The organism is Anaeromassilibacillus sp. An250 (assembly GCF_002159845.1).
Taxonomy (GTDB): domain Bacteria; phylum Bacillota; class Clostridia; order Oscillospirales; family Acutalibacteraceae; genus Anaeromassilibacillus; species Anaeromassilibacillus stercoravium.
The window spans coordinates 53,467-110,624 of the sequence record NZ_NFJK01000009.1 but is presented as its reverse complement, the minus strand read 5'-3'; the positions used below and the strand labels follow the sequence as shown (position 1 = coordinate 110,624).

Here is a 57,158-nt window from a genome sequence, read left to right as displayed (position 1 = left end):
TCGCATCCATCTCTCCCGCAGCCAAGGAGAACTTGCAGGCAGCCTTAACAGCGCTGGGAGAAAAGGTGCAGGAGATGCTCGCGGCAATTGAGGAGGATTCCTAATGGCTGATTTCAGCATGTTTGTACCCAATGTCCATTTCGAGCAGATCCCCATTAAAAATCTGGTGTCCAACCAGGAGTATCAGCGAAACATATCCGAACAGCATGTACTGAATGCGGCAGCCCACTTTGATCTATATCAGATCAATCCGGTCAAGGTAAGCCGACGAAACGGCGTCAACTATGTGTTCAATGGGCAGCACACGGTGGAGATCGTCGCGCTGGCCTCCGGTTCTCGGGACACGCCGGTCTGGTGCATGATCTACGACGATCTCAACTATGAGCACGAGGCGGATATCTTCGCCAATCAGATGAAGTTCGTGAAACCCTTAAAGCCCTATGAGGTGTTCATGGCAAATATCGAAGCCGGAAATCAGAAACAGCTCATTATCCGGGATCTGGTGGAGTCCTACTCGCTTTCCATTGGCCAAGTCAGAAACTATGGGGTGGTTTGCGCTGTGTCCACGTTGGAAAGCATCTACGACAAGTTCGGCTATCATGTTCTGGACCGGACACTTCGGCTCTGTGTGGGCACTTGGGAGGGCGATATGAATTCTCTCTCCGCTAATATGCTCAACGGCATTGCCCGCCTGGTCCATACCTTTGGAGATGCGCTGAAGGATGAAAACTTCAAGGAAAAGGTGGGCGAGATGTCGGTAAAGCTGCTCTCCAGAACCGCCAAGGAGCGGCGGCCCGGCTCCATGGGGTATGCCGAGGCCATGCTTATTGCCTACAACCGAAAGTGTAAATATCCGCTTAAGTGGACCAGGCTCTACGAGAAGAATGTGGGGAACAGTGAAGGGCTGGACATTGATACAGATCTGGATGAGGAGGAGAACGAGGACTCCTTCGGAGATAACCCCGAGGAATAAACAAGCGGACGACTCCCCAGGGAATCGTCCGCTTGTGATTTCATGGCCGGAGGGTAGATGAACGCCGCCAGATCCAGATAACTGCTCCCGTCCGCCGCAGAGGCTCTATCGGTTTTTCTCAGTAGTGTCATAGCGGAGGCGAAGTGGATGCGGAGGCGACCGTTCCTGTCAAATTGCTTGACCTGGAAGGTACTGCCGACCTTGGAGAAGGTCTTCGGGCTGGATTCCGGGACATCTAATCCACAGCCGCCCCAGATTATGCGACCTTACCCCATTCGCCGTTGGTAGATACATCGTTCATGCTTAAAAGATTTATGTATTTATAAGGTCGATTGCTGTTGCAAGCAGAATTGCAATGACTTCATCTTCAGAATTATCATACTCCATAACGAATTTATCGGCATAGCCATCCTTAAGATTTAAAGGACAATCATGCAGAGTAGCTACCTGCTTACCCTTATATTGGATTTTGAAACTCTTGCCTTCCTGGTGTGTGATTTTGACACTACCTTCAAGAACCTCGAACTCCAGATTACCAAATGACACATATTTTTTTAGCAATGCGATTTTTTCTTTACCCAAGAATACTGTGCATTTCTTCACCTCTTTTTCAAACAACGGAACACCTGTAGAAATCAGATGCTCTTTAACATAGCCGATTTTATTTCCGTTTGCATCAAACAAATCCAAGATTTCACGGTCGGTGATAGTGTTCTCAGCGTTAGATTTATACTTGAGCGTACCATTGCCGTCAACAATTTGATAACGCCCAAGATAATCATTCATATCAGGCGTTTTCCCAGTAAAGAGGCCGACCATCGTGCCTATGGAATAGGACTTTGATTTGATAACCAGGAAATTTTTCTTGATTCCCTGGATATGTTCGGCCGCAGTTTTCTGCCCTGTGGCTTGACCGAGTTTATTCAGCACGGAGTTTACCACCCCATCTACCGATCCTTTCGGTATGACTTTTTCGGCGATTTTAGCACCAGCTAAAGCTGTGAGTTTACCTTTTAAACTCATAAGCGCACCTCCTATCGTGTTCTGTAAGAGAACTTGTAAATTTCGCGGATAATTAATCCATGCTGCCACTATCTTTATTTCCGCCGAACTCGCAGCCGCGTACATGGTCATGTCCATAATACCATCTGCAGTATCGGTAACCACTGTGAGGGAGACAATTGGTGCAGTCCCCCATTACAATGTCTTTGCCTTTGATTTGGATGCGATGCCAACACACGCTATGACTGTAAAGCGTATTCCGAAGAAACCTAACTTCGATGGAGACGGTTCCTGTGGGAATGGTCCATTTTTAATTTCATGGCCGGAGGGAAAAGGCCGGGCGCATATATTCCACAGCGCCCCGACTGAGGCCATACTGTCCGGCCAGCTGCTCCCAGTGTCCGGATACGGTTTTGCAGATCTCCTCCGCCGCCTGCTGAGCCTCCTGGGGAGATAAGCCGAAGTAGTCAGCGACCTCCAGCGCCAGATCCAGGTCGATGGTGTTGTCGTACTCGCTCACATTGAGGGAGAGACGGTCGCCTGTGGGGACTGGGTTTACATCGTAGAGCGGAGCCAGTCGCCAGCCGGTGAGAGTCAGGAGGAAACCGTGGTTGCGCAGGTGGTCGTCGGTGTTGGACACCGCCATACTGAATACGATCCGTTTCCACAGCTCAGCCAGATCCTGCCTGGGAGCCGCCCCATTGGCGCGGATGAACGCCGCCAGATCCAGATAACTGCTCCCGTCCGCCGCAGAGGCTCCGTCGGTTTTTCCCAGCAGAGTCATGGCGGAGGCAAAATGGATACGGCGGCGGCCATCCCGGTCAAATCGCTTGACCAGGAAGGTGCTGCCGGTCTTGGAGAAGGTCTCCAGCCTGGATTCCGGGACATTCAATCCGCACAGCCGCGCCAGGTCATGCACGACCTTCTCCCATGCGCCGCTGTTGGATTCATCGTGCTTAGACGGAAACTTGGCGATCCACAAAGCGCCGTCCGCTGCCTGCACCGTGGCCTTGGGCCTTGCTCCGCCCAGAGAGGAACCGGGGGCCAGAAGCTCCCGCAGCCATGTTTCGTTCAGGCCGCTTTCGTCATTCTCAAAGGCGATAGAGGCGTTTTCCAGTGTCCGAAGATGAACCCAGGGCGGCGTTGCGAAGGACTTGTCGTTGGAGAGAAAGTCTCCCCCCTCTTCCAGGCTGAACCGCAGTGCCCCCATGCGGGATTCATCGTAGACCCCCAGCAGGAAATCGCTTTCTGTGAGGTTTCGGGGCTTTCGGTCTTCTTTTCTGGCGTCAATTGCCTCCTTGCGCCGCATCAGCAGGCGGCCCCAGCGGTCCGGGCAGGAGTCGGCGAACAGCCCGAAGAGCCGCTTGTCCAGCGGCACATACTGCCGTCCCCGGTAGAGGGCCAGATCCGGGTCCAGAGAGAAGGAACTCTCGGCGGATGTCAGCCAGGCGGGGTCATACTCGAAGGAGAAGGTTTCCTGCCCCCGGATAAAGCTGCAGCGGAGCCGCCCCATCAGGGTGGGGGTCTCTCCACGCCAATTTTCATATACATAGATGGTCTTTTCGTCCTGCGCCATGGGCTACTCTCCTTTCTTGGGCGCCCGCCGTCTGGTAGGCAGCGCCAGGTCTTGCAGCTTCCTGCCGAATTCATCATCTTTGGCAATAAGCAGCAGGTCGCTGTCCATATTGTTCAGTGCGTGCAGCACGGCGGCATAGGAGCCGATGGATACCGTGGGCGCACCCTTCTCGATGGAGATGAGGGTGGCCCGGCTGATCCCCGCCCGCTCCGCCACCAGTTCCAGACTCAGCTTCCGGCGCAGGCGGGCAAGGCGGATCTGCTCACCCATCTGCTCCAGAATCTTTCTTGTCTGCGGCATGATGACCGCCGCTCTTTTGCCCATACATCATCGCCTCCTAACATACATTATAGTATATTACCTTGGCGATTATGTCAATTATATTTGAAGTTATTTGTTTTCCTCATTGAGCGCTTCCTCGATGAGATACCCGCCGCCGAAGATGATGTCCAGCCTGCCGTCGGGATATACCTTTACGCACTCGATCATCTGGTGGACGATGGTATCGTCGTACTCCATCTTTCTCGACGCACGATCTGCGATGATTTGCTGCAGCTGGAGGATGCGGCCATCATTCCCCTGGTCCGAGAGGAGGGCGTCCTCCAGCTTTTTGATTCTCCCTTGCAGGAGTTCGATGGTATCGGAAAGCTCCTTGAATTCCGCCTCATGGCTTTCAATGCCCTCGCCGCTCTCTACGCTCTCATTGATGAGGGACACCATTTTGCGGTTCAGACCATCGTTTTTTCGGCGAAGCAGGTCGATTTCATCGCTGTTCCCGTTCAGCCCGATGGCCTCCCCAATGGTCGCCCTCATAAGTGCCAGATAGGTGGCCTCGTCTTCCTCATTGAAGCGGTTGACCGCCCGGACGATAGCAGCATGGAGCGCTTCCTCGTCTACTGTAGGGGAGGACTTGCAGTACCGCTTTCCGTAGTCCAATCGATTGATGCAGCGCCAGACCACCCGCTTTTTCCCACGGGATGTCCAGGTCACGCGCTTGTATCGGCTCCTGCATTCGGCGCAGATCATCACATTGGACAGCGCATACCGGGAGTATTTTCCGGTGGCCGTAGTGGCTGCTTTGGTGGAGTTTGGCTCCCGACTCATCCGCCTGGCGAGTTCTTCCTGCGTTTTGTGAAAGAGCTCTCGGCTGATGATACCAACATGGCTATTCTGTACATAGTACATGGGTGCCTCACCCGTGTTTTTGCGACGGACCTTGCCAATACAGTCAATTGTGACCGTCTTTTGAAGGATGCTGTCCCCGCAGTATCGTTCATTCCGGAGAATACCCTTAATCATGCTCGCAGAGAAGGAGAATCGTTTTCCTGGTATCTGGAGATTCTCTTCTCTGAGTTTGGTTGAGATCCGGTTGATGGTTTCACCTGACAGGTACATATTGAAGATTCTCTCCACGATGGATGCCTCCTCCGGGACGATCTCCGGTTCTCCGTCCTCGCCCTTTCGGTATCCAAGCAGGCACTTATAATTGAATACGGGCTTGCCGTCCTGGAATCGCTTCCGAAAGCTCCATGTGACATTCTTGCTGATGCTTTCGGATTCAGACTGTGCGAACCCTGCGTAGATGACCAGATAGAGCTCGCTGTCGATTTGCAGTGTGTCTATATTTTGCTCCTCGAAGTAGATGCCAATCCCTCTTGCCCTGAGCATACGCACATGGTCCAGGCAGTCAACAGTGTTTCTGGCAAATCTGGAGACCGACTTGGTGATGATATAGTCGATTTTTCCTGCCAGGCAGTCGTTGATCATCTTTTGGAACTGGGGCCGTTTATCTGCTCGAGTTCCTGAGATGCCCTCATCAGCGTACAGGCCGGCAAATTCCCACTCCGGCTTGGCGGCAATCATTTCGGTGTACACTTTTTTCTGGTTGGTGTAGGAGGTAAGCTGTTCCTCGCTGTCAGTGGATACCCGGCAGTAGGCGGCAACCCGGCGCTGGTGATATTGCTCCTTGTTGACGATCAGCGAGCGCTTCGGCTCAATGACCGATATGGTCTTTTTCGGTATCCTGGTTACATTCATTTTCATCCCCTCCGATCTCTACGTCGGTCTTGGTATGTAGGATCACCTGTCCTCCGCTTCCCAGCGTCAGATAGGCGACGATGTCACTAAAGTAGGCCGGACTGAATTCCTCCTGGGGCGTCATCATGCGCACACGTTTTCGGGCGATGGATGCGGCGATCTGCAGATGTGTATCGCTCTCTGCGTACAGCTGCTCCGCCATCTCAATTGTTTTGGCGATGACCAGGGCGTCACTGGGATTATCCCGCTCCAGTTCGGCATCGATTTCCCTGTTGATTTGCTGAGCCTCTGCCGACAACTCCCTTCGTTTTTTGGGGCGGGGTATGAGCAGGTGGCTGTTAGCGATGATGCGGTTCATCAGGATCGTCACCTTTTCCAGCAGATGCGTATCGGAAATTCGTATGCGCTGTCCGCAATCCGCATTGGTGCATTCCCAGCTTTCCCGAATCCGGTGCCTGTTGCTTACTCTCCTCCGCATTGGCGCCCCGCATTCCGCGCACCGGACCCGGTTCCGGAGCAGGTCGATCCCCTCCAGATTTTTCTCGAAGGTGTTCCGCTGGCGGGCTGTCCGCACCGCAGCAGCCTCCTCATACTGCTCCTCCTCGATGATGGGGTCATATTCTCCATCTCCGAGGTATTTGGCGTTTCCTATGATTCTTGCGATACGGGCTTTATCCCACACATCCGTCCTCTCGCTGTAGGGGATCTTCCTTTCAGTCAACAGTTCGGCAATGCTTTGGAGGGAAGCGCCGTTGATGTAGGCGCTGAATATCTCACGGATGACCATAGCTTCATCCTGTGCGATGACTGTCCTTCCGTTCCGCATAGTGTAACCGTATGGGATATAGCGTATCTTCTTCATTTTGAGGTTCCTCTCCGTCAGAGCATTTCTGTAAATCGCAGCCCGCCGATGAGGGTGACCGTCATTTCATCCCGGCGGGTGATGCGGATGGCCTGGACAATCTCGGCAAACAGCTTTTCATCGAATCGGTCCAGGGGTTCTTCCAACTCCTCCAGCAGTTTTTTCAGCCGTGTCACTTCCTCGATTATATCGGTGATGCCCGAGGAGAATTCACACTGGCGCTCACGCTTCAGTTGGCGCAGTTGGTCGTTGATATCCTGCACCTGAGCTTTGTGGACCTCGTCTTTGAGGTATCCTTTTGCATGGAGCTGTTCCACCATCACCAGCTTGGCATTGAGATCTGCGATGCTCCGGCTGATCTCCCTTGCGGCTGTGTTTTTCCGCTTTTGTTTCAGCTCGGCGGATTCCAGGCGGAGCAGGGTTTGACCCAGAATGTCGTATTCGGAGAACCGAAGCTTGTTGACCATGGCGATGAAGGCATCATAGATCCGATCCTCACTGTAGTAGTTCGAGTCGCATTGGGTGCGATCCTGAATGTGTTTGGAACATCCCCACTTGGCGGTCCCGGAAACCTGCCGCCTGCGAAAATACGAGCCGCACTCAGAACACTGAATGCGGCTCGTAAGAGGATAGATATTTTGCGCTGTGGATTTCCCAAAGATATCCTGACGCTTTTTCAGGAGGGTCTGGACCTTGTCGAAGGTTTCTCGGTCAATGAGCGGAGCGTGGGTCATGGAGGCGTAGAACATATCCTCCTGGCCTCGATTTCGGAACTGTTTGAACGGGACTGTGGTGTCACGGTAGGTTTTCTGGTATTTGCAATCGCCGCAATACCGTTCATTCCCAAGGATGTACGCCACCTTGGTGGAGCGCCAGAGGGATTTCCCGGTCTTAGTTTTGATGCCGCGGCTGTTAAGGTCGCGGGCGATCTCCGATGTAGACTGGCCGCTCAGGTAGTTTTCAAACATCATGCGGACGATGGCCGCCTCCGGTTCATAGACCACCAGTGCCTTTTCCACCAGCCGGAAACCGTATGGAGCGTTGCTGTCCACATACTCACCCGATTGCATCCGTTTCACGATGGAAAGCCGCTGGTTCTGGGAAATAGCCTTGGACTCCTCCTGCGCAATGGCAGAGAAGGTATTGAGGAGCATTTCATCCCCGAGGGCCAGAGTGTAGATTCCCTCTTTCTCGAACTGCACCCCCACGCCGAGCAGCTTCAGCTTCCGGACATATTCCAGAGACTCCTTGGCGTTTCGGGCGAAGCGGGAGACGGACTTGGTGACGATCAGGTCGATTTGGTGCTGTTCGCACATCTTGATCATTCGCTGGAATTCGGTTCGGTTCTGCGCTTTCATGCCAGACAGCCCTTCATCCGCGAAGATCTCCACCAGTTCCCACTCTTTTTTTCTCTGAATGAGGCTGGTATAGACCCGAATCTGGTTGGCATAGGAGTTCTGCTGATCTGCTGAATTGGAAGATACCCGGCAGTAGGCAGCGACTCGGACTTTCCGAATTTCCTGTCTGGTGATGGGCGAGATGAGTTTGGCCTGTGGCATCAGCAGAATCCCCTTTCTGGCTGAATTTTGGATTGTACTACATTTTGGTACAATCCACTTTTACGGTTCAAGCAACATTATATTCAAGAAGAAGATAAAATCCATTGAATAAATGCAGATCAGGAAATTTCTACATAGTCAACAGACTGCGCCGTGCAAACTCCATCAGATTAGACGATGCCGTCCTGACATCCTAATCCGCAATAACAAGATCCGAGCCGGTAAGCTTCTGGTAATATCGCTTGGCTCGCTCGTATTCAGCGGCGGTGATCACACCGCTGTTCCGCATCGATTTCAGCACGACCACGATAAACAGATAGTTTGCACTTTTGGTTTGTGACATGGTAATCATGGTGTGATCCCTCCTAACTGCAAAATTGAATTGATACCACAAAAATAGGGGCCACCCCGTCTGGTTGCGGCAGTGTTGGCTTACTTCGCTACATAGTGGGTGACCCCCATTGCTTCTGATATCAAGACGATTGTTCGTCTTTTTTTGCCTGTATTCGACACTACTTCCCCAGGCCAGGGCGGACATCTAAACTGCGGCGGGCGCCGCACTCCGGGAATCGAACCCCTCCGAGGATCTCTCCGAGCTGCCCCCATTGCTTGAGACTGTGGCTGGGCAGGGGTACCATTGTAGGCGGATGAGGTCTTGACGAAACAGACTGCCACGCCTGCTTTTGGATCGGTGGACCCGCTGGGCACCTTATTGGCCGTCATTGATAGAAGAGAAAGAGGGCTTTGCCCCTTTCTCCCCTACAGGTGGTCATCGCGCACCGTCCGCATCGCTCGCTCATCCGCTGATGTTATTTAGCTGCCGGATATTCAGTTGAAAAGGTTCAATGAAGGCGTCCGAAGAACCCCTTCACTTTACAACGGACATTTTTTCAGCAAATCACAACCATCACCCAAAAATATTTTTCGCTTTTTTCTGAATGAGTCGGATTGCATTCTGGACGCTCTGATAACTGACTCCCATTTGATCCGCATAAGCCTTGTAACTGATCCCATTCAGAATGCAAGCCTGGTAAATTCCATATTGGGTAGGAGTCAGGCTCTCTCGCAGTCTTTGTTCCAGCAGCTTCGTGGAGATTTCTTCTGTGTAATCGACCGTATCAGCCAACCAGTTGGAGTCTGTCACATCTTCAGGGAGCACATCCAGCGATAGAATCGTTGGTTTGGATATGCCGTCTCTATCCGCTTCCTGATCCAGTGACATTGCTCGACGGAACCGCTTTTCCTCCGAACGCAACACCTGCATCACAGTGCGCTCCACCTCTGTTACCTCGCCAGTAGCCTTGATCCGCACCATGCACTTGCCGTCCTCCGTTGTCCAGAGGTCATAGTCGAACTCGACTGGGGTTTTCGGGATTCCTTTCATTGCTTCGTCCTTTCCGCTGGTGCGAAGCAGCGGAATGACGAGGCAACAAAAAGAGCCGCATGACGGTGAGCGTGTAATTCCATACCGATAAATCAGGTGTTTCCATTTTGGAAACATCTGATCATGCGGCATTAGGAAGACTCACCAGTCAGCGGCTCCACAGCACAGCTATCAATATTTATTTGTTAATCTCTGCCCTTATCGGTCTTGATAAAAGCGAAGTTTTAACCGTCTCATACTGAGGACATTAAAGACGGTCTCCTGTCCACAGCGTTTGCACTTTGCTTGGACATGGCCTCTGGTGTCCTCAAATACAGCGATTGAATTGTGTCCACAGAAGGGACATTTCACCATCCTTGTTTTTTGGTTTGCGATGGCATGACGCGCTTTTCGGATCTTCTCCATCATTTCCTCAGACGGCTCAGAGATGCGGATATTCTTTTTCATGCCCACACCTCCAAGGGATCTGAATATTCCCGGTACGGACGATCCTCAATGTAACCGAGATGTCTCAGCCGGATTACAGCCGCCGACTTCGACACGGCAAACTGCCTACACAAAAGAGACAGTGATAACTTGTCACGATATGCGAACACCCCCTCGTAATTGATTAACTTCTTGCCACCGGCAAAATACCACATGGCAAGATCAATTTCTTTTTGCGGCATAAGGATGGCCGCGCCAAGGACATTAGCCTGCCATTCATTCCAGTCCTCGCGAGTCTTTAAGTCGCGGAGCGAATACACTGTCCGTGCCGAGTATTTCTTTGCATAGGCTGACTGCGCAGTTTCACTTTCCATCTGGAACAAAATCTGATGTGCGCACTCATGGGCAAGGGTAAAGCGTCTCTTGCCGCAGAGCTTTTGGACTTGTCCGGGTTGAATAAAGCTGGTGTCCATCAGAATTTGATTTTTCCTGAGTGGGATGGTTCGCTTCACGCCCATCTCTTCCGTGATATACTCGGTATCCGCATAGGCGGTCAGACCACAGATGCTTCCATCCGGGGAAAGATGGGCAAACGACACTTCCAAGCCAAGGTATTCCTTGGCGAACTGGTCAATCGGTGTCCCTCGTGCCATTCGTCGGATGTCCTTGGTTTCGCTGCCGAAAAAGAACTCATTGAAATCCTTGGTTACGGCTACTGCAATTTCTTCGATTTTCTTCTGGGATAAGATCATCGTTAGGTCTCCTTTGCTTCAACAAACCACTTGCTGCCCTCCTGAAACAGATAGGATTCTCTGCCACGGATCAGCACCGTATAGCGAATGCCGCCGCCACCCACCTTTTTGGAAGAGGCACGGCACTTATAGAGTACCTGATCGATCTGAAAAATTAGGCCGTTTTTCCACCGGATGAAGCGCGGATGGAATACGCCCTCCTGATCCACATCCAGATTGACCGAGACATAGGCTTTCCTGCAGTGTGCACTCATGTTTCTCACTCCTTGCTACACATAACGGGCACCGGCAACTTTCTCGTTGCCCGGTGTCCGTTACCAATTTCAGTCCAAACGAAAACGAACATCACATTTTGGTCTGCGCACTCTTGACGGGACACGCAAACCGATATACAATAAATGCGTAAAGCGATTGCGTATTATCATTATATGTAAACGGATTGCTTGTGTCAAGCACTTTTAGGCGGAAAACGCAAATAGATTGCATATTATCACGCTTACAGGTAGGAGGATATACTATGAGGTTCGGAGAAAAGCTCCGCGTACTGCGCAAGGAAAAGGGACTTACTCAGGCGGAACTTGCGAAACTGGCGGGAGTAGGACTCAAGACGATCACCAACTATGAAAAGGGCAGCACATACCCCCAGAACCGCGAGGTGTATGGCATTCTTGCCCGGATTCTCGGCTGCGATGCAGACTATCTGCACAACGAGGGCGACGATTTCATCGCAATGGCGGGGCAGCAATATGGCTATCGGGGCAAGAAGGGCGCCGAGCGACTGCTAAAAGAAGTAAGGGTAGCCTTTTCCGGAGGCGAGATGGCAGAAGAAGATATGGATGAGATGATGCTTGCCATTCAGGAAGCCTATATCGATGCGAAGAAGCGAAACAAGAAATACACGCCCCAAAAGTATCTGAAACAGCAGGAAGGAACGAAGTAAGCCCGCTCTATGGGACTTTTCATCTGTTATATTGAAACAGTACCATTCTGCCCGGAAGGGGTGATACCACTATGCTGATTCGAGCGGAGGAAGCCATTCAAAAAGCCAACCGTATTGTGCGGCAATGCGGCACGAGAAATGCTGACCGGATCGCAAGGGAGCTGGGGCTGATCGTCATGTCTCGTGATTTCTCCCGTCAAAAAGGCGCATACATGGTCATTGAACGAAACCGCTATATCTTTATCAATAAACATCTCGACCCCGTGATGCACGACATTGTTCTGCTCCATGAGATCGGCCATGACCGCCTCCACCGTAAAGATGCAATCCGTGCCGGCGGACTGCAGGAATTCAATATCTTTGACATGAGAGACAAGCGCATGGAATACGAGGCAAATATGTTTGCCGCACAGATCGCCCTTCCAGACGAGGAAATTCTGGAATACATATACGGCGGCTACGATGTGGGCCAGATTGCGCGGGCAATGTCTTCGGACATCAATTTGGTGGCGCTCAAGGTCTCAGAGCTGAACACGAGGGGGTATCGCTTCCGTGAACAGGAACACCGAAGCGATTTCTTAAAATGAACGAGATGGTTTTGCCGGGACAAGCGAAAAGGAGAAAATCAAGATGAAATATTTGCTGTATCGTTCCTTCGGGAATCTGGACAAGGATGTGAAGAAGCACGAGCTGGTGGCTGTGGAGTATGGAAAAGACATCTACGATGTGACCGACGCACTCATCAAGGCAGCTGCGGATGACCTTGCCGGTCTGTCGGAATACGAAAAGTATGAGACCGCCGCCTTCGCTCCGGAGCGGACAAAGGATTTCCGTAAGACCAAGCGGTACGCCTACGAGATGACCGGCATTGTCTATCCTACCCATGCTGACAAGAATATTCTCATTGACTTTGGAATCGTGGAGGAAGCGGAATGAGCAGAGAGGAACCCTATTATATCCCGATGCCGGAGATATACGGGCGAAGAAAACTGAACGCCCTCTATCGGGAGATCCCGCTGAAGGACGCCACTTCCCGGCTCCTGCGGAAGTATTTTAATGCCGCCGCCAATCTGTACGGCATTATCCCCCTGCACAAGCTCTATGGGATCATCGCCTCCCAGAATAAATCCCTTGTAACCAGGGAGGAGTTTCTGGCCTTTGCCGAAATCGCGCGGCATGAGTGTGAGGACTACTACATCCTCGGCAAGTCTGAACTCTATTACGACGGCCCCGAAACGGAGCTGATGGAATATGAGGTCATCGACGTGCAGCTGATCGACGAGGATCTTGATCCCTATCACGAGGTCTTACGGGGCCATCAGGGAAAACCCTACTATGTGCCGGACAAAAAGGAGCTTCTGGCCTACGACAATCCCTTCTACTGGGAGAACACCCCAGAAGCGGAAGCATTCCGCACCTTCCTCCTGACCAAAACCACCGTGCCGGAGGACAAGATGGAAGCGGTTTTCGTAGACATCTACTATGGCCTCCACTGCATGAACGCCGGATTGGAGGATGTGCTGAACCGGTTGGATGAGATTGGCGTGGAGTTCCGCCGCAAAGTGGATGTAGGCGATTTTGCCGAGGTCTATACCCCCTTTCACAACCATGTGCGGATGCAATGCAACCGAGGGCATACTCCTGATGAACTTTTTGCCTTACTTCCCCCGGAAGAACGCATCCCCAAATCCCTTTCCTTTGGTCCGAACATCCGTCAGGCCATTGCGGACGGAACCATGAATCCCGAAGAGTTGCGGCAGGGGATCTTGACGATGGATATGCCAAGTGAAGAACTGCGTATGAGTTTATTGAAAGAGATTGCAGCGGCTCAAACTGCTGCTAAGCCGAAGAAGGTGGGGCGGAATGATCCCTGTCCCTGCGGCAGCGGTAAGAAGTTCAAAAAGTGCTGCGGACGGTGAGCATATGAAAATCAAGCTGCAAACAGTCATAGACGCAATCGAACAGGCCAGCGATGCCTACACGATGCTCTACGACACCAAAACCAACGAAACGGTTTATCTGCCCGATGCGTGGGTCACTGGTGAGACCGACGAGGCGCTTGCCGCTCTGGTTGAGAACGAACCGAAGCGGTTCCTGCATTTTCCGACAAAATATGATATCCACGAATACAGCATCATGGACTCCTTTGTGGACTACCTCCCGCCGGGAAGGATGAAAAACGAACTCGGCGCAGCGATCCGGGGCAGGGGTGCATTCCGGCGCTTCAAGCAGACCATCCGCTTCCACGGCATCGAGCAGCTGTGGTACGACTATCAGGCGGATGCCTACCGGGAGCTGGCAGAGCGCTGGTGCCGGGACAACGATGTGGAGTACGAATAAATTGGAAGCTGTATCAAGAGCAGAAAAGAGGTTCCGGATGAAAAACATTCTCATTATCCAAGGGGGCGGCAGACCCAACGGAAATACTGCCCAGTTGGTGGAACACTTTGCCCGTGGTGCGAAAGAAGCGGGGCATACCGTAGAAGTTATTTCACTGAGAAAACAGGAAGTAAAGGGCTGCATGGGATGCAACGCCTGTCGGTATGGAAAGCCTTGCGTACAGAAGGACAGCTTCAACGAGCTTGTTCCCAAAATTAAGGATGCAGACTGCATTGTCTTTGCCTCACCCTTACTGTTCTGGACGATTTCCGCTCAGCTAAAGGCGCTGATCGAGCGCTTTTATTGCATCGCAGAGGAAGATCCCAACCCGCCGTTGGGACGGTATGAGAAATACCCCTCCAAAGACTGCGCCTTGCTGATGACCTCCGCTGACAATTTCTTCTGGACATTTGAGCAAGCGGTTTCTTACTATCAGTTTACCCTTGTCAACTACATCGGATTCCATGACAGAGGGATGCTATTGGCCGGAGGCTGCGGCGACACCAACGGCAAGCCACAGATTGACAAGACCGACCATCTGCAAGAGGCATATGAATTTGGAAAACACATCTATTGAGCAATGCAGCGGGAGGTTTGCAGAATGAATCGGGGACAGTTCAAGCAATATATTCTTGAAACCTATCCCTGTGAGGCAAACCACCCGTGGATAAAATACCCCAACAACGAGGTTTTCCGGCATCCGGGCAACCGCAAATGGTTTGCCCTTGTGATGGATGTTCCCAAAAACAAGCTGGGTCTGGCAGGCTCGGATGTTATTGATGTGGTAAACCTCAAATGCGACCCGATCCTCATCGGCTCACTGCGGAAAGAACCCGGCATCTTTCCGGCTTACCACATGAACAAGGCAAACTGGATCTCGGTTGCCTTAGACGGCAGTGTGCCGGACGAACTGATCAAAATGCTGCTGGATATGAGCTATGGCGCAACAGCGCCCAAGAGGAAAAAGAAAGCCAAGAAAAGCTGATGCCGCTGAAAGGAGGCGTACCGAAGCATGAAGCAGCGCACTTACATCGCAATCGACCTCAAGAGTTTCTACGCTTCGGTGGAATGCCGGGAGCGCGGGCTTGACCCCATGGACACCAATCTTGTTGTGGCGGATGAAAGCCGCACTGACAAGACCATCTGCCTTGCCGTCACCCCAAGCCTCAAAAGCTATGGCATTTCCGGCCGGGGGCGGCTCTTTGAGGTCAGGCAGCGGGTCAGGGAGGCCAACGCCGGACGGCGGCACGACGCTCCGGGCAGAGTGCTGGAGGGCAAGTCACACTTCATCTCTGAGCTGCAACAAAACCCGAAGCTGGAAATCGACTTCATCATCGCCCCGCCCCGCATGGCCTACTACATGGAATACAGCACAAAGATCTACGAGGTCTACCTGAAATACATCGCCCCGGAGGACATCGTGGTCTACTCCATCGACGAGGTATTCATGGATGTGACCGACTACCTGAATACCTACAAGCTGTCTGCCCATGACCTTGCCATGAAGATCATACTGGATGTCATTGAGACAACAGGCATCACGGCCACGGCGGGGATCGGCACCAACCTCTTTCTCTGTAAGGTGGCCATGGATATTGTGGCGAAGCATATCCCAGCGGATGAAAACGGGGTACGCATCGCCCAGCTGGACGAGATGACCTACCGGCAGACCATGTGGTCGCATCAGCCTCTCACCGACTTCTGGCGGGTAGGCCGTGGCTATGCAAAGAAGCTGGAAGAGCATGGGATGTTCACCATGGGCGATGTGGCGCGGATGTCCGAGCGCAACGAGGACCTACTGTATCAACTCTTTGGGAAAAATGCGGAGTTGCTCATCGACCATGCGTGGGGCTGGGAGCCGACCACCATTGAGGCGATCAAGGCATACAGGCCAAGCTCCAACAGCTTAGGCTCCGGGCAGGTGCTTCACTGTCCCTACAATGCGGAGAAGGCACGGCTTGTCCTGCGGGAGATGGCCGATATGCTCTCGCTGGATCTGGTGGACAAGGGGCTTGTCACCGATCAGCTGGTGGTGACGGTGGGCTATGACATCGAAAACCTCACCGACCCGGCCAGAAAAGCAAAGTACCACGGTGCGGTTGTGAAGGATCATTACGGACGCCAGATCCCCAAACACGCCCATGGCACCATCAATCTGGACGGACACACATCATCTACACGCAAAATAATGTGCGCTGCGGCAGAGTTGTTTGATTGCATTGTAGGCAAAAACCTTCTCATCCGAAGGCTGAATGTGGTGGCGAACCATGTCCTTCCGAAAGAGTCTGCGCCGGTGAAAAACGGGGGCTTTGAACAGCTCGACCTGTTTACCGACTATGCCGCACAACAGGCGCAGCAGGAACGGGAAAAGCAGGAATTGGAGCGGGAGCAGAAAATGCAGACGGCTATGCTGACCATCAAGAAGAAGTTCGGCAAGAATGCGATCCTCCGGGGAATGAATTTGGAAGAAGGGGCAACGGCCAAGGACAGGAACGGGCAGATTGGAGGGCATAGGGCGTGAAAATTGCCACATGGAATGTGGAGCGGCTCAGGCACAAAAAACAGCTCGACCAGATACAAGGCTTATGTGATGGCATCCATGCCGACATCCTTGTGCTGACCGAGACAGACAAGCGGCTGCATCCCGATTATGCCTTCTGCTGCGAGACCACATCATTGATGGGAGATAAGACCATTCCCTATGCCGTCACAGAAAATCGCGTCTCGCTTTACACCAACTATCCCGTTGTTCGGCTGCATCAAACCTATGATTCGCGTACCGCCCTCTGTGCTGAGCTAAAGACGGAAAAAGGGAATCTGCTGGTGTATGGGACAATCATAGGTACGCTGGGCAATCGTCATTCTTCCTTCATGGAACAACTGCACCGGCAGTGTGATGACATTCGCCGCCTGTCCGAATTGGGCGATGGGATATGTGTCTGCGGAGATTTTAACTGCTCCTTCTCGGATAACTACTGTTTCACACAGGCCGCAAGGACAACGCTTCTGGATTTGTTTCGTGATACAGGATTGACCCTTTTGACCGAAAGACAGACAGAGTGCATTGACCACATTGCCGTGTCAAGCAGTATGGTTACCACCAAACGGCCAGTTCTGGAAGAATGGAATGTGGACAAGCGTTTATCCGACCACAAGGGAATTGTGGTCACCTTTTGAGGGGGGCAAAAATCATGAAAACACAGTATGATGACATCATCCATCTGCCCCATCATGTCTCCAAAACAAGGCCGCAGATGTCCATGCTGGACAGAGCGGCACAGTTTTCCCCCTTCGCCGCTCTCACCGGCTACGAGGATGCCATCCAGGAAACCGGACGGCTGACAGATACAAAAGTGGAGATTGGGGAGGAAGTGCGGGAGGAGCTGGACCGGAAACAGCAGTACCTTCAGGACATCATAGCAGACCGACCGGAGATCACCATTACCTACTTCGTCCCGGATGAGAGGAAGGCCGGAGGCTCCTATACATCCCACACCGGCAGTCTGAAACGGATTGACTATTATGAGCGAGTATTTGTTCTGACCGATGGGACGAAAATCCCACTGGATGAGATCGCCGATATCGAGAGTGAATGCTTTCGAGGAATTTTGTGATTACTGCTTTCCCTGCGACCAAACCGAAGAAGAGTCCTCCTATATGGCTGGGAATTTCTGTTCTTTGGCACCAGTATCGATGCGGTGGAGACTACAAGGCATTCGGGCATCGGGGCGGATCGTGTTGTAAACTATTACTGCGGCAGCGCCAGGACAGCTCGACCATGAGGTCTTGCGTGAAGCCATCTGCACTGTTCGAGTCAGTGCGCCGCTGGATGCAGATTGAAAAAAACGATTGATTGGTGCGTGCTATCAAAAGCGCAGTCAATCAATACTGCCTTACCTGATACTCGATTTTTCTATCTTTGCTGAAAGTTATCCGCGTAAACAGTTCTTTAGAATTATACCTCGTTCTTTGGATTCTGTATGAATCAGGCCATCACCACTATACTATTCTTTAGAACAAAAGCGAGTTCTAAAGGAGGCGGTGGCAGGATGGATGCAAGAGCAGTTGGACAAAGAATCAAGGCTGCAAGGGAGAAAAAGAACATGACACAAGAAGATCTTGCCGCCTGCATTGACATTAGCCCGACCCATGTGAGCGTGATTGAACGCGGAACCAAGATTCCGAGGATGGACACTTTCGTAGCGATTGCAAATGTGCTTGGCGTATCTGCGGATGACCTTCTGGTGGATGTGGTGGATCGAGCGACTGCCGGAGTTGCTTCGGAGCTTTCTGCCGCCATCGAGGCGCTCCCTCACGAAGAAAGGATGCGGGTCTTAAAAGTAGTGTCTGTATTGGTAGATAGATGAGTGTGGAAGAGCTTTCGGCTCTTCCACGCTTTTTCTTTTTCCTCTGTCAAAATGTGAGTGATTTCGACATTCTTATGATGTTATACTTGCGCCAAAGAACAAGAGAAAAGTCTAAAGACGGAGGAATATCCATGAAAAACTTTGAAGAGATTATTGCGAAAATTGCCAGGGAGAACGGAACCACGCCAGAAAATGTACTCCGTGAAATGCAGTTGGCTATTGATCATGCTTACGATCACCATGACAAGGAGGCGCAAAAGTTATGGGATATGATGTCATTCAAAAGCGACAGACCGACACCGGAAGAGTTCATCTTTCAGGTGGCAATGATGCTGGATAAAAACGGATCATTACATTAAATTGGATGCTCTGACCATGTTGTAGCGGGTTTCCCTCTGCTATCTTCTCGGTGGCTTTATAGCCTTAGTCATTGAACAAGGCATCGTATTCCTTAATTCGATCTATCCAATCCAGTTCCCTTTGCCGCTTTGCATTATCATCTATGACAATCGCCTCGGGATAAACCTTCAGGATTGCCTCCTTCATCTTGCGCTGTTCCGCCTTTGTGGTAGGAATCCGTTTCTTGCCGCCATACCAGGTTTTCTTCAGCTTTTGCGTCACATCGAAGGCCGGCGCAGGAGCCTTTTTCTTTTTTCCAAACATCAATGCACCTCATCAATCCATGCTGCCATCGCCTTTGTTACCTCCAAACTCGCAGCCGTATTGATGACCGTGGCCATAGTACCATCGTCCATAGCGATACCCATAGTGGGGAGGGCAGTTGGCGCAGTCCCCGTTACAATGTCCGTTATGCTGGTGTCGTTCGCTGTGCCGGGAAACTGCATTGATTCCGGCAATCGCAGCGAATAGCGTTCCCCAAAAGCCCAATCGAGGTGCTGCGGATTCCTGATAAGATATGTCCTCGTAGATGGGCTCATTGTGAAGTTCCAGATGATGCTTTTTCGCAATCTTCAAATATGTATCGTCTGGGAGTACATCATACAACTCCTCAGCTTGATTGGCATCAAATGTCCCTTGGGCGGTCAGCGACATTTTTTCAATGAGGGATTCCGAAATTCCAAAATCGAGCCACTCCATGATTTGCTGCGGAGCGAACCGCACCTTGCCCTGTAACGATTTCTCAATCAGAGTCTCGATAGTTGCCTGGTCAAGATAATCCCTCAAAATATCAAGCTGCTCAGCGTCAAAGCATCCCGTGACTTTCATTACCATCGTTTTGAAGGTCTCTTCATCTGCGCAGTCAACCAACTCCATAATCGTTGCCGGTGCATATTGGTCGCTCGTAGCCTTTTTCAGAAGTGTCTGGAATACTTCATCATCCATGCAGCCGGTGAGGGTATCCAACGCTTCATCGGAAAGTGTTCCTTGGACGGAGGAAACGACACGCTTCATCGTCGCTGTATCCACGCAGCAATTCAAATCCTCAATATTCTCGACTTGAAAGGTGACACCGGCATCCAAGGCTCTGTTTATCAGCCGACTTGCGGCCTTTTCATCACACAATTCCATAGCTACTTCGGTGACTTCAGCCGGGGAGCCATAGGAGGTGAGGGCGGAAAGCCGTCGAATCTGTGTACTCGTCGCCCAGTCATAGAACTTTTCGTAATATTCATCCCAAGTCATTTCCGCACCTCACATTCTGATTATCGAATCTCCCAGACGAAAGTGGCTGTGTCGCTTACATCAATGTCATCCGGTTCGATGTCCATATCGGCCATGGCTCCCATCGGCATCGCCAAGCACTTTTCATCAAGCATATATTCAGTGCGTGAGACAACATTGAGTTCGCCCCAATTATAGTCGATGGCGAGCAGATCTCCCAGCGCCACATTCGAGGCTTCGCAAAGAATTTCCGCTTTTTCCCGTGCGTTGATCGTTGCGGATTTCAAAAGCTTCTTGTTGACCGCAGACGGGTCTTTTACTGTGAAGGCGATGGACAGCTCTGGTTTGGCAAGACATTTTGAGATTGCGGAAAGGGACTGCGCCAGCCGCCTTGTGTCGAAATCAAATTCAACTTTGAGCCGGTGATTGCAGATATATCCGTTGAATACGCTTTTATAGTTGCCGTTTCTGTCTTTTACTCGTTCATAGTCTGTGCGAACATTGAAATTCACGGTTTTTACAGACTTCTTCTTAAATCCGACAGATTCCAGCGCCTTGTTTAGATAGTCAATCTGGAGTGCGGCCTGTTCCATCGCTTTTTCGTAGTTCGTATCCTGCGCTTCAAGGCTCATGGAGATGACGATGTAATCCGGCGGAGTGGAGACTCTGCCAACTCCTTTTACGGTTATCGTCCTTGACATCATCACACCTCTTTTCTGTTTTCCTTGTCACGCTCTGCTTTCCACCGTTCAAATTTCTCAACATTCTTGGGGTCGGAATAGAACTCCCTGCAAGATTGCAGCAGTGTACGGCAGAGGGCTTTCATTTCATATTCTGGGATTTGGCTAAAATCAATCAGGGGTTGTTCTTCGCTCATCATGACACCACCTTACAGGGACTTCATCACATCCAGCAAGTGCTGATGATTGTTATCGTATTCAATAGAAGCTCTACTTCAAAATTCGCAAAAGTGCATCAACGATTTCGTCGATATCGCCTTCTGTATTGTTCTTTCCTAACGACAATCGTATTGTTCCCTTTGCCAGTTCTGGCTCCAGTTTAATCGCCTGCAACACATGGGATATTTGTGTTTCTCTGCTATTGCAGGCTGAACCAGTAGAGACACAGATTCCCATCAAATCCAATCGGTGCAAGAGGGCTTCACCACTGTAGCCGGGGAAAGAGAGACTGATGTTCCCGGGGATATGTGCTGCGCTCCCATTTCTGGAAAATCGTACATTCGCATCTGACAAGCCCATGATTAGTTTGGTTTCCAGCCGAGTTAAATGCTCCGCTGTATCTTTCAGTCCATCTACACATTTTTTTAATGCAGCCGCCATACCTACAATAGATGCGATATTCTCTGTGCCCGCCCTCATGTGGTTTTCCTGACTGCCGCCACTTGCGTATGGAGCCAGCGGCGTCCCTTTTCGGACATACAGGAAGCCGATACCTTTGGGACCATGGAATTTGTGGGCGGAAGCAGAAAGCATATCTACACCAAGATCGTTCACATCTATTTTGATATGTCCAACCGCCTGAACAGCATCGGTATGAAACATTGCGCCAACGGAATGAGCAATGGCAGCTAACGCTGGAATGTCCTGAATGGAGCCTATCTCGTTGTTGGCGGCCATAATAGAAACCAGCCGAGTATCCGGTGCAATGTGTTCTGACAGCGTTGCGGTATTTACTTTGCCGGTAGAATCTACCGGCAGATAAAAAACGGGATAGCCCATTCTTTCAATATCAGCGCACGGACGCAAAATCGCATGGTGCTCAATGGCTGATGTTATAAATCCGTGTTTTTCCGGGTCGAGAAATGCAGTTCCCTTTATTGCCCAGTTGTTGCTTTCCGTACCACCTGAAGTGAAAAATATTTCGTCAGGTTGAGCGCCAATACACTGGGCAATGATTTCCCTCGATTCCCGCAGAGCTTTTTTGGGCGCTCTCGCAAATGAATAGGGCTGCGAAGCGTTTCCGTATTCTTCTAAAAGATATGGTTGCATCGCCTCAAACGCATCAATATCCAGTTGTGTTGTGGCTGCATTATCCGCATAGATAAAACGCTTCACAATCCCACCTCATTCAAATAATTTACAGCCTTCCTCTTTGAACTCCTCGATTTTATCAAGCAATTCCTCAACAGTACACCCAAGATATTCGGCAAGGCAATCCATACAGTAGAAATTCTCCATGTCTTCGCCCAATAGTTTTTTGTTAATACCGATGGTGTTCTTGTTAAGATTATTTTTACCGCAGATGATACAATCAATTTTCATAAGGAATCTCCTTCAGCGAGAAAGAAGGCACATCCTTACCCTTGAACTCCACATCGAGAATCCCAAGCTGCCGTTTGATGATTTTACGCATACGGACAGCAGGACGAAGGCAATATTGCTGGAATCCCTTTGGATTGATGTCCCGTGCGCTCCGCACATTCGGGAACAACAGCTTCAAATATGCTGTTGCAATGCGCTTTACGGCCTCCGTGTCACGGGTATCTGCCCTATCAGGAACATCAATAATTTGATCAACAATCGCTCTATAACTCACATCATTGCGAAGCTCGTGCAAAATGGTGCAGAAGTATTCTGAATTTAACGCCCAGCCGGACAGCTTCAAATCATCATTCATTCTTGGTATATCCCAACCCTTGATGAAACCATGGATTCGGTCTACCAATGCACTTTCTTGAAATAGTGAGGGCAGCTCGGAGAACATATTCTGCCACTCATCCATATTATCCTGTGCGATGTTACCCAGGAAGATGATGCCTGCATCAGATTTCCCCTCGTAGCCACCGATGTTAAACTGTCCATACTCCATATATCCCTGCATGATAGAGCGCATTTCGTTCACATCGCCAAACTGCACCAACTTTACCTCATCTATTGCGATAAAGTCGTGGCCGGTAACAAAGCCGGGAGTCTTCCGAGCGGTATCATAAAACATTTTTGCCCGAGTTACCTTTCCGCCATCTGTTAGAAGACCATATTTACTCACATGGCCAAATACATAGGACTTGCCAGTTCCTTTGGGTGCAAGCTCTATCAGATTGAGGCGTTTCTCCACAAAGGGAAGAATGCGTGTCAGCATGGAAAGCTTTTGTTCCTCACTTTCATACCCGCCCGCATTGTAATCTATGGCCCCTAACAGCACATCAATCCACTCGGAAGTTGTAAATTCATTCCGAACATCCTTGTAATAATCAAGGTCAATAGTATAAGGGCAGAAATTTGTAAATCCAGTAAGGCGAATTTTCCCTGGAATTTTAGGCTTCGCAGTGTCATCCGGGGGTCGATAGCCGAGCTCGACCACACCCCAGACCTCCTGCCCACTGATAAGCTCTCCACGATACTGATCCCATGTAGACACATCAATCATGGTTTCTTTATTTGTCAAACCGAAGTCGGGCAATGAAAAGGTGATTTCTCCGGTTTTTATGCTTATATCGACAGAAATCTTGGTCAGGAGTTTGACACGCTCGTTATCGTTAATGATTCTATCTTTGATTCTGACCCATTCTTCTTTATTCGGAAGATAGGTGCGGATAAAATCCGTAAGTTCGTCTATGTCCAGATTACCTTCATCATCAGCAAACTTTTTGAGCAGCCAGTCTCTCAAAAACGATGGCAGACCTAACGCAGAAAAGAAGTTGCTTTTCTTCAAATCCTTGTAGACGACCATTTCATCGAAACAATCCCGAAGTTTTTCGGTCACGAGTATCCCTCCTTACAGAATGTTCTTTTCGCTGCCGCTTTCTTTTTTCACTCGAAGTGGCAGGCCAGTGGCAACAGGCATTCCACCGGCAAATACATCTACGCTGTATGTCTTGGCACGACGAATTTCAGTCATTTCCTCAACAACATAGAAATTATCAGCAGTCGGTTTTGCTTCGTAGGTATGACCGTCTATTACGACGCTGACATCCACCAACTTTTCCGTAGAAAATACTTTAATGGCAGCTTTCTTGCGGAAACTAACGAAAATTTCGGGGATACCCGTAAATGTTGCAGTTGAATCAATCGGCATTATTTTAACTTCAACGGCATCGTTAAGATACGAAATCTCGATAATCGGTACGGTAACTTCCTCCAATGTTGCGCCGCCATGAACCTCAACATTCGCTTTCCGGCTTCCCTTAAAACGGTCATAATTGGCAAGCGCCCAGAAATCTTCCGCATCCGTGGCACTGTCCGGCCTCTCATCGACCTCACTTTTCGGACAACATCTCCCAGAGTGCTTCCCGCTTGATTGCATTTCCCATAGATTTTCGGTTCCGTGAATTACAGCAAGCCGACTGGCACCATGGTCTGCAATTAAGATGGCCTTTTGATAGTCGCCGTTTGTGAGGTTTGTTTTGATTTTCTTCAGGAGTTCATCAATCAGCTCCAGTTCACGAATCAAATGAATCGGGAGCTTACGATCCTCTCGACTATAATCATAGCCTTCCTCACCGTGATGCTTGATTTTATCTATCTTATCAACAGAGATGATGGGGAATCGATCTGTGGATAGGACATCCCAAAATTCCTTGTTCCGACTGGTGATGGATGGAAGCTCACATCTGCACACAGTAACTTTCGCCATGAGTTTAAGTGCATGACATCTGGACATGATATAGCCAAGATACTCCACGCCCATTGCATCTGTAAAATAAGTCTGGGTATCCGTTACATCAATTCCTTCTATCACAGAACTGCGTGGCGGGAGAATTCTGTTATAATCCCGATCGACTGCTTGCTTTTCGACAAGTGTCATGAAGTCCGGGAAAATCTTATTGACAACCTTCTGATATTTGTACTCCTGGAAATAGTTATCAAGCAGTTCACTTTTGAAATGGTACGCTGTCAGATACGCCCGAAGATCAGGATAAATTCGCTCCAATATATCAAGAAGTTCTGCTCTCCCGAAGTCCTCACTGTATCTATCCAACAGCTTGAAAATAAGCTCCTTTTCCTGAAGGGTATTGTCTGTCAGGTAGCAGAGCGCATATTTCCCCTTGCTTTGGACTATCTTGCAAAATCCACTGACCTCATCAAGTGGGTTTTCAATGGAATTCAAAAGGTCTTTTCTTTGTCTATATTGGGAAATAAAGTCTTTGTCGGTCGGATCTTCCTCTAAGATAGTACGATACAAGCTGTGAATCAGCCCGGATGGGGAAGTAGCCGTTTCTATTGCCTTGTTGAAGTAGGAGTTGTTTCCCGCATGGAACAGTTTGAGCCCGATAAAGTACAACCAAAGCCATTTCTTGTTAGAAGCTTTTTGTTTGTAAGTAGAGATAACAATATCCAAATTGTTGACGCTCCCTATTTGGGCGGAAATCAACTGTTGCCAAGAAGAATATTTCCGAAACTCTGTCAAAGCATACTGCCAGTTCTCTTCATCTCCGTAACTTTCTGGCAGTACAGATGTCATTGCGTCCAAATGACACAATACTTCATAAGGATTCTTCAAATCTGAGATCGTATAGAGCGAAAACGGATACTGATCCTTGCTTTTTGCAGTCTCGATGTATAGAATCTCTGCTGCGGCTGATTCCACCGCCTTGGCCATGCCTCGAAGCCCTTTTACCAGCGCACTTGCGTCCGTAGGTTGAATGCCCTCTGCGGTAAAAATCAGCTTAGGACGAGCGGATGGTATCCCCTCTAAAACGCAAATTCTGCTATCAAGGCGCCTGTCATTTTTAATAAGGGTATGCAAGTATTCCACACATTGAAAGGTGAGGATAACTGCATGGCCCTCAGTGCTCATAGATAGAAGTTCTTTTAATTCTTGCACCAAGGCCTTTTCGCCTTTTAACTTGAGGAAGCTCGTGATCTCACTGACAAAAAAGTTGGTATTCTCATGAGCAAGGCGTTCAAGAATGTTGGGGATGACAGGGAATTCATCAGGTTTGCAAAACGCCGCATCAGAGGCACAAAGAAAGACATTTTGGGGCAATTGATAGTGGAGCATGATGGCTTCCAAATCTGCCTTGTTTTGAACATCTACGATAAGAGGCTCGACATTATCTTTCTTCAGATAGCGGTCAATTTTTTTAATGACTTCTTGGATGGTCATTTTGCACCTCCTCAGTTCCCTTTGATAATCTCCATGCCAACAACCATGTTATCCCGAATGAGGTCCTTTAGATACTTCTTCACATCAGCAATATCCATCTCATCGATCTTGGCGAGGGCACGTTCACAACCACCCTGGTTATATTTCGCCTCTGCCATTTGACGAAGCTTCTTTTCAATTTCGGGAAGGCCGAACCACTCAAACGGCTCTGCTGTGATGTGAGAGTCAAGGTAATCTTTCACTTCCTGAATATTTAGAAGCATAACCGCATAGTTTCCGATGATACTGTCTCTAAACGCTTTGTCCAAAGCGGCACTATCATCCAGAAGGTCAAAGAATTTTGCAGACGCAAAATATTCCATGGCACGGTCGATTGCCTGTTCATCCGCTTTGGCACGGTTGACAGCTCCAAATGCAGCTTTTGCTTTTGCAACCTCGTTGTCAGGGATAAGACACAGAATAGGCATCTTGTGTTTTTTCGACCAGTCACGAGGAGAGTCAGTCCCAGTTTTCTCTCTCCACAGTTTCTTTAACTGTGTGTTTTTCTGGCCTTCCTTATAGGCCCCAACCTTCGCTTCAACCTGATTCAGATAGTCTGCTTTTTCGTAGGTGAATGAGCCAGCAGGCATCGTGTCAAACACATCCTTGATTTCGTCTTCTGAAAGCCCATCAAGATAGTATCCGCACACACGGTTGAACAGATCAACCTGGTTGTTGTAGAAGTTGCGGAATGCGCTTCCGTTTGCCTGAACAAGTTCCAGGAAAGACTGCTTCTGGGAATCCAGCAGCGTTCCTGCTTTTTTCAGGTTATAGAGCATTCCGAGGAATGGCCCAAGTTCATCAAGATAATTTTTTGCAGCTGCATAGGAGATGCGAATATATCCGCACTTGTCACACCACTCCCGTATGGTCGCATCATAGGAGATGCTTTTGGAGATAATCTTATTGCTTTCTACAATGATTTGATACTCCAGAATAACCTCACGGATTTTCTGCTGTGCGGTTTCGACATTCCAAACCCAATTCGCCGCATCCGCATCAAACTTCCTGCGGAGAACATTGAGGTATTGACCGCCATCGCCAACTGTTTTAGCAAGAGAGACAAGCGTACCATTTTCAAAGGTTTCAAGGTAGGCAGCCATACCCTGGGTACACTTTTCCTTGGTCAAAATCGTTTGCAAATCTTTTGCGGCATCTGGATTGGAAAGGGCAAGATTTCCGATTGCCATGGCAATATCGCTATCGCTCTTCGCTGTACCCATGTTATTGCTGTTGGCAATTCCACAAAAAGAATCAATGATTTCGGACAACACGGAGGTTTCCGTCTGAAGCGATTCTTTGTCCAGAATATACTTCAAAGTCCAAATCGGGAAGGAGAATTCCTTCATCTTGTTGCGGATGCGTTCTCTGGTGTTTGGAACCGAAGTACACATATTAAGCGGAATCCCAAATGCCACAGAAGTAATTTCGTTAAAAGCCTTCTCTGCGGGGGTCATCGCAACGATATATTTATCCTTATAGCGAGGATTCGGCGTGATTTCAAGGCGAATAACTTCGTCAATCATTTCCTTGAGTTTGCCAACATTCAAAATGTCGTTGGTAAGCCCATCGCTCCAGCTATATGTCCCAGAGGCGTATTCCTTCAGCACAAAGCCCATAATAAATGCAGACAGATTACAGGGCATAAAACCATAAGGTGCCGCCTTCAAAACGTCATAGATTTGCTTGATAGATACACGGCCACCACCGTTCTGGAAGCCATCGTTTACAATTTCATCAACACACAGCTTGATTTTGGAAATCAAGAGATGAGGCTTGGAAAGCCAGTATTCGGGAACCTTCCATGCGCCGTCAAGAGCGATTTCCAACTTTGTGGCGGGACTGCCGGACAGGAAGGTACCAGCTGTTTTCTCATTGAATGCGCACTCAACACCTTGCTTCAAGCTGCTCGGTGTATACATATTGGCAATGACATTGTAAGAGCCCTCAAGGCAGGACACGAACTTTTTCTTGTTGATTTCTGCAAGAAGGCCGTACAGAGCGTCCAGCGTAGTAGCACGTTCCCCATCCGGCTTATCTGCGGTGTGAACCATAAACTCACCGCCTGCAATGCGGGTTTTCCATTTCTTCAGAGAATCTTTTGCATTGTTGGCATATTGAGTAACTAATGCAGGGTCTTTTCCTTGCTGGGACATAGATAACGCCATATCGTGACGATACACGCCATAGCCATCCGCACCAAACGGAGTACGGCTGGCATCAATGAAAATCATGTTGTAGGTGCCAGCAGCAAGGGCGTCATGTATTTTCTTGCCCAGAACCACACTTTCTGCATCATCTTTCGCAAAGCATACAACAGCAACGATCTTATTTGCATACTTTTCTTCCGTGTTGCGAAGCTGCTTGATTGTAGAATCAAAGTCGGAAGACGAAACATAGCGCAGTTCATAGCGAAGCTTCAAAGCTCCACCAAGGCTGATTGCATCCACGATACGAGTTCTGTCAGCAAGTTCCTCTGTGATAAAAGCCGAGGTGCTCTTGCGGTCGATCTGTTCCTCAAAAGGTGTTACATCAATTTCGTTTTCATGGTTGTAAGCAGCATACTGGAATTTTCCACCGCCAAGGGACTTGGAGAACAACACCTTTTCTCGAACAAGCTGATCCGCACATCTCGCTGCGGAGCCTTCCATATCAGTCCCTTCAAAAGCGTTGTCAAGGTTCTTTTCGTTGGGAATAAACAGCTCAACAGAGTCGCCGGCATATTGAGAAATTGCCTGCAACAGAAGAACCGTTTTGAGTACACGTTTTTGGTCAGAATCAAGGCGCTGATTCCCAGCACGATTGTAATAGTCCAGAATAGAGCGAATATCATGCGATAGATATTCTTTTCCCTTATCATAGAAGAATTCCCAAAGCATATCGACGGAAAGCAGCGGGTTGTCGTCCTCTGGCCCGAAATTGTCAATAAACCACTGGAACCCCTTGATTTCATCGCCACGGTCATTTTTAATAAAGTCAAACATACTGCGCTGGTTGGAATCAAACGCAGAGGAAATATGCTTGAGAAGCAGGGCGGCATAGGGATGTATCGGGAGAATATCGATCATCTCTTTGTCGGTGATCCGAGCCACCGACTTCACCAGCTTACGGGATGCCTGTGTTCTATCAGTCAGGTCGCCAAGGGCTACCTCCCAATCTGCCAAAACAACTTCGTCCTTATTCTTCTCCATGGCTGCACCCATGAGTTGGAATGCAATATTTTCAGGCAGGCTGATTAAACTGTGCGGACTGACAAAGCGTCCGTTCAGCTTGATGAAGTCCTGGTCGCGCTCATGGAACAGGCCCTGGGTCACATGGGTCACCAGCACAAAATAGAAGGGATCGGTTTCGCTGATTTCACAAAGCTCCTGAAATCCGGTGAGATTGCGGGCGTTGTTGTAGAAATATTCGGTAAACTCGTCCCACATAAAGACAATCGCCTTCAAACTGTTTGCCCGGATGACCTCACGAATCCAGTTGCCCAAATCGGTCACGCTCAGCGACAGAGCTTTTACCTGACGCTCATCGGCTACCTTGAAGATATTGTCCATAATCCTTGCCAGCGCCTCGCCGGAGAAGGTGTGCAACTTCTCAATCACCGTATCGGCGTCATCTCCGCCAAAGAGGTCAGAGTAAGTGCCAGTGATCAGTCCGTTGAAGTAGTTTTTGTTATCCTTGTCAGAGAGCCATGCAATGGTAGCATCCTTCAGCGCATTCCCGCCCTTGTTTTCAATTCCGGCATCAACAAGCGCCTTTTCAATGCTTTCCTGGATGGCAAAGACAAGATTATGGTCGCTGCGGATAGAAGCGGAACCATAGCGGTGAACGGTCAAGATACGACCGCTGGACTTCACGGCCTGGAAGCGGTTGTACAGGTCGTTGTCCATTTTATGTCTCTGGAAGTATTCACGGGTTTCTTCTTCGCTGGAATCCAGCAGCTTTTTGAGCGTGTGAACGGCATGGGATTTACCGGTTCCGTAGGCACCTTCCACCCATAGACAGAGCTTCTGCTTGCGCTCCAGGACGCTGACCGTGTTCTTCAGAAGTTTCACGAAGGTCTCGTGGGGGAAGAATTTTTTCCACACTTCCGGGTTCTTCGTGATGACCGCCTCGTTCACGGCGGGGAAATAATCCGGATCAATATTGAAATAATGACGGTATTTTTCCAACATCGGCATAGCATCTTCCTCCTTAGAACAGATTCAGCACATCCTGAGATGTCTTTTCGCTGTTGAGAGTGATATTATCCAGGTCCAGTGTAAAGCTGGCGTTGAGGAAATCTGGATAGTTGATAGTCAAACCATTCAAAATCTTTTCCATCTGATTGCGGTCAAGACCAAAAATCTCAGTAGGACTAACACCGTCACTTTCGAGGTCATGGTTTAAGAGGCGGGACAATGTAAACTGGTGGTAATCCCCGCAAGCCTCTGCAAATTTATATAAGCTGTAAAGAATGACAAGCGGATTCGGATTTTCCCAGGGGATGCGAACCACGCTATTCCAAAAACGCTTTCCGTTTTTTAGCGTGTAGTCACAGACACCCAGGCCGATTTCATTGCTTAATTGAGGAATAGAAATCAGGATGTTTTTATATGCGGAGACAATGTGTGAACGAGAATTTTTACTCATTGAGTCATCCAGCATTGCATAAATGGTATCAGGGGTGTGCGTTGTGGAAAAATCAATGTTTTTGACCCACCAATTAAACTCCGATGTGTATGTCAAATTGCAAAGAATCAATGCCCAAGCGTCGGAATTCTCTATTCCAATATTATCAATAACTTTACCAAAGGGTGCAAATTTAGATTTAGCAGTAACTTCGGCATCGTTCAAGAAGCTCTTGAGATTTTTAACCATGTTGGTTCCAAGGCTGTGAGGAGAAGTCCAAAATTCATCCTTTAATTTGAAATACGATCTAACCCAATCGAGTTCAATGCCCATATTTCCATACCTGTCAATGCTCCCCATTTTCTTTTCTCCTTTCGGCAATCGCAACGAGTTGGCTACTAAGCAACCATGGAATACATCGTGACATTTTTTGCATTTTACGCATCGGTCATCGATTGTTACATGGCCATCCTTCATAGAAATAAACCCATGCGGACAATTCGCCTCGCATACTCTACAGCCAATGCAATATGCGGTTTTTCTGAACACAGTCTTCAATTCTGACATAAAATAAATGTCTTTCTGGGTATTTTTCCCTATCACAACTGTAGCAGTTAGTCCGTTGGTATTTTCGGCAATCTCAATGTGATACAACTTATCTCTGCAAAGCACTTCGACATTACCATTCTCCAGAAAGGTTACATTGCCAATTGTTTTAATCCACTGCTTCCAATCAGTTTCTATACGGGATACTTGAATTGTAAGTACACCTTGTTCAAATGATTCATTTGTATAACTTTTGGCGAATGATAATTCTTTTCCACTTCTTCGTGCTTTCCATCCACCAATGTCCATAAACTCCTTGACGGCGCTCGGATTAGACAACTCTTTGGAGGTTGTTTCCAGAATAATGTTATTGAATGTTGTGGTTGTCCGATATCCCTCATCACTAAAGCTGTATGCTTGTTCCTTAAAATACATATTTTTCGATGTGGCTAACGGGCACACAAGACATCCTGCACGGCTATTTCCTTTTTTATAGGCATCATTTATCAAGAGTTGTCTCTCATAGATATAGGAAAACAATTCGGCGGAGTTCCATTCAAGGATTGGGTGGCAGCTATATTGTCCACGAACTTTCTCTCCGTGACTAATACCTTCGTATTCACTTCGAGAAGCACTTTCATCTCCTCGGATTCCTGTGAAGGCCATTCCCCTAAAATGAGGATTATTGGTATACTCTCTCAGTAAGATGATTTGAGGCGCAGTTTTATGCACACTACAACACCATCGCATCGTCTGCGCTGGCGGTCCAAATTCCCTCCATGTGACTTTCGGGTCGAAGTCAGACTTTGCTCTTAAAAATTCAATCTTTGCGTCTTTACAGTGCTGTTCAATCTCTTCGACTATTTTATATGTATCCGGGAATTCCATTCCCGTATCGCCAAATAGCACTTTGAATTTATTGTGCGGCAAAGCACGCTGCACCAGATCGAGGGCTACTACACTATCCTTGCCGCCACTGAACGCCACATAGAAGACATCGACCCGATCCATGTATTCAACATAAATGTTGTATATTTTCTTTATTGTTTCTGCGGCCAGTTTCTCCAACAAATCCCGGTTCTTTTCGACCATAGCGGGAATATCAACAAAGCGGAGAGGTTGTCCATCGGGCTCTGGCTCGTCCATAATCACAATTTCAGGTGGGGTATAAAGACTGCCGCCTTTGGTCTTGGCAACCTGCCGTCCCCGGTAGAAATAATTGTTGGCTTCCGCCCACATATAGGGGTAGGAGTCATTCTTTGCATAATTCCAATACCGGTCAAATCCAAGAATATCCAGTTCTTTGTAATACACCGGACGAGGTTCCTTACTGAAGGAAAGCGGTGAGCTGTTCAGCAGCAGTCCGCCCGTCTCGGCATCCCAGGTATATGAGTACATATTAGTCGGTGTCCTTCCTTTGCCTCTGTGCTTTTGCTCTGATAATGAGCGATTCTATTTCTGAGTATCTACGGCGGGCAAGATATCCATTGTCACTCAGATATTGAAGCACGGGGGCTTTTTTCATCTCTATTTGATTGTTGTTGGCCAGCAGGTCAATGATCAAGTCATCAAAGCTGCCGATGCCTGCGGAACGCTTCACAATTGCACCGGCGCATTCAGTTCCATTAAAGCTGCTATGTAGGAGCAGATATTTCTGACTGTAACTTGCCACATAATGTTCCAACAAGAAGCTGTTCCAGGGAAATCCCACATAGGGGAGTGCGCCAAAGTTCGTTACTTCCGGCAAGGGAATATACTTTTCCGTACAGATTCGGTCCAGCACCTCATCTATGTCAGCAACGGGGAACTGGGCCGCTGCTTTCGATACAAATTGATCCCGGCTGATTCTCAGGCTGTTTTCGTAAACGGTATCAAAGTATATGGTCGTAGCGAGGCTATCCGCCAATCCCTGAAGCTCAGACAGCGTGAAACTATCATGACTTCTTGCATATTTTGCAAACACATCCACCATCGAGATTTCCTGACCCGAGCGGCTGATGATATTTCCTTTGAACGAAAATTTATCACCTAATTTTGCCTTTAGTGCATCCCGGAACCCATACACGGAGAGGGTGTGATTTTCCTCTATGATATAGGGATATTTTGCCCGGATTGCATCATAAAGCTCATTACCACCAATGAAATCCCTTTCGTCAATGGTCCTCTGGATGATTTCAGCAATTCCATCCAATTCTTCATCAGACAAATGGACAATACTTTCGTGGAAGTATTCGCTGCGGCCATTGTTGACGAATTCAACATTGCTGGCAAGGATCAACTTTATTTTACTCTGTGGAAGATGCGGCAGTGCAGCAAAAAGCTCATCATAAGTCGCCGGTCTTCCAAAGTTTTGCAAGCAAGAGCGAACTTCCGATAGCGGGTCCATGCTGACATCGGGCGTTTTCGATATAAAACTTCTGTTGATGAAAAATCTTCCGTTTCCGATAGAGGTCAAGTACGCTTTCAGCATATCGGCATCGTGAATATGGTAGTCCAAGAACACATCAGAAAATTCGGCAAAAATCGCTTGATAATAAATAGCTGCTTTCCCGTCTGCAAAGGCGCTCTCGATGTAATCCAGCAGTTCTTCCTTTCGATCTTCGCTCAACATGACATCTGGGAGAAAGGCTTTCCCCTCGTAAAGAATGCATAGTTGCTTGATTTTGTTGCTGATGTCATCATCAGAGTCAGTCAGCTCTGTGGCATGGGTTGCTGTGTAATACCTCTTAAATTTGCGTATCTCAAGAGGCGAATCCATACGGAATCCCTTCATGAAATATTCTCTGAGCACTTGCTCATAACCTTCATTCCTGTAAGGACTCGCAGAATCTATGTCCGCTTTTGTAGGAACAGTCTGTTGCGGCTCAGCCCCAATGAACATAAGAAACTTCTGCAAAGCCGCTCGGAAGCGATTATGCTGCCTCGCATTGTAACTCAAAAAATCCGCATCGTTTAAGAGTAAGCGAATCGTTTCCTGCGCAGCTTGCCGATCAGAAGTGTAAAGTTGCCAAGAAGGCAGTTGGTGTTCTCTTGCAAACACCTCACAATTATTTATTGCCGAAGAATAACTCCGACTGGTAGCATCGGCCATTTTCAGTGTTTCCGACAGGTATCGAGAAAAACTTCTGCTGTTTATCTCATCCGACTGTTCACTCGCAACAGATTTTGACATTGTATCGTTTGCGATATTATGTGTGTGTTGTGGCTGAAATGTCTGAGTGGCGGTGTTGGATTCCTCAACTGCTGTTTCCTCAATGCCAATACGAGAATAGAGCCCTTCTTTTATGTAGTTGTAGTAATATCGCCCTGCAGCAACAATTTTATTGATCTGCTTTCTGCGGGTTATTCTGAAGAATTTATTTTGTTCAATTGTGCGCTGAACTTTCTTTATGGTTTCGATGTCTGTTGTCTGGAACAACGGTTTTTGCAGGACTTTTATTTTCAAGCAAAAGGTTTCGATTTCAGAATAACAAATATAAAAGTCAGAAAGCTGGGCAGGAGACACTTGTTCGGCAAGATACCGCATGAAATCATCTTTAACGGTTTTTCCATCGATTATCATTGCTCTTGCCTCCTTCAGTAATTTTTGATACTCGTCATGGGAGTCATGATACAAACTTGCAACCCCTGTAAAAAGTCTGGTAGCCGGTTTGAAAACTGTGCGTCCCAAATATGCTGACTCCATGCTTTTCATTTGAAATGAGATTCCGTTTGTATTACGATACACCGCATCAATTTCTATGCCCCGATGAACTGCCATTGCTCTTAAATCGTGAGATACTGCCTTAACTGCGTCTGAGCGTGTGAGCTCGCCTTTCATAGAGGCAAGGATCCCTTCTAACAGGATAGCGGCTTCATATTTATCCCAGGACGGTTGCCTCTCTGCCATATACAACTACTCCTTTGAAGATGTTTGCGTGTTTGAACTATTTTTTGATTCTTTTACATATTCCATAATATCGCCGAAATCACAGTCGAGGGTCTCACATATACGGCCCAAAATAGCGAGATTTACCGTTTCATCTCGCCGTAGCTTTGTCATTGTATTCGGCGCAATATCTGCGGCTTTTCTCAAATCCGCTTTGCTCATTTTCTTATCTACAAGTAACTTCCACATACGGTTATAAGAAAGCGCCATGTACTCTCTCCTTCTTCCAGATAATACAGATATTTTGTAAGGTGATTCTCAAAGAACGGGCCTTAATGCACACTTGACTTATATTTTACCGCTAATCTCTATTATCTTCAAGAGCGTATCGCAATTTTATGCGAACGCACAATCTCTCCGGCAGAAGAAAAGCAGGGACTTGCCGGGAGCGCATTGCCGACAAGTCCCCGCCGTTCTTCCGTTAGTTTCTTTCTCTGCATTAAATCTCAGTTAGAGTGAGTCCTTCTGGGCGGTTCACAATGAACCGCCCCTGGGTCCAGCACATGAGCGCAGCCTCCCCTTGGTGGAAGGTTTTAAAAATTCGATTCCTTCAAAAGTGGTTTGTACAACTTTTTGGTACAAACCACTTTCTCTTTATTTTACAGTATAGAGATTGGAGGTACTGCTGCCGTTGGGACGGTATCGGGGGGCTTTGACCAGATATCCGGCTTTTTCCAAATCGGATACAGCCCGCTTGACCGTGGAGCGGGACAGCTTCATGTCCGAGGCGATGGTCTTGATGCCGGGCCAGCACTTGCCCTCAGCGTCTGACCGATCCCGCAGGTACATATAAACTGCCCTTGCTCTGGAGGGCAGTTCGGTGTCGGCGTAGATGGTTCCAAAGTAGCTCATGTGTTTTCTTCCTCCATGGATTTGATACTTTTACCCCGCTTTCGGGTTCTCTCCTGTACTGGTTCATGCGCCATACCGCCGTGTCCGGACACCGCATAGCCCCGGTGTTCCGCTGCTTCCTCTGCCTTGGCAGACTTCGGAAGATTCCGTTCCAGATCCACACGATTGGCATAGGCCACCGCTCGGTTTGCCCGCTCCGGCACAGTGTACGGCTCCCCGAAGGTGATGCCCCAGTTCAGGAAGAGCTGGAGCCGGGTCCGCATGGGATGGGTACCGGTTTTCATGACAATGAAGCTGCCCTTGGGGATGGATTTCAGCTCGTCAGGGGTGAGTAGTGCCCGTTCCATCATCTGCAGGCTCTGGCTGGGATCGTTCTTCCCTCGGCTCACCGAGCCGGAGAGGACGGTGCGGCTGCCCAGGGCTTTGGACAGGACTTCCGCAGTCTGGCTGTTGGGGGCGAAACCGCCGAAGATGGTGTCCTGGCAGTTGTCCTGAATGATTTCGCAGCCTTCCTTGCCGTAGTTTTTCTCCAGCTGCGCCAACGACTGGATGATGGGTACCAGCGTCAGCCGGCGAGATCGACCGGCGGAGAACAGGGGCAGAATATCAAAGGGCGGCATGGTTCCAAACTCGTCGCAGAACAGCACCACCCGGTTTTTCAGCTTGCCGCCGTTCTCATCGGCCACGGCAAACAGCTCCCGGCTGAGATTCTGAATCATCAGACCGGCCATAAAGTTCTTGGTGGTGTCCTCCTCCGGCAGGATCAGGAAGATGGCGGACCTCTCCGACGCAAACTTCTCGGCGTCGATGGCGCTGTCAAAGCACAGGATCTGCTCCAGTTCGCTGTCCAAGAAGGCATTCAGCCGGGACAGGACCGTGGACATGACGGAGGCCATGGCCTGCTCGGCGCTGTTGAGGGCGGCTCCGGCGAACCACCGCGCCTTGTGGTCCGGAGGCAGCTTGCCCATCAGAAGCTGGAAGTGGCTCTTGCCCTTGACGCCACTGGGTTCCAGAAGATCCTGCACCAGCTTGAACACGGAGACGATGTGTCGGCGCTCCTGGGGATGGTCTTCGTCGGGCGGCAGGAACTCAGCCAGCATCAGGATGACAGAGGTGAGCAGACCTTCGGCGGCATCGTAGAAGAAGGCGTTTTGCCCACGGTTGCTGTCATCGCCGTCCGGGTTGACAATGGTCTTGGACAGGATCTTGGCGTATTTTTCTGCTTTTGCGCGGGCCGCCAGATTCCCCGGCTCCTTTCGGGCGATATCCATGTACCGGTTGACCAGCGTCAGCAGATTGTTGCCATCCGAGCGGGTGGGATTACGCAGGTCGATAACAGAGATATTGTACCCATAGCACTCCTTGGCGATGGTTCCGTAATTCCGGGCAAGGTCGCCCTTGCTGTCCAGCGCCAGCCAGCTCATGCCGCTGGCACAGGCATATTCCAGATTGGGATAGAGGAAATAGGCTGTCTTGCCGATGCCGGAAGCGCCGATCATGAGGCAGTGGATATCGTCGCTGTCCACCAGAGCGGTAAGCTCGCCCTTCTTGCCCTTGCACCCCAGCACCAGCCCCTGCTCCGCGGGGCGGTTGTGGCCGCTGCGCCAGTCCCTGACCCGGAACGGGACATGGGCATAGATCTTTTTGATCTCCTTTGCGGTGGCCCACCTCGCGGTACCGTGCTGTCCGTCGCCCACCGTCCTGGACTTGATGCCGCTCAGGGTGTAGCAGTGGGACAGCGCAGCAAGTCCTCCGATGACAAGAAACATTCCGGCGCCGGCCAGAATCAGGAGAGCCACCTTTGACTCCTTGAGCTGCTCCAACAGAGTTATCCAAAACTCTGGCATAATGTGTTCACCTCGCATTTCTGTTCTCTGACTGTAGTCAAGTCATCGTTCCAGTCCTTGTTCTCCGGAACGAGCCGTTCCACGGTGTAGTCCGCTTCCAGCTGGGCCATCATGCGCTGGTTGGCCAGGTGGCCAGCCTCGTCGTTGTCCAGACAAAGCAGCACGGTGTGAATCTGGGGCATCCGCTCCAGCATCTTCGCCACCGGCTGGATGGAGGTGCCGCAGCAGGCCACATAGCTGTGGCGCTGCCAGTCCTCCGGATGGAGCGTGATGTAGGAGAGCATATCGATGGGCGCCTCGAACACATAGAGGCTTTCGTCTGTTCCCATATGGTGAAAACTGTAGCGGGGATTGCAGCCCTCCACATTGAGCCGGAAGGCTTTTCCGTAGCTGTTGGTACTCCGTTTGTGGGCGTGACGCGGGACGCCTTCCTCATCTGTGCCCACAAATACTGCATTGTGGTATTTCGCATCTTCGTACAGGAGCCTTTCCCTGGCGAAGTGGGCTACCACACTTCGGTCAATGTTCCGATGCTTCACCAGATAGGCATAGACCCTGCGCATATCGGAGTGGACCGGCGGCAGGACAAAGGGCTTTGGCGGCTCCACCACCCGCTCTGCGGCAGAGGGGTAGATGGTACCCACTTCTCCGCCCAGCAGCATGGTCACCGCTTCGGGATAGCTGAGGTTGTAGAAGCGCTGCACAAAGCTGACGGCGTGACCGCCCCTCTCCTCGGCATGGTCGTACCACTCGTTTCCGCGGACGGTGACGCTGTGGTCCTTGGCCAGCCGTTTCTCTCTGCCGGACGGAATCAGCTTCTCGCCACGGAACCGGAGGAACTCCTCCAAGTCCACAGCGGCGGCACGCTGCCTTTGCTCTTCTGTAAAGTGAATATAGGTTGACATGGTTCCCTCCTGTTACATGGTCTGCTGATACGACACCTGCTCCTCGTGATCGTCTGCCTTGTGGCCTATGGCCATACGTTTCTCCATCAGGCGTGTGCGCCGTTTGGAGTCAATGCGGATTCCGGCCGGGTTATGAGGCGGTACAGAATTATCCCGGAAGATCCGGCTCATGTGATGGAGCAGCTTGGTTGCCGCCAGCATCACGGACGGATCACGGAACTGGTCGAAGCGGTCGAGGAAGAATTGAGCGTACTGGTTGCCCTGGGCGGCTGAGCGTGTGAACCACTCCCTGGCCTGCTCCCGATCCTGCTCCACATCCCGGCCCAGGAGATACAGCTTGCCCAGGGTATATTGGGCAAAGGAATTTCCCTGTTCGGCGGCAGCGGTCAGGTACTCCAGAGCTTTTCTCACATCCTTCTTTACAGACTCGCCGGCGAGGTAGAGCTTTCCCAAACGATATTGGGCAAACTGGTTTCCATGCCCGGCAGCCTTATCCAGCCAGCGCAATGCCTCCGCTGTGCGTTTCTGAGAAAGGAGCAGTTTCCCAAGGGCGTATTCCGAGAAGTCATTTCCGGCCTCTGCGGACAATCGAAACCACCGCTCGGCTTTTTCATGATCCCGCATGGTGGAGAGGTCGTCCCGGTAGAACTTACCCAGCTGGTGGGCTGCCACCGTATATCCCTCTGCCCAGAGCTGCTCCAGCTCCCGAACCGCTTCCGCGTGTTCCTCATCCAGCGCATAGACATCCTGCAGCACGGATTTGGCGGCACGGTAGCGCTGTGCCTGATCGTATACGCTGGTGGATCGATGTTCCTCCTGTGCTTCCTCCGGCTCAGGCTCGTCCTGCAGTGCTTCATCTTCAAAAGTTGGGAGGCCGAGACGGATGTTCTCGGCCTCCCGGATGATGTCGTTCTTGATTCTGCGAAACTCCCTCTGCTGGGAGAGCGGGAGATGCTCCCGTGGTGTGCGGCTGCCGTAGCACTCGTTCAGCTCGTCCCGGATCTGATTCCAGATTTCGTAGCACTGCGCTACTTCCGGCTGTCGGGACAGCTCATCCACGATGGTGTCCACCAACGCTTTCAGTGGCTTTTTCAAATAGCCATACTGCTTTTTCCCGGTGGTGGTTTCCAGAGCCTGCACCAGCTGGCGCATCTGCTCCTCGATGACGGGGTTGTCGCAGAGCTGGTGATTCATCCTGTGGATCAGCTCCCGCATGGTGTCCTGGGCTGTCTCGACCAGATCTTTGTAGGCTACATCCTTCCGCTCGTAGATCTGATTCATCTCATCCCGGAAGATAGTGTTGGTCAGCTTGGAGCGCATGGCCGCAATGCCTTCTCTGGTCAGGAAGCCCTCCTTGGGATTGTCCGACCAGACCATCATGTGGATATGGGGGTGATGTCCCTCATTGTGGAAGGCTGCGTACCAGCGGAAGTGATCCACCGGTATCCGCATAGCCCTGGCCAGATCCTGTGTGTGCATCATGAGCAGAGTGCGCCACGCATCCGCGTTGTCGTATTCCAGGCGGGCGGCATCTTCCCGGCGCAGGGAGTAGATGATGGTCCACACATTTCCTTCATGGGCCTCCAGCTCGGACATGGCTGCATTCAGGTCAACTGCCGGAGCGGAGCTGAACAGGCCGTGTGCGCCGTGACGCTCCACACGAGGACGGGTGGCAATGTAGGACATGTATCCGCTCTCTGAGTTCATCTCATGAAGGTTTGCATCCAGCGCCATGGTGATGAATGCGGAGGCAGTTCCAAGCGTTGGGGTCTTGCAGTAGTCCTCGTACTCGAACAGCTCCGCAGCATCGGGAAAGTCATGGAGCAGCTTTTGGATCAGCTCCCGCTGGCCTTTGGTAACCGGACCGTTTCCGGACAGCTTCTCCACGCCTTCACGGGTGGCGATGTACTTCATGTACCCGCCGGCCTTGTCCGATTGGATATAGCCGCTTTTCTGTACGAGCTTTGCCATGGGTTACACCGACTTCTGGAAGTCCAGTGCGTCCTTGAAGGAGATGCGCCCGTTGGTGCGCTTCATATCCCGGATGGCTTTTCCGCGCAGGCGCTGGTATTCGCCTTCGTCGATGTCGGTGTCGTAAGCGATGATCTGTCCCAGCACATGGAGATCCACGCCCTGCTTGAACAGGAGCGAGCCCATGCGCCCGGTATAGTAATCCAGTGTGCCGGTCATCATGGCAGAGAGTGCTTCGGGCAGAAAGGCGCCGGCGTTCTTGGTATGCAGATAGCCAAGATAGAATTCCACTGCTTTTTCGATGAACTCACTTTGGGTTCTACAGTTATCTGACCGATAGGTGTCCTCAATCTGCTCCTTCACAGATGGGGTCATCCATACAGTTACCTTCTGTTTTCCTTTTACCATAGTACCTCCTTGTTTGTTGGAACCGCTGTAAAACCCTTGGTACAGCGGCGTTCTCGTAAAATGGAGCGTTCCTGCTGCTGTTTAGGCTCAAAAGGAACGGCCTATCCAAAAGCCTGAAACTGCCCGCACTGCGGGCAGTTGTGAATGGCTCGGCGCACAAGGAGCGTCGGGCCTTTCTCCTGCTTGCCTTTCGTCGGCCTCCACCTCCCTCGAAAAGCGGCACAAACCCCGCCTGTTTCCCCAGGGCGGGGTACTCGGTCGGTCAGCCGCTGAAAGCCGCACACAGCGGCCCACAGGGGGCAACACGGCGCTACATCTGCATCTCCGGGGATGCCGGACTCTGCTCCGACAGATAGTTCGCACTGCACTCCTCCAGACTTTGGCCCCAGTACTCCTGACAGTAGGTGTTCATCCTGGGGAGGAGCAGGGCCTGTTCCTCGGCGCTGAGGCGATACTTGAACGCCTCCTCATCGCCGTTGCCCCGCTGCAGATACACCTCCAGCGTGTCACAGACACGGCGGGCATCCAGATCGTAGTTGGCATAGATGTTCAGCCAGTCATCGTTCTCGGTGGTACAGACGTTGGTTCCGAACACCTCGTCCGCATGGAACGATACTTCCATGTAGAACTCCAGCAGGTTGTCGTTCTGAATAATATCCTCCGCAAAGGAGATGTCCTCTGCGTGGAGCGTCCGGATACCGGTGAGATACTGGGGCTCCGTTTCGTATGTGATCTCTTTTCCCTGCAGACGATCCAGGAAGGTGCGCCACTGTTCGTCCGGTGACGCGGCGCTTTTCTTCGTGGCGAAGTAGACGGCGGTGCTGACATCCTGAATGCGGAATCGCTTCCAGCCGTCCATGATGTTGAGGGCATCGAGGTAGCCGCTGTCCAGGTCAATGTCGAATGCACCGACCACTCTGCCGGTGTTATCCAGCCGCTCCGACACATATGTTTCGAACTGCTCACGGGACAGTTTCTCTCCACGGGGAAACATTTCAGTGAAGTGTGCGGGGGCGTCGCCGTCTGCCTTGCGGATATAGCTGCGAAGGCGTCGGGCAGTTTGCAGGAACTCCATATGTTCTTCCGTCAGGAAGTAGTCGGCACTGCCGCCCTCCGTGACATGGAAAACGGCGAAGCGCCGTGTGGCCTCCCGAGCCTCCTTCTCCGCCTGCTGCTCTGCCCAGAGCTCGTGGCTGATGCGCTCGTACTCCCGCTGAGGAAGCTGGTTGCACATTTCATCAAGGACATTCTCCAGATGCTCCTCCAGCGTTTCATCTTTCAGATGCTTGCTGAGGGCGTCGTACCAACGCTCGTCAATCCAGAGGGTGATGTCTTTGCTGTTCACTGCGACGCCTCCACTTCTTCTGCGGGTTTGGGCGTGACAGGCTTCGGGCTGCGGCGGGACTTGTTCGGAGCAGCGGCGTTTACATCGCTCTCGTCGATGTATTCACGCACCGGAGCGGGCACATATTTTTCATAGAGTTTCACCAGCGCATCCGTCATCTCACGGTCCAGGTCAAGCTCCTTCTTGCCCATGTAGCGTTTGAGCGCCGAGAGCTTCTCCTCATCGAAGGTGATGGTCAGGTTCACTTGTTTCATTGGCACTTCCTTTCTCAGTTGTAGTTGATGTATTCGATCTCCAGCCAGTGGGTCCAGCCGCGGCCTTCCAGCTTGGTCTTGACCACACCGTACTTGGTGCCCATGGCCTCGATGACCTCGCCGTTTCCGATGTAGACGCCGATGTGTCCGTCGTGCCAGACGGCAAGGCCGGGAGTATCCGGCATGGTATCAATGGGACCGGACACCGATGCGGAGTAGTACATCTGGTTTGCTCCCAGGTCGGGCATGCCGTTGGTGGCATAGTCAATGGTGAGGGTTTCGGGATTCAGCCAGCCATAGCCTTTGATGAGACCGACGCAGTCCGTTGTCCGTCCTCCCAGCCAGTTGGCCCGGATGAAGTCTGCGTAGGTACCAACGCCATCCGGATACTGCTCCAACTTATAGGCGAAGAGCGAATCGGTGAGGACACTGCCGTAGGTTCCCCAGACATAACCCCAGCCGGACTCCCAGGCATGGATGGCGTAGGTCACAAGGTCAGCGGCATTCTTGGTGGTGGGATCGGTGAAGGTGGAGATGTCCAGCTCAATGCTGCTCCCATCCCCTCGGAGATACTCGCCGCTGTAGCTGCCGCCACCCACGGCACCGGCTATCATGGTATAGATGTGGTCGATGTTGCTTTTGTCATCCTCCGTGATTGCTCTGCCCAGATGGGCTTCCAGATTGGCGTATGCTTGGTACAGCGAGATCGGCACCGCGACGGTATATTCTTCTTCCTCTGTACTGGTAGTCCCGTCCTCCAGAGTCACTTCCACGGTTCGGGTTCGGGTTTCGGTGGTGTAGAAGCACCCCACGAAGCTGTTCGCCGCCCGTGTGGACGGGGCGTCCTCCCCAAAGCAGAGGGCATAAAAAACAGCCTTGACACGGATGGGGTCAAGGCTGTTGCCGCTGTCCATCTGCCCATTGGCAGAGGACACCGCCGAGTCCAGAAGAGAAAAGGCCGAGCGCATCTCCTCAATGTGATACCGGAACTCCGCAGGGACTTCGGCGGAGAACTCGCCTCCATAGAAGCACGCCTCCACCGAATAGTTGTTGTGTTCTGAACCGCCGGAACCAATGGCGCAGAGCAGGGCGATCAAAAGAATGACCGGTGAAAAGACTGCCACCAGAATCCAGCCCACACCTTTTCGGGTCTTTTCATTGGTGAGGAGCATGGCGGCGGCTTTTGCGATTGCCGCAGGCACAGCCATCAGCGACCACCTGCCGATCCGAAGAGTTTCTCCTTGTAGGACGGAGCATGAACCTCCAGCAGGTATCGCTCATTGCCGCACTTATACAGGCAGACGCCCCTCTGAGGAAACTTGATGAGGTTGTATTCCGACTCCTCCAGCTGAAGCATATCCATGTAGGATCGCTTGTCGATGGAGCCGGCGTTGAACAGGAACTGGTGGGGCGGGATGCTGAACAGGGGCTTTGTCATCTCACGGACGCCTTCCTGGTCAAAGTCCTCCAGATTCTGACTGGCCAGAAGCATGGCGGATTCTTTCTTTCGCACACGCTTCAGGCAGTTGCGGATGTACTCGATAGCAGTGGGGTTGGACAGCCAGATATACAGCTCGTCCAGAGCCGCCACGGTATTGCCCACGGTCAGAAGCTTGTCGGACATGAAGGACAGCACATTGAAGAGCATGGCGTTGCGGACATTCTTGGCGGCACTGAGCATCCTTTTCACGCCGAACACCAGAAAGCGGCTGGAGGTGATGTTGGTGTGTCCGTTGAAGAACTGGGCGTCGGCCCCCTTGCACATGGAGTGCAGGCCAAGCAGCACCTCCTGCAGGAGCTTTTCAGTATAGAGCTGGTGCTGACCGGCATCGTAGTTTTTGAATTCCTGCTCGATGAGGTCGTACAGATCGGAGAGAATGGGATAGTCCTCCGGACGCATCCGGCTGAAGTTGGTGCGCTCGGTGATGCCAAACTTCTGATACAGCTTGGACAGCATGATCTCAATGGTATCGATATGCGCGTCGCTGAAATCCTTATAGGCCCGGAAGAAGTCCTTCAGGAAGGAGATGTGCTGGGCCAGCAGGGTGCTTTTGCGAAAGGCCTCCGGCGCGTCGGTGGCATTGGGATCGCCGCCGTCATCCCAGCACTTGGGTTCCAGCACATTGATGATGTACTGTCCGGCCATGAGGTCGGCGAAGCAGCCGCCCACCGCCTCGCACATCTCCTGCTGTTCGTGTTCGGCGTCCAGGGAAATGATGGACTTGCCGGACTCCAACAGGTTCAGGATAAGCAGCTTCATGAGGTAGGATTTGCCCTGACCGGAGTTGCCCAGGATCAGGATGTTGGCGGAGGTCTTATCCTCGTCCCGCTGGTCGAAGTCCACCAGAATGTTGCTGCCGTATTTGTCTTTGCCAATGTAGAAGCCCTTGGGGTCCAGTTTGCCGGAGTAGTTGAAGGGATAGAGATTTGCCACGCTGGAGGCGGGCAGCACCCGTTCAAACTGGACGCCGAAGGCATTGTGACCGCTGGGATTGACACAGCGGAAGCCCTGCTGCTGGCGGAGCAGGAGCTTGTCGACATTCAGCTTGCTCCGTACCAGCTCCGTCAGCACATCGGTCTGGAGCAGCTTGAGGGTGTTGTAGTCCGAGGCGGTCAGCTCGATATAGACCGCACAGTGGAGCAGCGGCTCACGGTTGCGGTGCATGGCGGCCACCAGGGTCGCCACATCCTGCAGGTTGCTCTCGGCGGTGACCGTCTGCTGCAGGTCATTGGTGTTGGAACTGTTCATGCGGTTTTTGTTGGCTGCGTTCTGGATGATTCGCTTTTCCTCTGCGGGCGTGACCTGCCGGGTGTAGATCCGCAGGGTGATGCCGTCCTTTTCTCCCAGGTGGCGGAGGATGGCCTGCTCGTCCGTGCTGGTGGGGTATTCCCGAAGGGCCCAGACGCAGCGGTAGGTGTTGCCGCAGATGAAGTGGTCCGGCATGAAGCTGACCACTGAGGGAGCGATCATGTCCAGGAAGGACTTGATGTTCGCCTCCTCACGGCCCTGAGGTGCGGGGTTTACTCGTTTCTTTGCCATGGAATTCCTCCCTTTATTCGCCCACAATGACCCAGCGGTCACCGTCGTAGTCCTCGTACTGCTCGGTGGTCACATTCTGCTCGAAGTAGACGCCCAGCATCCGTTTGAGATCCTGCTCGGCGGCCCGGCGGGTGGTGAATCCGTTGTCATTGATGCTCTGCTCGATGCGGCTGAGGTACGGAAACACATCCGTATCCTTTTCCTTCCGCAGCCGGATGATGATATAAAACTCCCGGCTGGAGGCCATCAGCACCTGAATGCGGTCCAGGTGTGTGCTGTCCTGCTCCAGAAGCCTGCGTATGGCAGGGAGCTCCTCGCAGGTCTGCCGTTCCTGATAGAAGGTCTTGTTCCGTTCAAAGGACTCCTTGGAGTTGAGCGCCAGCATCTCGATCTCGGCCTGTCCCTTGACCACATTCAGCAGAGCGTAGATTCTGGCGCTGATGCTGGAGTCCGGCAGGACGCTGATGTTGGTGGGCTTGATGATGAAGAATACCAGGTCGCCCATGCGGGTGGCGATGCAGTAGTCTTTGACGCTGTCGATCCCCATGAGCTGCCGGGTAGACTGGGCCGACTTATCTTTTTTCTTTCTGCTCATACTGTGATCCCTCCTTTGGAAAAGAGCGCCGGAAACAGGCCGGTGCAGCGGATGGTGACGCGGCAGGTCACCGTCTTGGGGTGCTGGCGGAACCAGTATTTTGCCCGGACATTTCTCGCACCATCGCAGCGGGAGCTTTCACACAGGCGTCCGCCCACATAGCTTTTCAGAAGGGCCCGCAGACTGCGGAAGCCGTGATAATATCTGCCGTCCTCACTGCGGCAGCACCACTTGTTTTGGGACTCGTGCCAGAAATACGCATTGTCACACTCCCAGCGTCTGCGTTTCCGGCTCCACCGAAGGGTCAGCGAAGCAGACAGATCTTTTTCTTCGTATCCTTCGGTTTCCTCAAAAGAGAAAGGAGGCGCCGTACCGAACATGGTTTCGTCATAGCTCATATCACATTCTCCATTCATAAAATTGCTGTCTGGTGATCAGGAAGGCCACCGCATACCGGATAAAGTCCAGAATGCTGGTGCCGTCAAACCGGATGCTGAGGAAGGCGTAGACCGCCGTCAGCACCAGCGGAATAAAAATTCCGGTCTGGGTCAGCGCCAGGACGGAGAGCAAAAGCCCTACGCCGATGACGCCCACATCCTTGAGTTCCCAAAGCCACAGCATTGCTTTGGCGGTCAGGTTATCGGGATAGATGTACAGGATAGTTCACCTCCAAGAAAAAAGCCGCCGGGGTTCATTCCCCGGCGTCCATGCGGTATCTCATTCGTTGGTCGTTTCCTCGGTCTGGTTCTGCGCCTCATATTCGGCCAGCGCCTGTTCGATGAGTCCGATGACGAACTCCTTCTGGCTGATCTTCCGGCCGCGCTTCTTTTCGGCGGCGATGAAGTTCTTCAGCCGCTGATCCAGTTCCTCAGAGATTTGGAATGCCAAGGTTTTGGTTGCTGCCATGATCGTTTTTCCTCCTTCGAAGTGTTCTTTGAGTACCAGTTCCACATATTCTCCCAAGGTGCTCAGCGCCAGCTGCTCTTTCTCCGCAATGACCTTGGCGTGGAGGTCTGCGGGAATCATTGCACAGAGATTCTTTTTCGCATTCATGGAGCGTTCTCCTTTCTGTATTTTGCAGGCAAAGCATACTGCACCCAAGGACAAATAGCTATTCACACAACCCAACAAAGAAGCAAGCGTAAACGAAGCAGAAGCAACAAGGCACATTCAGCTTGCCAGAAGCACCAGCGAAATGCCATGGAGAACATAGTCCACGCACGGAATGGCAACGGAATTGCCCAGTGCTTTGTAGCGGGCTGAGTCCGAGGCGCCGGGGATGGCTGTCCAATTGTCCGGGAAGCCCTGAAGGCGCTCACACTCCAGTGGGGTCAGCCTGCGAATCAGCTTTGGCCGGCCTGTCCCTTGCAGCACAAGATCTGTGGCATCCTTATGCTGACGGGCACTCTGGGTGCTGACCACCTCGCCGTCCTTGAACACATCCACCCGCTGCCTGCTGAATACCGCATGGTGGTCGGTTGCGGTCAAGGTATAGGCGATGTCCTGCTGATAGCCGATGCCGTTCCCACCGTTTTTGGGTTGCCTGTCGATGGCGTTGCCGGTGATGCAGAATACCGGTTCCTGCTCTACCAACGGCACATTGTTGCCGCCGGTACCGTACCGTGCGGACATGGTGGGAGCGACCCGATGCGGACCGGTGTAGCGGGAGTCGATGCCGTGGTTCTCATAGACCAGCGGCTGGTGTCCGTGTTCCTGGGCTCGGAGAGTCCCTGTCACATTTTCACTGCATTCCATGACGCTGCCGCCCTGGTCGTTGAGGCACAAAACCGATGGCATGCAGTTCCCGCCAGCGCTGCCCTTCAGCGTGGGGGCGAGTTCTTCGCCATAGCCGATGCCTCCGGCGGATGCTCCTGCACCGGCAGAGAAACCGGCAGTCAGGACGCAAGGGTAGCCCTGTCCGGCCTGACCGCCCCCTGCACTCAGGGATGTATGGCGCTCCGGCGTCAGGAAACAATCGCCGTTGCCCTTGGCCACTACACCTTCCGCAATGAAGGTTTGCTGCTTCATTCCCGGTTGGGCGCCCAAGGCTCCGGCCACATCGTGCAGATCCCGGACTTCATCTCTCTGATTTGCCGCAAAGGCAATCGGCTGGAGCAGACCGTTTCGGCCTGTGGACATCCCGCAGTTTACGCCAAGCGTTGCCGCAACATCGCCGGTCAAATCGCCATTGTACCCATCAAAGCCTTCCACATCATCCTTGTCTGGCTGTGTGACAAAGGTCTGCATTTGCATATTGTTAGTGGCCATTAGGGCGCCGGACACTCCGTGCAGGTTGATACCTTCATCCCTCTGGTTGATATGGTACGCTTCCAACTTGGTGGCGTCGCCGTCCGGTGGAGCGACTCCAGATTGGATTTCCAGCGCCCGTTTGAGCTTCTTGGGGAGCTCTTTTCCTCGCTCAAGGGCCCGGCGCAGGATACCCAGGCAGGCTTTCGGGGTCAAATAGTATTTGTCCGGCGGATCGTCCTGCAAAATCTGCGACAAGGAAGATTCTTTTTCTTCTCTGGGGGACACCCCAGTATTGAGCGTCAAGGCATCGCCACGCCAGGGAGAAATCAGTTCCCAATACGATTCGCCCAGCAGATTCCCAGCGCCCGGTGTCAGGTCGAGGGACTGAAACACCACCGACTTTAATTCGGACGATCTCCTCGAGGACGATCCGGAAGTCCTCTCCTTTGGGAGTTCCGCTGGAGAAGGCTCCGGGAACATTCTCCCACACCATAAATCGAGGTCGTATATAGAGAGCTGTTCTGTTTCGTAATCGTTCTGCATTTCTCATCTCCTTTACAAGTCTGACCTGTTCCATGAACAAGCCGGAGCGCGCGCCGGAGAGACCGGCGCGGTTTCCGGCCACAGACAAGTCCTGACAGGGAGAGCCGCCGCAGATGATGTCCACCGGCGGCAGCTCCGCACCGTCAAGCTTTGTGATATCGCCTACATGGACCATATCGGGAAATCGAAGCCGGGTCACCTCTATCGGGAATGCTTCGATCTCGCTGGCCCACACAGGAACGATGCCGTTGTGAATGGCGGCCAGCGGGAATCCCCCGATCCCGTCAAACAGGCTGCCCATCGTCGGCGCAAGTTTCGCATCGTTCATTTCCGTGCGGACACGAAAATTCACTCGCTCCGCTGCGCCTCCTCTCCCCACACAAGCCGCGGTATCGGGCTTGTGCGGGGGCCCCATGCTGTTTGTTCTCATTTGGCTACCGCCTGAACGATGGTTCTTGTGGTGGAGACTGCGGCCTGGGCGGTGTAGACCGCAGACATGATGTTGGCTCTTGTGGTGGTATCCAGGCCAAAGGCTCCGGCGATACGGGGGATCTCACCGGCGGACAGCATCAGGCCAAGGCCCAGAAGCGCATTATCTTTAAACACCATCAATCCGGCTATCAATATGGTGGATTGCAGGAAAGCGGTCAGGCACAGGCCGATGATCTGCTTGCACCACTGGATGAAGCCGTCGGTATAGCCGCGGGGCACGCTGAACATATAGAGACTGCCTACCGCAATTTGAATCAGAAGGATACCGCCGCGCTTCAGGTTTGCAAAGAATACCTTGATCACCGCATAGGCCATCAGGATAATACAGAACAGCAGCATGATCGGGCTGGTGATGGATGCAAACCCAAAGTATGAGCCGGATGTCATGCCTGTCAGGGAATCCACTCCGCTGAGCGTATCGACAATCTCGGTCGCCACCTCGCCAATGGAGGTCCCATATCCGGTAATTCCGGCGGTGAGGCTGGCCTGCAGCGTGACAGAGAGTTCATAGAGCCGAACCGGCACCACGGTAAACAGGCTTACCGCCATAAAGCCCTTGATGGCGTTGAGGGCGATCTCCTTGACATTTCCTCTGCCGGAGGAGTATTCAATGCCGCATTCAAAGCAGGCCACCACCAGGCCGGTGCCGTAGAGCGCCCAGGCCAGATAGGAGAAAAACAGTACCACGCTCTGCACCCAGCTCATCTCGAACAGCTCAACGCCCATGTTCCCCATCTCGGCAAAGAAGTTCCCGAGGAAGCCCATGACCTGGCCGTAGATCCAATCCACGATCTGACCGAGGATGGTGTCGGCAACAAAATCCCAAATAAACAATGGTTCGTTCACCTCTTTTCGGTGTGAGGCCGCACCAACTGCTTGGGATAAAAGGCCAGGGGCCGTACAGCTGGTACGGCCCCTGGGTCAGTTCTTTACATGGTCTGCTGCCACTGGGGGTCAGCGGTTTGGGCTTGCTCCTGAAACACCTCCAAATAATCCGACACCGCATCCGTGAGCTGCTGGTAGTCCTGGCTGTTTGGATGGTAGACATACCAATCCGCTTTCCCGTAGTCATCCCAGATGTAGGGATTGATCCCATTTCGGAAGTTCGGGTTGCCGGTTTGCTTTTTCCCGAGGATGTCGGAAAGATTCAGAAGCAGCACATCCACCTGGCCTTCGTTCCGATTCAGAATGGAAACGCGAAGGGCATGGTATTGATTTGCGACGATCCCCGTGACGAACTGGATCTTTGCCCGATTCAACTCATCGAGACGCACATAGCAGGCTCGTCCTACATAGGTGGCGTCCGGATACTTTGGGGCAACGATCTTGTGAAGCTCCTGTTCGAAAAAGTTCATATACCCTCCTTAGATTCCAATGATGCTCCAGAGATACATGGGCGCAGTGAGGGTAAACACGAGACAGGCAAACAGGATGGCGGGAGCCGCCCACTCAAACTGACCGGACTTCCGATACTCGAAATAAGCGGTACCCAGCTTGGCAAAGAAGAACACCGCCAGGATCAGGTCAATGGCGGGAAACACCACGTTGTTGACCACAGTCTTGATCTGAGCGGATGCGGTGGTCCAGGTACTCTCCACGGCGCCGGCCACATCCCCGGTCCCTGCGGCAAAGGCCGTGGTTGCCGTCAGGCAGACCATAGCCAGCACCACGATCATCATAACAATCAGGCGTTTGCAGTTATATTTACGCATAGATGAACCTCCATTGTGAGTTTGTTAATTTGCGGGGGCGATATGCCAGTCTTCCCATAGGTCGCCCGAAATCCGAATGGAATCCGTTAGGTTCATGGACAGCATGCCTGCCGGCGTCCAGCAGTCCAGGAGCCAGGTGTACGGCGTATAGCTTCCATCGGGATACCAGATGGGGGTGAAATGGGTCGGCCTGTTATATGTGCTGTAGGGATTATTCTTGAAGGCGAAGGCGGAGCGTTTGCCGCTGACGCTTCGATCCAGAAGCCGCCAGAATCCTTCGTAGTTGAACTCCGGGAAATAGGTCACGGCATTTTGCGCCGCAGTCACGGCAGAGCTCTGGGTCGTGCTGACATTGGCAGTCACAGTCTGCTGGATGCCGTAACCGCTTTTGGCGGTCGTGGCGCTTGCTGTGGGGGACATGCTATCCGGCGTAATGGCCATGGAAGCCGACAGGCTGGCGGAGTAGCCGCTATAATCAAACTCCCACCAGCCCTGATCCTCCCACCAGCCGTTGTCCACCCAGTGGTACCAGCGGTCCGTGTGGGATTTGCCCTCGCTGTCCGTCCACCGATCCGTGTGCCAGCACTTCTCCCAGTTTTCAACCCACACCCAATTTTCCTGCCACCAAGGAGACCAGATGCCCCAAGAGGCGGAGGACACTTCTTCTTTCTCCGGGATATCCGCGAGGGTGAAGGTGTCGTTTCGGTCATCGGCCACGGGATTGGGCGGGTCGTTGCCGTCCAGATCCACGATGTTGGCGGTGATGGTGCTTTGCGCCGTGCCTCCGCCCAACACCCTGACCTGAATGGTGCAGACACAGGGTTCATCGGGGGTATGCCACTTCACCCAGACCAGCTGGCTGTCGCCGTCCGGATAGTAGACATTGCTGACGGTATAGGTGCTGCCTTCGATCACAAACTGCACGGTGACCGGGCTGTCCGGGTCTGACTGCCCGCCGGACACCTCCACCGAGGTAATGACATCGGTGTCCACCCGGTATTCGTAGTCAAACTCATCCACCTCCGGTTCCTCCACCTCATCGTTGAAGCGGACAATGCCGATCCCCAGCGAGGAGATGATCTGCTCGTTACTGACCTTGCTGGTAGTGCTGCCTGACCAGGCGGGATACCCGAGGTCGGCCTCCTCCAGGAAGATAGCGAGCGGGAGATTCTGATGGGTCAGCGATCCCATCCAATAGCGCAAGTTGCCGCTGACCACCTGGTCGTACAAAGCGGCCTCGGTGGCAGTCATAGCGTAGTTGGCGCCGTTATAGACCAGATACGCAATCGGCTCGATGACGATTTTGTAATCGCCGCAGATCAGCGTATCGAAGTCCATCCCCACATATCCAGCGATGGCTCGGATGACCTGTTCATCGGTGAAGTAGCTGCGGATGGCATCAATGCTGGCCGGATAGCTGCCGGAGGAGATGATGCGGGGCAGGCTCTGCGAGGGATTGATATAACTGTAGTTTCCCACTACCGGAGAGAGACTCCGTCCGGCGTTATAGGACAGCTTGCTGACCTTGCCGAAATGGATAACGCCCGATGCGGGTGTTTTGTTGGTCAGATCGATCACATTGCCCACTACGGCATGGCTGTCCACATTGATTACGGATACACGGACGCCATCCATGCCGGGATTCCAATAGCTTGTAGATGTTCCGCTGCCCATGTTGCCGCCACCGCCGTCAATGTTTTCATCTCCAGTTGCGTAGGCAGGTACAGCGATGGACAGCATCAGGACAGCGGAGAGAATAAGAGCAAGGATTCGCTTCACAGGTGCCCTCCTTTCCGATTTTTTCAAATAGAAACGGCGCAGTCACTTCCGACTGCGCCGTTATTGCGGATGAGGGGGTCAATTACCGCCGCCCATCTCGCCAATCTTATTTCCGTTTTCATACATACTGTTGTCCTGAACACCGGTGTTCTCACCACTGTTATCCACGTAGCCGAAGCCGGGTACATAGACCTGACCGGAGCTGTTGGTGCTTCCCGCGGCAGGCTCCGTTTCAGTAGGAGTCACTGTGGGAGTCTCCTCATAGGTGGGCGGCGCCTCATCTTCGGTCTTGCGCTCCTCCTCCGGCACATCCGCTCCGTCGTGGTCATCCGGCAGCGTGGTGGTGCCGGCGGGCGCTTCCGGTTTTTCGGGGGATTCCGGCTTTACGGGATCTGCCTGGATGGTCTGCTCCAGGCCGCTGGAGTCCGCGCCCTGGGCGGGATCGGTTTCGGATGCGTCCGGCGTTTCCACCTTGACATCCAGATCAGTCTGGCCGTTATTGTCGATATCCACATTGGGATCACCGCTCTGGGTGGAGTCATCGGAAACCACACCGGAAGAAATCTCGGCATTGCCGCCGAACCGGGCGGCGATCCCAATGGCTGCCGCAACGCAGAGCAGGCAGCAGACGGCGATGAGGACGATCCTCTTTGTCTTATCTGTCATGGTGTATGCCTCCTTGGTGTATTACTTGTTAATGGGACAATACCACATTTTCATGTGGAAGTCTATTGAAAAGACCGGATGGATCAGAAGAGAGGCACATATTTGGCCTCTGTGTGCAAAGTCATGCTGGCGGCGGGCAAAAGATTCCCCAGAAACCGGACGGGCACCTCCAGATGGATCTCCACCAGCGCGGTATATCCCTCGCTCTGGCCGGAACCGAGGCTGTTATTTTCCAGAACCACGGACAGGTCGGAGATGGTATATTCCACCTCGCCGCCTGAAATTTTCTGATACCCGCCCGCTGTATTTTCCAGGCCGAGCGTTTCAGAGAGCTGGCCGTACACATCACCGGTGTCGATGCTCTCATCCCAGCGGCCTGTGCCGTCCGGATACCAGCCCGCGGCGTATCCCTCGCGGACGGCGTGGTACACATCGTCATAGTTGTCATTAACGGTGGAAATGACCGCCTGCTGCGCGGCCTCCTTTACACCTTGGGCAATGATCCACAGCCGGCTGAACTCGGCAATGGCGCAGAACAGCATCAGCAAGACCAGCACGATAGCAAGGATCATGGGGGTGCCCTCGCCGGAGCGACGGCGAAAGATATGCTTGCATTTCAATGGTTTCACCAACTTTCATCGCGGGCATACGGGCCCGATTATTCCGGCTCCTGGTGCGCGAACTGGGTGCAGCGGCACGCTGCTCACTTCCAATACACCTCCGACTTGCCTGTGGCGGAAGCCGTCAGCGTGATCGGGAACGAGCCAAATCCTCCGAACAGGCCGATATCCGTTTCCAGCTTCAGGGTCACGGTGACCTCGTCATTGAGCTGGATGCGTCCGGTGGTGGACCACCGGATGTCGGGGTCAAGTCCGGTGCTGTCGGTAAGCGCCGCGGCCCGGCGGGTGGTCTCCGTGCCAACCCGGCCGGCGATCTCCGCCTCGCGCACCAGCTCCACGGCATAGGTATCCAGCTGCTGCTTGGTGATATAGACCGGCAGCACACGAACCACCAGCGCCAGCACCAGCATGGCGCACACCACCAGGACGCATACATCGATATAGCCTTCGCCGGAGCGCCGTTTCAGTATTTTTTTCATGGCGACCTCCTTTAGAACAGGCTTCCCAGAGAATTGACGATCTGGTACACGATGATGACGATGTAGGTCATCATGAAGCACATGAGCATGATGAAGCTGAACACCCGAATCTTGGGCGGGATCTTGGCGGCCTTGGCCTTGAGGCGCTGCAGTTCCAATGCCTTCAGATCGTGGGACAGCATCTGGAAGTACATTCGCCCGTCGTCACCCCGCAGGATGCCGATGAGGCCGCGGACGATGTCCGAAATGATGGCGGAGCCCATTCTGGCCTCAAAGCGGATGAGCGCCGCTTCATAGGAGGAGGAACGCATATCCGCCGTCAGCACATCCAGCTCACGACCAAAGTCAGGCCCGGCGTGTTTCTTGTAGTTTTCCAGAATCCGCAGCACATCCCGGCTGGCTGCCAGCTCCTGATGGATGGTGGCGACGAACCGGGGCAGCTCGCCCTCGATCAGCTCCATTCTGGCCTTGACCAGCTCGTCAGCCCGACGGCTCTCCTTGAACCAGGTCAGCACGGCCAGCACCACGATGAGGGGGCTCAGGATGGGCAGGATCAGCAGGCACGGGATGATGCCGAGCAGGATGAGGCAGGGCTTCAGGATCGAATAGGCCGTGTAGACCTGGGGCGTCATATCCAACCCTGCCGCCGTGAGCTTGCTCTCCAGCCGGCGGTATTTGTATTCGTCCATTCGGATCAGCGGCGCCAGCTTCAGCGCCCAGCCGAGAATCAGCGCCTCCAGAGCTTTGACCAGGCTCCGCTCCCTCCGTCCGGCAGAGATGAGCGCCCGTTCCGTGGCCAGTCTGGGAATCTTCAGAAGGTCGGCGAGGACGAAATACAGTCCGGCGGCCAGCGCGGTCCCGAACAGGAATAAAAGTACACCCATTTCCTCACCTCCGATACTCAATAGGCTGGGTCAGCTTCACCACAAAGGCAAAGGACACGAATACGGCTGCGATGCAGACGGCGATGACCATCTGGCCGGGGATGGTGTCCACCAGGGTGTGGTACCAATCGGTGTTGATGAACCGCACCAGCGGGATATTGATCAGCACCAGGATCGCCATGGTGACGAACTCCTTGCGGGGGCCGAAGACCAGATTTTCCAGCTCTCCGTTGACCACTCGCATATCCGACAGCTTGCTGACGATGGGCGTCAGGGTGCTTTTCAGGCTGCGGTCTGTCTGGCACGCCATCACCGCCTCGCACCACTCCTGCCATACCTCGTTGTCGATGGCGTATTTCAGGTCGTGAAGCGCGGCGTCCATGTCCGGGTCGATGTGCTTGATGCGGGTCAGAAACCGCTGAAACACATTTTGCACCGGGTGGTGCAGGTATCGGACATTTTCCTCCACTGCCTGCTGAAAGTTTTCTGTGCGGAGATAGGCGGTAGTGATGACCGACAGCGCCGTTTCCAGCTCTGCGGCCACATCCTTTTTGAAGCCTCCGGCTGTCAGCTTGACATACCAGAACGGAGTCAGCATGAAACCGATGGCCAGCACAGGGACAAGGAATGCGTTCCCGGCGAGAATGGCGATGCAGGCGCCCAGGGCAAACAGCACCAGGGAGGCCATGCACACCATGGGAAACTTCCCCTCACGCCCGGATGCGGCCAGCACCGCCTGGGCTTCCGTGATCTCCCGGCGGAAGAAGCCGGCCTTTTTTCGCTTGGTCGTCTCGTTGATATCCGCCCGGATGCTGCCGGGAGCAGCAGTCAGCCGGGAGAAGATGCTGTCGCTCATTTCTGCGGGGGAGATCCCCAGCACCATAAAAAGCCCGGCAATCATGCCAATGCAGGCGATCAGTTGGATCATTGTCATGCAGTTTCCTCCTTTCTCTGGATGAACTGCTCCAGCTCACCGCGGGGCATACCGTTCTCGATAAAGCGGCGCTGCAGGCTCTCGGACATCTCCTCGCACTTCTGGTGGTGTCCCTCAATGATGAACCGGTCGCCCTCCAGACGGTTTTCGGTGATGTTGTACTCATAGAGCTTGTGAAGCCGTCGGCTCCCATCCGGCAGGATCTCGCACTCGGAGATGTTGGTGATGCGGCGCTCCTTGTTCTCCAGCTGGCGGCAGTAGACCACAATGGGATATGCCTCGGTGACATAGCCCATGAGCGTATCGTCAGGGGTGTCCACGGCCCGCTTGCACAGGGATACCATGCGGCGATAGGTGCCCTCGCTGGAGCTGGAATGGATGGTGGTGAGAACGGCCACGCCCACGCGGGCGGCCTCCTGGGCAGCATTAGCCTCCGGGCCTCGCATCTCGCCCACGGCGATGATGTCGGGATTGAAGCGAAGGGCGATGTCCAGCAGTGCAATCTGGTCGATGCG

61 protein-coding genes and 1 pseudogene (2 of these 62 only partly in view) are annotated in these 57,158 nt (G+C 52.1%); 14 read left to right on the top strand and 48 right to left on the bottom strand.

Annotated elements, in window-relative coordinates; genetic code table 11:
• Positions 1-104, top strand: partial view of a hypothetical protein gene (locus B5F54_RS09820; protein ID WP_087233733.1) — the 3' portion only. The gene continues 850 nt to the left of window position 1, outside the view; 104 of the gene's 954 nt are visible here — the last part of the coding sequence; the start codon falls outside the window, past its left edge; its stop codon occupies positions 102-104.
• Positions 104-973, top strand: a complete 870-nt coding sequence (locus tag B5F54_RS09815) for a DUF6551 family protein (protein ID WP_087233730.1) — start codon at positions 104-106, stop codon at positions 971-973. Before B5F54_RS09820 ends, B5F54_RS09815 begins: the two co-directional genes overlap by 1 nt.
• On the opposite strand, the gene B5F54_RS18290 is transcribed toward B5F54_RS09815, so the two are convergent.
• From B5F54_RS18290 to B5F54_RS09765, 12 genes are all read right to left on the bottom strand, one after another.
• Entirely contained in the window at positions 874-1,230 is a 357-nt protein-coding gene (locus tag B5F54_RS18290) for a HipA domain-containing protein (protein WP_330396775.1), read from the bottom strand. The genes B5F54_RS09815 and B5F54_RS18290 overlap by 100 nt on opposite strands.
• A 55-nt stretch (positions 1,231-1,285) precedes the next feature.
• Positions 1,286-1,996 (bottom strand): hypothetical protein, encoded by a 711-nt coding sequence (locus B5F54_RS09810; RefSeq protein ID WP_087233727.1) that lies wholly within the window; start codon positions 1,994-1,996, stop codon positions 1,286-1,288.
• A gap of 295 nt (positions 1,997-2,291) precedes the next feature.
• Positions 2,292-3,551: a type II toxin-antitoxin system HipA family toxin gene (locus tag B5F54_RS09805; protein WP_087233725.1), complete on the bottom strand. Its 1,260-nt coding sequence runs from the start codon at positions 3,549-3,551 to the stop codon at positions 2,292-2,294.
• A gap of 3 nt (positions 3,552-3,554) precedes the next feature.
• Positions 3,555-3,875, bottom strand: a complete 321-nt coding sequence (locus B5F54_RS09800; RefSeq protein WP_087233722.1) for a helix-turn-helix domain-containing protein — start codon at positions 3,873-3,875, stop codon at positions 3,555-3,557.
• A 66-nt stretch (positions 3,876-3,941) separates the two neighbouring features.
• On the bottom strand, positions 3,942-5,588 hold the full coding sequence (locus B5F54_RS09795; RefSeq protein WP_172749676.1) for a recombinase family protein: 1,647 nt from the start codon (positions 5,586-5,588) through the stop codon (positions 3,942-3,944).
• Positions 5,545-6,450 carry a recombinase family protein gene (locus tag B5F54_RS09790; RefSeq protein ID WP_087233717.1) on the bottom strand — a complete coding sequence of 302 codons (906 nt, stop codon included), beginning with the start codon at positions 6,448-6,450 and terminating at the stop codon, positions 5,545-5,547. The genes B5F54_RS09795 and B5F54_RS09790 overlap by 44 nt, the downstream gene beginning before the upstream one ends.
• 17 nt (positions 6,451-6,467) lie before the next feature.
• A complete protein-coding gene (locus B5F54_RS09785) occupies positions 6,468-8,009 on the bottom strand; it encodes a recombinase family protein (RefSeq protein ID WP_087233714.1) in 1,542 nt (513 codons plus the stop codon).
• Positions 8,010-8,202: 193 nt separating this feature from the next.
• Positions 8,203-8,361: an SHOCT domain-containing protein gene (locus tag B5F54_RS17315; protein WP_140400354.1), complete on the bottom strand. Its 159-nt coding sequence runs from the start codon at positions 8,359-8,361 to the stop codon at positions 8,203-8,205.
• Between the two features lie 555 nt (positions 8,362-8,916).
• Complete coding sequence (locus B5F54_RS09780; RefSeq protein WP_071430683.1) at positions 8,917-9,393, bottom strand: hypothetical protein; 477 nt, start codon at positions 9,391-9,393, stop codon at positions 8,917-8,919.
• A gap of 198 nt (positions 9,394-9,591) precedes the next feature.
• Complete coding sequence (locus tag B5F54_RS09775) at positions 9,592-9,840, bottom strand: hypothetical protein (protein WP_071430685.1); 249 nt, start codon at positions 9,838-9,840, stop codon at positions 9,592-9,594.
• Positions 9,837-10,571 (bottom strand): ImmA/IrrE family metallo-endopeptidase, encoded by a 735-nt coding sequence (locus B5F54_RS09770; protein WP_071430687.1) that lies wholly within the window; start codon positions 10,569-10,571, stop codon positions 9,837-9,839. Before B5F54_RS09770 ends, B5F54_RS09775 begins: the two co-directional genes overlap by 4 nt.
• Before the next feature lie 2 nt (positions 10,572-10,573).
• The gene (locus tag B5F54_RS09765; RefSeq protein WP_071430689.1) at positions 10,574-10,825 is read right to left on the bottom strand and encodes a hypothetical protein; all 252 of its coding nucleotides are present in this window, start codon (positions 10,823-10,825) and stop codon (positions 10,574-10,576) included.
• 263 nt (positions 10,826-11,088) lie between these two features.
• Here B5F54_RS09765 and B5F54_RS09760 point away from each other — a divergent pair, with 263 nt between their 5' ends.
• The 12 genes from B5F54_RS09760 to B5F54_RS09700 all read left to right on the top strand — a co-directional run bounded on the left by B5F54_RS09760 (position 11,089) and on the right by B5F54_RS09700 (position 18,616).
• Positions 11,089-11,511, top strand: coding sequence for a helix-turn-helix domain-containing protein (locus B5F54_RS09760; protein WP_071430691.1), 423 nt, complete (start codon positions 11,089-11,091; stop codon positions 11,509-11,511).
• A 71-nt stretch (positions 11,512-11,582) separates the two neighbouring features.
• A complete protein-coding gene (locus tag B5F54_RS09755; RefSeq protein ID WP_071430693.1) occupies positions 11,583-12,098 on the top strand; it encodes an ImmA/IrrE family metallo-endopeptidase in 516 nt (171 codons plus the stop codon).
• Positions 12,099-12,141: 43 nt separating this feature from the next.
• Positions 12,142-12,447 (top strand): carboxylate--amine ligase, encoded by a 306-nt coding sequence (locus B5F54_RS09750; protein WP_071430695.1) that lies wholly within the window; start codon positions 12,142-12,144, stop codon positions 12,445-12,447.
• A complete protein-coding gene (locus tag B5F54_RS18270; protein WP_071430698.1) occupies positions 12,444-13,430 on the top strand; it encodes an SEC-C metal-binding domain-containing protein in 987 nt (328 codons plus the stop codon). Before B5F54_RS09750 ends, B5F54_RS18270 begins: the two co-directional genes overlap by 4 nt.
• Positions 13,431-13,434: 4 nt before the next feature.
• Complete coding sequence (locus B5F54_RS09740; protein WP_071430700.1) at positions 13,435-13,851, top strand: UPF0158 family protein; 417 nt, start codon at positions 13,435-13,437, stop codon at positions 13,849-13,851.
• A 37-nt stretch (positions 13,852-13,888) separates the two neighbouring features.
• Positions 13,889-14,467 carry a flavodoxin family protein gene (locus B5F54_RS09735; protein ID WP_071430702.1) on the top strand — a complete coding sequence of 193 codons (579 nt, stop codon included), beginning with the start codon at positions 13,889-13,891 and terminating at the stop codon, positions 14,465-14,467.
• Between the two features lie 24 nt (positions 14,468-14,491).
• The gene (locus tag B5F54_RS09730) at positions 14,492-14,875 is read left to right on the top strand and encodes an MmcQ/YjbR family DNA-binding protein (RefSeq protein ID WP_071430704.1); all 384 of its coding nucleotides are present in this window, start codon (positions 14,492-14,494) and stop codon (positions 14,873-14,875) included.
• Between the two features lie 27 nt (positions 14,876-14,902).
• On the top strand, positions 14,903-16,411 hold the full coding sequence (locus B5F54_RS09725) for a Y-family DNA polymerase (RefSeq protein ID WP_087233708.1): 1,509 nt from the start codon (positions 14,903-14,905) through the stop codon (positions 16,409-16,411).
• On the top strand, positions 16,408-17,067 hold the full coding sequence (locus B5F54_RS09720) for an endonuclease/exonuclease/phosphatase family protein (RefSeq protein WP_071430708.1): 660 nt from the start codon (positions 16,408-16,410) through the stop codon (positions 17,065-17,067). The genes B5F54_RS09725 and B5F54_RS09720 overlap by 4 nt, the downstream gene beginning before the upstream one ends.
• Before the next feature lie 14 nt (positions 17,068-17,081).
• Positions 17,082-17,504 (top strand): hypothetical protein, encoded by a 423-nt coding sequence (locus B5F54_RS09715; protein WP_087233705.1) that lies wholly within the window; start codon positions 17,082-17,084, stop codon positions 17,502-17,504.
• Between the two features lie 435 nt (positions 17,505-17,939).
• Entirely contained in the window at positions 17,940-18,257 is a 318-nt protein-coding gene (locus tag B5F54_RS09705; RefSeq protein WP_071430711.1) for a helix-turn-helix domain-containing protein, read from the top strand.
• A gap of 131 nt (positions 18,258-18,388) precedes the next feature.
• The gene (locus B5F54_RS09700; protein ID WP_071430713.1) at positions 18,389-18,616 is read left to right on the top strand and encodes a sporulation initiation factor Spo0A C-terminal domain-containing protein; all 228 of its coding nucleotides are present in this window, start codon (positions 18,389-18,391) and stop codon (positions 18,614-18,616) included.
• A gap of 64 nt (positions 18,617-18,680) precedes the next feature.
• Here the strand turns inward: B5F54_RS09700 and B5F54_RS09695 are convergent, their stop codons facing one another.
• The 36 genes and pseudogenes from B5F54_RS09695 to B5F54_RS09525 all read right to left on the bottom strand — a co-directional run.
• On the bottom strand, positions 18,681-18,920 hold the full coding sequence (locus B5F54_RS09695) for a hypothetical protein (protein ID WP_071430715.1): 240 nt from the start codon (positions 18,918-18,920) through the stop codon (positions 18,681-18,683).
• A 12-nt stretch (positions 18,921-18,932) separates the two neighbouring features.
• Positions 18,933-19,901 carry a hypothetical protein gene (locus B5F54_RS09690; RefSeq protein ID WP_071430717.1) on the bottom strand — a complete coding sequence of 323 codons (969 nt, stop codon included), beginning with the start codon at positions 19,899-19,901 and terminating at the stop codon, positions 18,933-18,935.
• 20 nt (positions 19,902-19,921) lie between these two features.
• Positions 19,922-20,581 (bottom strand): SIMPL domain-containing protein, encoded by a 660-nt coding sequence (locus B5F54_RS09685; protein WP_083389885.1) that lies wholly within the window; start codon positions 20,579-20,581, stop codon positions 19,922-19,924.
• Between the two features lie 2 nt (positions 20,582-20,583).
• Entirely contained in the window at positions 20,584-20,760 is a 177-nt protein-coding gene (locus B5F54_RS17625) for a hypothetical protein (RefSeq protein WP_172724600.1), read from the bottom strand.
• A gap of 70 nt (positions 20,761-20,830) precedes the next feature.
• Complete coding sequence (locus tag B5F54_RS09680) at positions 20,831-21,955, bottom strand: cysteine desulfurase family protein (RefSeq protein ID WP_235821954.1); 1,125 nt, start codon at positions 21,953-21,955, stop codon at positions 20,831-20,833.
• Positions 21,956-21,964: 9 nt separating this feature from the next.
• Entirely contained in the window at positions 21,965-22,162 is a 198-nt protein-coding gene (locus B5F54_RS09675; RefSeq protein ID WP_071430723.1) for a hypothetical protein, read from the bottom strand.
• Positions 22,152-23,603 (bottom strand): BREX system Lon protease-like protein BrxL, encoded by a 1,452-nt coding sequence (gene brxL, locus B5F54_RS09670; protein WP_076944459.1) that lies wholly within the window; start codon positions 23,601-23,603, stop codon positions 22,152-22,154. The genes B5F54_RS09675 and brxL overlap by 11 nt, the downstream gene beginning before the upstream one ends.
• A 12-nt stretch (positions 23,604-23,615) precedes the next feature.
• Positions 23,616-25,946, bottom strand: coding sequence for a BREX-4 system phosphatase PglZ (gene pglZ, locus B5F54_RS09665; RefSeq protein ID WP_071430725.1), 2,331 nt, complete (start codon positions 25,944-25,946; stop codon positions 23,616-23,618).
• 11 nt (positions 25,947-25,957) lie between these two features.
• A complete protein-coding gene (locus B5F54_RS09660; RefSeq protein WP_087233702.1) occupies positions 25,958-30,163 on the bottom strand; it encodes a hypothetical protein in 4,206 nt (1,401 codons plus the stop codon).
• A 13-nt stretch (positions 30,164-30,176) separates the two neighbouring features.
• The gene (locus B5F54_RS09655; protein ID WP_071430729.1) at positions 30,177-32,537 is read right to left on the bottom strand and encodes a phosphoadenosine phosphosulfate reductase domain-containing protein; all 2,361 of its coding nucleotides are present in this window, start codon (positions 32,535-32,537) and stop codon (positions 30,177-30,179) included.
• Between the two features lies 1 nt (position 32,538).
• Positions 32,539-35,028, bottom strand: coding sequence for a hypothetical protein (locus B5F54_RS09650; RefSeq protein ID WP_087233699.1), 2,490 nt, complete (start codon positions 35,026-35,028; stop codon positions 32,539-32,541).
• A gap of 6 nt (positions 35,029-35,034) precedes the next feature.
• Positions 35,035-35,277, bottom strand: coding sequence for a helix-turn-helix domain-containing protein (locus B5F54_RS09645; protein ID WP_071430733.1), 243 nt, complete (start codon positions 35,275-35,277; stop codon positions 35,035-35,037).
• A gap of 384 nt (positions 35,278-35,661) precedes the next feature.
• Positions 35,662-35,919 carry a helix-turn-helix domain-containing protein gene (locus B5F54_RS09640; protein WP_071430735.1) on the bottom strand — a complete coding sequence of 86 codons (258 nt, stop codon included), beginning with the start codon at positions 35,917-35,919 and terminating at the stop codon, positions 35,662-35,664.
• Entirely contained in the window at positions 35,916-37,766 is a 1,851-nt protein-coding gene (locus B5F54_RS09635; RefSeq protein ID WP_071430737.1) for a type IV secretory system conjugative DNA transfer family protein, read from the bottom strand. The genes B5F54_RS09640 and B5F54_RS09635 overlap by 4 nt, the downstream gene beginning before the upstream one ends.
• Entirely contained in the window at positions 37,748-38,671 is a 924-nt protein-coding gene (locus B5F54_RS09630) for a DUF3991 and toprim domain-containing protein (protein WP_071430738.1), read from the bottom strand. Before B5F54_RS09630 ends, B5F54_RS09635 begins: the two co-directional genes overlap by 19 nt.
• Before the next feature lie 12 nt (positions 38,672-38,683).
• The gene (mobP3, locus tag B5F54_RS09625) at positions 38,684-40,642 is read right to left on the bottom strand and encodes a MobP3 family relaxase (protein ID WP_071430740.1); all 1,959 of its coding nucleotides are present in this window, start codon (positions 40,640-40,642) and stop codon (positions 38,684-38,686) included.
• A gap of 3 nt (positions 40,643-40,645) precedes the next feature.
• Positions 40,646-41,050, bottom strand: a complete 405-nt coding sequence (locus tag B5F54_RS09620) for a hypothetical protein (RefSeq protein ID WP_071430742.1) — start codon at positions 41,048-41,050, stop codon at positions 40,646-40,648.
• A 310-nt stretch (positions 41,051-41,360) separates the two neighbouring features.
• A complete protein-coding gene (locus B5F54_RS09615) occupies positions 41,361-42,395 on the bottom strand; it encodes a hypothetical protein (RefSeq protein WP_071430744.1) in 1,035 nt (344 codons plus the stop codon).
• Complete coding sequence (locus tag B5F54_RS09610) at positions 42,392-42,649, bottom strand: DUF6103 family protein (protein WP_071430746.1); 258 nt, start codon at positions 42,647-42,649, stop codon at positions 42,392-42,394. The genes B5F54_RS09615 and B5F54_RS09610 overlap by 4 nt, the downstream gene beginning before the upstream one ends.
• A 14-nt stretch (positions 42,650-42,663) precedes the next feature.
• Positions 42,664-43,857, bottom strand: a complete 1,194-nt coding sequence (locus B5F54_RS09605) for a hypothetical protein (protein ID WP_087233696.1) — start codon at positions 43,855-43,857, stop codon at positions 42,664-42,666.
• Positions 43,857-45,689 carry a VirB4 family type IV secretion system protein gene (locus tag B5F54_RS09600; RefSeq protein ID WP_071430750.1) on the bottom strand — a complete coding sequence of 611 codons (1,833 nt, stop codon included), beginning with the start codon at positions 45,687-45,689 and terminating at the stop codon, positions 43,857-43,859. The genes B5F54_RS09605 and B5F54_RS09600 overlap by 1 nt, the downstream gene beginning before the upstream one ends.
• 13 nt (positions 45,690-45,702) lie before the next feature.
• Entirely contained in the window at positions 45,703-46,284 is a 582-nt protein-coding gene (locus B5F54_RS09595) for a hypothetical protein (protein ID WP_071430752.1), read from the bottom strand.
• Positions 46,281-46,682 (bottom strand): hypothetical protein, encoded by a 402-nt coding sequence (locus B5F54_RS09590; RefSeq protein WP_071430754.1) that lies wholly within the window; start codon positions 46,680-46,682, stop codon positions 46,281-46,283. Before B5F54_RS09590 ends, B5F54_RS09595 begins: the two co-directional genes overlap by 4 nt.
• 1 nt (position 46,683) lies before the next feature.
• A complete protein-coding gene (locus B5F54_RS09585) occupies positions 46,684-46,941 on the bottom strand; it encodes a hypothetical protein (RefSeq protein WP_071430756.1) in 258 nt (85 codons plus the stop codon).
• Positions 46,942-47,001: 60 nt separating this feature from the next.
• Complete coding sequence (locus tag B5F54_RS09580) at positions 47,002-47,337, bottom strand: hypothetical protein (protein ID WP_071430758.1); 336 nt, start codon at positions 47,335-47,337, stop codon at positions 47,002-47,004.
• A 117-nt stretch (positions 47,338-47,454) separates the two neighbouring features.
• A pseudogene (locus B5F54_RS09575) lies at positions 47,455-49,405 on the bottom strand (DNA cytosine methyltransferase).
• Between the two features lie 98 nt (positions 49,406-49,503).
• Positions 49,504-50,403 (bottom strand): conjugal transfer protein TrbL family protein, encoded by a 900-nt coding sequence (locus B5F54_RS09570; RefSeq protein WP_071430760.1) that lies wholly within the window; start codon positions 50,401-50,403, stop codon positions 49,504-49,506.
• A gap of 95 nt (positions 50,404-50,498) precedes the next feature.
• Positions 50,499-50,924 (bottom strand): hypothetical protein, encoded by a 426-nt coding sequence (locus tag B5F54_RS09565; protein WP_087233694.1) that lies wholly within the window; start codon positions 50,922-50,924, stop codon positions 50,499-50,501.
• Between the two features lie 9 nt (positions 50,925-50,933).
• Entirely contained in the window at positions 50,934-51,281 is a 348-nt protein-coding gene (locus B5F54_RS09560) for a DUF3852 domain-containing protein (protein ID WP_087233691.1), read from the bottom strand.
• 24 nt (positions 51,282-51,305) lie between these two features.
• Positions 51,306-53,060, bottom strand: a complete 1,755-nt coding sequence (locus B5F54_RS09555) for a hypothetical protein (RefSeq protein ID WP_087233688.1) — start codon at positions 53,058-53,060, stop codon at positions 51,306-51,308.
• 78 nt (positions 53,061-53,138) lie between these two features.
• Complete coding sequence (locus B5F54_RS09550) at positions 53,139-53,726, bottom strand: DUF6550 family protein (protein WP_087233685.1); 588 nt, start codon at positions 53,724-53,726, stop codon at positions 53,139-53,141.
• An 83-nt stretch (positions 53,727-53,809) separates the two neighbouring features.
• A complete protein-coding gene (locus B5F54_RS09545; RefSeq protein ID WP_087233826.1) occupies positions 53,810-54,298 on the bottom strand; it encodes a hypothetical protein in 489 nt (162 codons plus the stop codon).
• Positions 54,299-54,429: 131 nt separating this feature from the next.
• Complete coding sequence (locus B5F54_RS09540) at positions 54,430-54,825, bottom strand: DUF4320 family protein (RefSeq protein WP_087233682.1); 396 nt, start codon at positions 54,823-54,825, stop codon at positions 54,430-54,432.
• Between the two features lie 11 nt (positions 54,826-54,836).
• Positions 54,837-55,709, bottom strand: a complete 873-nt coding sequence (locus B5F54_RS09535; RefSeq protein WP_087233680.1) for a secretion protein F — start codon at positions 55,707-55,709, stop codon at positions 54,837-54,839.
• A 4-nt stretch (positions 55,710-55,713) separates the two neighbouring features.
• Complete coding sequence (locus tag B5F54_RS09530) at positions 55,714-56,643, bottom strand: type II secretion system F family protein (protein WP_087233676.1); 930 nt, start codon at positions 56,641-56,643, stop codon at positions 55,714-55,716.
• Positions 56,640-57,158 carry the end of a CpaF/VirB11 family protein gene (locus B5F54_RS09525; RefSeq protein ID WP_087233673.1) on the bottom strand. Its footprint extends 978 nt past the window's final position, so only the last 519 of its 1,497 coding nucleotides appear in the window; its start codon lies off the right edge, out of view; the stop codon is at positions 56,640-56,642. The genes B5F54_RS09530 and B5F54_RS09525 overlap by 4 nt, the downstream gene beginning before the upstream one ends.

Bases quoted from the DNA above. Each gene is read 5' to 3' on its own strand.
- B5F54_RS09590 (WP_071430754.1), bottom strand. From the start codon at position 46,682: ATGAGCTATGACGAAACCATGTTCGGTACGGCGCCTCCTTTCTCTTTT.
- B5F54_RS09800 (WP_087233722.1), bottom strand. From the start codon at position 3,875: ATGGGCAAAAGAGCGGCGGTCATCATGCCGCAGACAAGAAAGATTCTG.
- B5F54_RS09755 (WP_071430693.1), top strand. From the start codon at position 11,583: ATGCTGATTCGAGCGGAGGAAGCCATTCAAAAAGCCAACCGTATTGTG.
- B5F54_RS09730 (WP_071430704.1), top strand. From the start codon at position 14,492: ATGAATCGGGGACAGTTCAAGCAATATATTCTTGAAACCTATCCCTGT.
- B5F54_RS09655 (WP_071430729.1), bottom strand. From the start codon at position 32,537: ATGTACTCATATACCTGGGATGCCGAGACGGGCGGACTGCTGCTGAAC.
- B5F54_RS09785 (WP_087233714.1), bottom strand. From the start codon at position 8,009: ATGCCACAGGCCAAACTCATCTCGCCCATCACCAGACAGGAAATTCGG.
- B5F54_RS09690 (WP_071430717.1), bottom strand. From the start codon at position 19,901: ATGACTTGGGATGAATATTACGAAAAGTTCTATGACTGGGCGACGAGT.
- B5F54_RS09695 (WP_071430715.1), bottom strand. From the start codon at position 18,920: ATGTTTGGAAAAAAGAAAAAGGCTCCTGCGCCGGCCTTCGATGTGACG.
- B5F54_RS09640 (WP_071430735.1), bottom strand. From the start codon at position 35,919: ATGAGCTACTTTGGAACCATCTACGCCGACACCGAACTGCCCTCCAGA.
- B5F54_RS09535 (WP_087233680.1), bottom strand. From the start codon at position 55,709: ATGGGTGTACTTTTATTCCTGTTCGGGACCGCGCTGGCCGCCGGACTG.
- B5F54_RS09750 (WP_071430695.1), top strand. From the start codon at position 12,142: ATGAAATATTTGCTGTATCGTTCCTTCGGGAATCTGGACAAGGATGTG.
- B5F54_RS09595 (WP_071430752.1), bottom strand. From the start codon at position 46,284: ATGAGCAGAAAGAAAAAAGATAAGTCGGCCCAGTCTACCCGGCAGCTC.
- B5F54_RS09600 (WP_071430750.1), bottom strand. From the start codon at position 45,689: ATGGCAAAGAAACGAGTAAACCCCGCACCTCAGGGCCGTGAGGAGGCG.
- B5F54_RS09810 (WP_087233727.1), bottom strand. From the start codon at position 1,996: ATGAGTTTAAAAGGTAAACTCACAGCTTTAGCTGGTGCTAAAATCGCC.
- B5F54_RS09580 (WP_071430758.1), bottom strand. From the start codon at position 47,337: ATGAATGCGAAAAAGAATCTCTGTGCAATGATTCCCGCAGACCTCCAC.
- B5F54_RS09715 (WP_087233705.1), top strand. From the start codon at position 17,082: ATGAAAACACAGTATGATGACATCATCCATCTGCCCCATCATGTCTCC.
- B5F54_RS09635 (WP_071430737.1), bottom strand. From the start codon at position 37,766: ATGCCAGAGTTTTGGATAACTCTGTTGGAGCAGCTCAAGGAGTCAAAG.
- B5F54_RS09605 (WP_087233696.1), bottom strand. From the start codon at position 43,857: ATGGCTGTGCCTGCGGCAATCGCAAAAGCCGCCGCCATGCTCCTCACC.
- B5F54_RS09685 (WP_083389885.1), bottom strand. From the start codon at position 20,581: ATGTCAAGGACGATAACCGTAAAAGGAGTTGGCAGAGTCTCCACTCCG.
- B5F54_RS09540 (WP_087233682.1), bottom strand. From the start codon at position 54,825: ATGAAAAAAATACTGAAACGGCGCTCCGGCGAAGGCTATATCGATGTA.
- B5F54_RS09630 (WP_071430738.1), bottom strand. From the start codon at position 38,671: ATGTCAACCTATATTCACTTTACAGAAGAGCAAAGGCAGCGTGCCGCC.
- B5F54_RS09700 (WP_071430713.1), top strand. From the start codon at position 18,389: ATGAAAAACTTTGAAGAGATTATTGCGAAAATTGCCAGGGAGAACGGA.
- B5F54_RS09620 (WP_071430742.1), bottom strand. From the start codon at position 41,050: ATGGTAAAAGGAAAACAGAAGGTAACTGTATGGATGACCCCATCTGTG.
- B5F54_RS09790 (WP_087233717.1), bottom strand. From the start codon at position 6,450: ATGAAGAAGATACGCTATATCCCATACGGTTACACTATGCGGAACGGA.
- B5F54_RS09610 (WP_071430746.1), bottom strand. From the start codon at position 42,649: ATGAAACAAGTGAACCTGACCATCACCTTCGATGAGGAGAAGCTCTCG.
- B5F54_RS09560 (WP_087233691.1), bottom strand. From the start codon at position 51,281: ATGCGTAAATATAACTGCAAACGCCTGATTGTTATGATGATCGTGGTG.
- B5F54_RS09660 (WP_087233702.1), bottom strand. From the start codon at position 30,163: ATGCCGATGTTGGAAAAATACCGTCATTATTTCAATATTGATCCGGAT.
- B5F54_RS09675 (WP_071430723.1), bottom strand. From the start codon at position 22,162: ATGAAAATTGATTGTATCATCTGCGGTAAAAATAATCTTAACAAGAAC.
- B5F54_RS09780 (WP_071430683.1), bottom strand. From the start codon at position 9,393: ATGAAAGGAATCCCGAAAACCCCAGTCGAGTTCGACTATGACCTCTGG.
- B5F54_RS17625 (WP_172724600.1), bottom strand. From the start codon at position 20,760: ATGATGAGCGAAGAACAACCCCTGATTGATTTTAGCCAAATCCCAGAA.
- B5F54_RS09815 (WP_087233730.1), top strand. From the start codon at position 104: ATGGCTGATTTCAGCATGTTTGTACCCAATGTCCATTTCGAGCAGATC.
- B5F54_RS09650 (WP_087233699.1), bottom strand. From the start codon at position 35,028: ATGGCAGAGAGGCAACCGTCCTGGGATAAATATGAAGCCGCTATCCTG.
- B5F54_RS09530 (WP_087233676.1), bottom strand. From the start codon at position 56,643: ATGACAATGATCCAACTGATCGCCTGCATTGGCATGATTGCCGGGCTT.
- B5F54_RS09545 (WP_087233826.1), bottom strand. From the start codon at position 54,298: ATGATCCTTGCTATCGTGCTGGTCTTGCTGATGCTGTTCTGCGCCATT.
- B5F54_RS09765 (WP_071430689.1), bottom strand. From the start codon at position 10,825: ATGAGTGCACACTGCAGGAAAGCCTATGTCTCGGTCAATCTGGATGTG.
- B5F54_RS18270 (WP_071430698.1), top strand. From the start codon at position 12,444: ATGAGCAGAGAGGAACCCTATTATATCCCGATGCCGGAGATATACGGG.
- B5F54_RS09795 (WP_172749676.1), bottom strand. From the start codon at position 5,588: ATGAATGTAACCAGGATACCGAAAAAGACCATATCGGTCATTGAGCCG.
- B5F54_RS09705 (WP_071430711.1), top strand. From the start codon at position 17,940: ATGGATGCAAGAGCAGTTGGACAAAGAATCAAGGCTGCAAGGGAGAAA.
- B5F54_RS09805 (WP_087233725.1), bottom strand. From the start codon at position 3,551: ATGGCGCAGGACGAAAAGACCATCTATGTATATGAAAATTGGCGTGGA.
- B5F54_RS09740 (WP_071430700.1), top strand. From the start codon at position 13,435: ATGAAAATCAAGCTGCAAACAGTCATAGACGCAATCGAACAGGCCAGC.
- pglZ (WP_071430725.1), bottom strand. From the start codon at position 25,946: ATGACCATCCAAGAAGTCATTAAAAAAATTGACCGCTATCTGAAGAAA.
- mobP3 (WP_071430740.1), bottom strand. From the start codon at position 40,642: ATGGCAAAGCTCGTACAGAAAAGCGGCTATATCCAATCGGACAAGGCC.
- B5F54_RS17315 (WP_140400354.1), bottom strand. From the start codon at position 8,361: ATGATTACCATGTCACAAACCAAAAGTGCAAACTATCTGTTTATCGTG.
- B5F54_RS09735 (WP_071430702.1), top strand. From the start codon at position 13,889: ATGAAAAACATTCTCATTATCCAAGGGGGCGGCAGACCCAACGGAAAT.
- B5F54_RS09565 (WP_087233694.1), bottom strand. From the start codon at position 50,924: ATGAACTTTTTCGAACAGGAGCTTCACAAGATCGTTGCCCCAAAGTAT.
- B5F54_RS09550 (WP_087233685.1), bottom strand. From the start codon at position 53,726: ATGACAGATAAGACAAAGAGGATCGTCCTCATCGCCGTCTGCTGCCTG.
- B5F54_RS09760 (WP_071430691.1), top strand. From the start codon at position 11,089: ATGAGGTTCGGAGAAAAGCTCCGCGTACTGCGCAAGGAAAAGGGACTT.
- B5F54_RS09775 (WP_071430685.1), bottom strand. From the start codon at position 9,840: ATGAAAAAGAATATCCGCATCTCTGAGCCGTCTGAGGAAATGATGGAG.
- B5F54_RS09645 (WP_071430733.1), bottom strand. From the start codon at position 35,277: ATGGCGCTTTCTTATAACCGTATGTGGAAGTTACTTGTAGATAAGAAA.
- B5F54_RS09725 (WP_087233708.1), top strand. From the start codon at position 14,903: ATGAAGCAGCGCACTTACATCGCAATCGACCTCAAGAGTTTCTACGCT.
- B5F54_RS09770 (WP_071430687.1), bottom strand. From the start codon at position 10,571: ATGATCTTATCCCAGAAGAAAATCGAAGAAATTGCAGTAGCCGTAACC.